At 59.1% G+C, this 57,671-nt stretch carries 46 protein-coding genes (2 of these 46 running past the window's edge); 26 read left to right on the top strand and 20 right to left on the bottom strand.

Annotation, left to right across the window (positions count from 1 at the left end; all coding sequences use genetic code 11):
• Both ABIE35_RS01840 and ABIE35_RS01835 read right to left on the bottom strand, forming a co-directional pair.
• Positions 1-420 carry the 5' portion of a DUF1349 domain-containing protein gene (locus tag ABIE35_RS01840; RefSeq protein WP_354512172.1) on the bottom strand. Its footprint begins 159 nt before the window's first position, so the window shows 420 of its 579 coding nt (coding positions 1-420); the start codon lies at positions 418-420; its stop codon lies beyond the left edge, outside the window.
• 41 nt (positions 421-461) lie between these two features.
• Positions 462-1,853, bottom strand: coding sequence for an APC family permease (locus ABIE35_RS01835; RefSeq protein ID WP_354512171.1), 1,392 nt, complete (start codon positions 1,851-1,853; stop codon positions 462-464).
• Between the two features lie 651 nt (positions 1,854-2,504).
• Between ABIE35_RS01835 and ABIE35_RS01830 the strand changes: the two genes are divergently transcribed.
• Positions 2,505-2,969, top strand: a complete 465-nt coding sequence (locus ABIE35_RS01830) for a hypothetical protein (protein ID WP_354512170.1) — start codon at positions 2,505-2,507, stop codon at positions 2,967-2,969.
• 71 nt (positions 2,970-3,040) lie between these two features.
• Positions 3,041-3,865, top strand: a complete 825-nt coding sequence (locus ABIE35_RS01825; protein ID WP_354512169.1) for an alpha/beta fold hydrolase — start codon at positions 3,041-3,043, stop codon at positions 3,863-3,865.
• A 45-nt stretch (positions 3,866-3,910) separates the two neighbouring features.
• Here the strand turns inward: ABIE35_RS01825 and ABIE35_RS01820 are convergent, their stop codons facing one another.
• A complete protein-coding gene (locus ABIE35_RS01820; RefSeq protein ID WP_354512168.1) occupies positions 3,911-5,797 on the bottom strand; it encodes an FG-GAP-like repeat-containing protein in 1,887 nt (628 codons plus the stop codon).
• 122 nt (positions 5,798-5,919) lie between these two features.
• Positions 5,920-7,581, bottom strand: coding sequence for an FG-GAP-like repeat-containing protein (locus ABIE35_RS01815; RefSeq protein WP_354512167.1), 1,662 nt, complete (start codon positions 7,579-7,581; stop codon positions 5,920-5,922).
• 283 nt (positions 7,582-7,864) lie between these two features.
• Here ABIE35_RS01815 and ABIE35_RS01810 point away from each other — a divergent pair, with 283 nt between their 5' ends.
• Both ABIE35_RS01810 and ABIE35_RS01805 read left to right on the top strand, forming a co-directional pair.
• A complete protein-coding gene (locus ABIE35_RS01810; protein WP_354512166.1) occupies positions 7,865-9,388 on the top strand; it encodes a choice-of-anchor P family protein in 1,524 nt (507 codons plus the stop codon).
• Positions 9,389-9,634: 246 nt separating this feature from the next.
• Positions 9,635-10,003 carry a lipoprotein gene (locus ABIE35_RS01805; RefSeq protein WP_354512165.1) on the top strand — a complete coding sequence of 123 codons (369 nt, stop codon included), beginning with the start codon at positions 9,635-9,637 and terminating at the stop codon, positions 10,001-10,003.
• 178 nt (positions 10,004-10,181) lie between these two features.
• Here ABIE35_RS01805 and ABIE35_RS01800 read toward each other — a convergent pair whose 3' ends face one another.
• A complete protein-coding gene (locus ABIE35_RS01800; protein WP_089595979.1) occupies positions 10,182-11,258 on the bottom strand; it encodes an LCP family protein in 1,077 nt (358 codons plus the stop codon).
• A gap of 37 nt (positions 11,259-11,295) precedes the next feature.
• Positions 11,296-12,930 (bottom strand): hypothetical protein, encoded by a 1,635-nt coding sequence (locus ABIE35_RS01795; protein ID WP_354512164.1) that lies wholly within the window; start codon positions 12,928-12,930, stop codon positions 11,296-11,298.
• A gap of 981 nt (positions 12,931-13,911) precedes the next feature.
• Here ABIE35_RS01795 and ABIE35_RS01790 point away from each other — a divergent pair.
• From ABIE35_RS01790 to ABIE35_RS01755, 8 genes are all read left to right on the top strand, one after another.
• Positions 13,912-15,189, top strand: a complete 1,278-nt coding sequence (locus tag ABIE35_RS01790; RefSeq protein ID WP_354512163.1) for a glycosyltransferase family 4 protein — start codon at positions 13,912-13,914, stop codon at positions 15,187-15,189.
• Between the two features lie 8 nt (positions 15,190-15,197).
• Positions 15,198-16,919 (top strand): glycosyltransferase family 4 protein, encoded by a 1,722-nt coding sequence (locus ABIE35_RS01785; protein ID WP_354512162.1) that lies wholly within the window; start codon positions 15,198-15,200, stop codon positions 16,917-16,919.
• Positions 16,920-17,037: 118 nt separating this feature from the next.
• A complete protein-coding gene (locus ABIE35_RS01780) occupies positions 17,038-17,925 on the top strand; it encodes an ABC transporter permease (RefSeq protein WP_354512161.1) in 888 nt (295 codons plus the stop codon).
• The gene (locus ABIE35_RS01775) at positions 17,912-18,805 is read left to right on the top strand and encodes an ABC transporter ATP-binding protein (RefSeq protein WP_354512160.1); all 894 of its coding nucleotides are present in this window, start codon (positions 17,912-17,914) and stop codon (positions 18,803-18,805) included. Before ABIE35_RS01780 ends, ABIE35_RS01775 begins: the two co-directional genes overlap by 14 nt.
• A gap of 232 nt (positions 18,806-19,037) precedes the next feature.
• Positions 19,038-20,714: a glycosyltransferase family protein gene (locus ABIE35_RS01770; RefSeq protein ID WP_354512159.1), complete on the top strand. Its 1,677-nt coding sequence runs from the start codon at positions 19,038-19,040 to the stop codon at positions 20,712-20,714.
• 16 nt (positions 20,715-20,730) lie between these two features.
• Entirely contained in the window at positions 20,731-22,029 is a 1,299-nt protein-coding gene (gene wecC, locus ABIE35_RS01765) for a UDP-N-acetyl-D-mannosamine dehydrogenase (RefSeq protein ID WP_337339260.1), read from the top strand.
• A 38-nt stretch (positions 22,030-22,067) separates the two neighbouring features.
• Positions 22,068-22,406 (top strand): hypothetical protein, encoded by a 339-nt coding sequence (locus tag ABIE35_RS01760; protein ID WP_337339261.1) that lies wholly within the window; start codon positions 22,068-22,070, stop codon positions 22,404-22,406.
• Positions 22,406-25,060, top strand: a complete 2,655-nt coding sequence (locus tag ABIE35_RS01755) for a glycosyltransferase (RefSeq protein ID WP_354512158.1) — start codon at positions 22,406-22,408, stop codon at positions 25,058-25,060. Before ABIE35_RS01760 ends, ABIE35_RS01755 begins: the two co-directional genes overlap by 1 nt.
• 145 nt (positions 25,061-25,205) lie before the next feature.
• Here ABIE35_RS01755 and ABIE35_RS01750 read toward each other — a convergent pair whose 3' ends face one another.
• The 8 genes from ABIE35_RS01750 to ABIE35_RS01715 form a co-directional block, all read right to left on the bottom strand.
• Positions 25,206-26,531 carry a D-glucuronyl C5-epimerase family protein gene (locus tag ABIE35_RS01750; protein ID WP_354512157.1) on the bottom strand — a complete coding sequence of 442 codons (1,326 nt, stop codon included), beginning with the start codon at positions 26,529-26,531 and terminating at the stop codon, positions 25,206-25,208.
• A gap of 325 nt (positions 26,532-26,856) precedes the next feature.
• Positions 26,857-28,605: a heparinase II/III domain-containing protein gene (locus ABIE35_RS01745; protein WP_354512156.1), complete on the bottom strand. Its 1,749-nt coding sequence runs from the start codon at positions 28,603-28,605 to the stop codon at positions 26,857-26,859.
• Positions 28,589-30,628 carry a glycosyltransferase gene (locus tag ABIE35_RS01740; RefSeq protein WP_354512155.1) on the bottom strand — a complete coding sequence of 680 codons (2,040 nt, stop codon included), beginning with the start codon at positions 30,626-30,628 and terminating at the stop codon, positions 28,589-28,591. The genes ABIE35_RS01745 and ABIE35_RS01740 overlap by 17 nt, the downstream gene beginning before the upstream one ends.
• Before the next feature lie 121 nt (positions 30,629-30,749).
• Positions 30,750-33,641, bottom strand: coding sequence for a heparinase II/III domain-containing protein (locus tag ABIE35_RS01735; protein WP_354512349.1), 2,892 nt, complete (start codon positions 33,639-33,641; stop codon positions 30,750-30,752).
• A gap of 250 nt (positions 33,642-33,891) precedes the next feature.
• Positions 33,892-35,034 (bottom strand): non-hydrolyzing UDP-N-acetylglucosamine 2-epimerase, encoded by a 1,143-nt coding sequence (gene wecB / locus ABIE35_RS01730; protein ID WP_354512154.1) that lies wholly within the window; start codon positions 35,032-35,034, stop codon positions 33,892-33,894.
• Positions 35,035-35,640: 606 nt separating this feature from the next.
• Positions 35,641-37,218 carry a hypothetical protein gene (locus ABIE35_RS01725; RefSeq protein ID WP_354512153.1) on the bottom strand — a complete coding sequence of 526 codons (1,578 nt, stop codon included), beginning with the start codon at positions 37,216-37,218 and terminating at the stop codon, positions 35,641-35,643.
• Between the two features lie 274 nt (positions 37,219-37,492).
• On the bottom strand, positions 37,493-38,065 hold the full coding sequence (locus ABIE35_RS01720) for a YdcF family protein (protein WP_354512152.1): 573 nt from the start codon (positions 38,063-38,065) through the stop codon (positions 37,493-37,495).
• Positions 38,066-38,125: 60 nt separating this feature from the next.
• Positions 38,126-38,590 (bottom strand): Lrp/AsnC family transcriptional regulator, encoded by a 465-nt coding sequence (locus tag ABIE35_RS01715; RefSeq protein WP_280623364.1) that lies wholly within the window; start codon positions 38,588-38,590, stop codon positions 38,126-38,128.
• Between the two features lie 171 nt (positions 38,591-38,761).
• Here ABIE35_RS01715 and pdhA point away from each other — a divergent pair, with 171 nt between their 5' ends.
• The 6 genes from pdhA (at position 38,762) to ABIE35_RS01685 (ending at position 44,018) form a co-directional block, all read left to right on the top strand.
• The gene (pdhA, locus tag ABIE35_RS01710) at positions 38,762-39,955 is read left to right on the top strand and encodes a pyruvate dehydrogenase (acetyl-transferring) E1 component subunit alpha (RefSeq protein ID WP_354512151.1); all 1,194 of its coding nucleotides are present in this window, start codon (positions 38,762-38,764) and stop codon (positions 39,953-39,955) included.
• Complete coding sequence (locus ABIE35_RS01705) at positions 39,952-41,052, top strand: alpha-ketoacid dehydrogenase subunit beta (RefSeq protein ID WP_354512150.1); 1,101 nt, start codon at positions 39,952-39,954, stop codon at positions 41,050-41,052. The genes pdhA and ABIE35_RS01705 overlap by 4 nt, the downstream gene beginning before the upstream one ends.
• A 2-nt stretch (positions 41,053-41,054) precedes the next feature.
• Entirely contained in the window at positions 41,055-42,530 is a 1,476-nt protein-coding gene (locus ABIE35_RS01700; RefSeq protein ID WP_354512149.1) for a dihydrolipoamide acetyltransferase family protein, read from the top strand.
• 287 nt (positions 42,531-42,817) lie between these two features.
• Positions 42,818-43,201: a DUF4259 domain-containing protein gene (locus ABIE35_RS01695; RefSeq protein WP_354512148.1), complete on the top strand. Its 384-nt coding sequence runs from the start codon at positions 42,818-42,820 to the stop codon at positions 43,199-43,201.
• A 113-nt stretch (positions 43,202-43,314) separates the two neighbouring features.
• Complete coding sequence (locus ABIE35_RS01690) at positions 43,315-43,719, top strand: VOC family protein (RefSeq protein WP_354512147.1); 405 nt, start codon at positions 43,315-43,317, stop codon at positions 43,717-43,719.
• Positions 43,716-44,018 (top strand): winged helix-turn-helix transcriptional regulator, encoded by a 303-nt coding sequence (locus ABIE35_RS01685; RefSeq protein ID WP_354512146.1) that lies wholly within the window; start codon positions 43,716-43,718, stop codon positions 44,016-44,018. Before ABIE35_RS01690 ends, ABIE35_RS01685 begins: the two co-directional genes overlap by 4 nt.
• Before the next feature lie 34 nt (positions 44,019-44,052).
• Here ABIE35_RS01685 and ABIE35_RS01680 read toward each other — a convergent pair whose 3' ends face one another.
• Positions 44,053-44,856 (bottom strand): MerR family transcriptional regulator, encoded by an 804-nt coding sequence (locus ABIE35_RS01680; protein ID WP_354512145.1) that lies wholly within the window; start codon positions 44,854-44,856, stop codon positions 44,053-44,055.
• Complete coding sequence (locus tag ABIE35_RS01675; RefSeq protein ID WP_354512348.1) at positions 44,817-45,110, bottom strand: helix-turn-helix domain-containing protein; 294 nt, start codon at positions 45,108-45,110, stop codon at positions 44,817-44,819. The genes ABIE35_RS01680 and ABIE35_RS01675 overlap by 40 nt, the downstream gene beginning before the upstream one ends.
• 32 nt (positions 45,111-45,142) lie before the next feature.
• Between ABIE35_RS01675 and ABIE35_RS01670 the strand changes: the two genes are divergently transcribed.
• The 4 genes from ABIE35_RS01670 to ABIE35_RS01655 all read left to right on the top strand — a co-directional run bounded on the left by ABIE35_RS01670 (position 45,143) and on the right by ABIE35_RS01655 (position 49,963).
• Positions 45,143-45,355, top strand: a complete 213-nt coding sequence (locus tag ABIE35_RS01670; protein WP_354512144.1) for a DUF4177 domain-containing protein — start codon at positions 45,143-45,145, stop codon at positions 45,353-45,355.
• Positions 45,356-45,568: 213 nt separating this feature from the next.
• Positions 45,569-47,776, top strand: a complete 2,208-nt coding sequence (locus ABIE35_RS01665; RefSeq protein WP_354512143.1) for a S8 family serine peptidase — start codon at positions 45,569-45,571, stop codon at positions 47,774-47,776.
• Positions 47,777-47,891: 115 nt separating this feature from the next.
• Entirely contained in the window at positions 47,892-48,764 is an 873-nt protein-coding gene (locus ABIE35_RS01660; protein ID WP_354512142.1) for an MBL fold metallo-hydrolase, read from the top strand.
• Positions 48,765-48,877: 113 nt separating this feature from the next.
• Positions 48,878-49,963, top strand: a complete 1,086-nt coding sequence (locus tag ABIE35_RS01655) for a hypothetical protein (protein ID WP_354512141.1) — start codon at positions 48,878-48,880, stop codon at positions 49,961-49,963.
• An 82-nt stretch (positions 49,964-50,045) separates the two neighbouring features.
• Here the strand turns inward: ABIE35_RS01655 and ABIE35_RS01650 are convergent, their stop codons facing one another.
• Entirely contained in the window at positions 50,046-50,594 is a 549-nt protein-coding gene (locus ABIE35_RS01650) for a hypothetical protein (protein WP_354512140.1), read from the bottom strand.
• 433 nt (positions 50,595-51,027) lie between these two features.
• Here ABIE35_RS01650 and ABIE35_RS01645 point away from each other — a divergent pair, with 433 nt between their 5' ends.
• The 3 genes from ABIE35_RS01645 (at position 51,028) to ABIE35_RS01635 (ending at position 53,885) form a co-directional block, all read left to right on the top strand.
• Positions 51,028-51,522 carry an LPXTG cell wall anchor domain-containing protein gene (locus tag ABIE35_RS01645; RefSeq protein WP_354512139.1) on the top strand — a complete coding sequence of 165 codons (495 nt, stop codon included), beginning with the start codon at positions 51,028-51,030 and terminating at the stop codon, positions 51,520-51,522.
• Between the two features lie 152 nt (positions 51,523-51,674).
• The gene (locus tag ABIE35_RS01640) at positions 51,675-52,892 is read left to right on the top strand and encodes an MFS transporter (RefSeq protein WP_354512138.1); all 1,218 of its coding nucleotides are present in this window, start codon (positions 51,675-51,677) and stop codon (positions 52,890-52,892) included.
• Between the two features lie 57 nt (positions 52,893-52,949).
• A complete protein-coding gene (locus ABIE35_RS01635) occupies positions 52,950-53,885 on the top strand; it encodes a hypothetical protein (protein WP_354512137.1) in 936 nt (311 codons plus the stop codon).
• Between the two features lie 87 nt (positions 53,886-53,972).
• Here the strand turns inward: ABIE35_RS01635 and ABIE35_RS01630 are convergent, their stop codons facing one another.
• Positions 53,973-55,514 carry a M28 family peptidase gene (locus tag ABIE35_RS01630; protein WP_354512136.1) on the bottom strand — a complete coding sequence of 514 codons (1,542 nt, stop codon included), beginning with the start codon at positions 55,512-55,514 and terminating at the stop codon, positions 53,973-53,975.
• A gap of 110 nt (positions 55,515-55,624) precedes the next feature.
• Positions 55,625-56,965 carry an acyltransferase family protein gene (locus tag ABIE35_RS01625; RefSeq protein WP_354512135.1) on the bottom strand — a complete coding sequence of 447 codons (1,341 nt, stop codon included), beginning with the start codon at positions 56,963-56,965 and terminating at the stop codon, positions 55,625-55,627.
• A gap of 300 nt (positions 56,966-57,265) precedes the next feature.
• Between ABIE35_RS01625 and ABIE35_RS01620 the strand changes: the two genes are divergently transcribed.
• The gene (locus ABIE35_RS01620) at positions 57,266-57,454 is read left to right on the top strand and encodes a hypothetical protein (protein ID WP_354512134.1); all 189 of its coding nucleotides are present in this window, start codon (positions 57,266-57,268) and stop codon (positions 57,452-57,454) included.
• Positions 57,455-57,485: 31 nt separating this feature from the next.
• Here the strand turns inward: ABIE35_RS01620 and ABIE35_RS01615 are convergent, their stop codons facing one another.
• On the bottom strand, positions 57,486-57,671 hold the 3' portion of the coding sequence (locus tag ABIE35_RS01615; protein ID WP_354512133.1) for a phosphatase PAP2 family protein. The gene runs 726 nt beyond the window's last position; the window shows 186 of its 912 coding nt (coding positions 727-912); the start codon falls outside the window, past its right edge; the stop codon is at positions 57,486-57,488.

The following is a 57,671-nucleotide window of genomic DNA, read 5'->3' as shown; positions in this document are numbered from 1 at the left end:
CGCCCGAATGGTCAGGGCATCGCCCGAACGGCTGATTCTCATGCGGACCCGGCCGCCATTCCATTCCGGGACCGGCGCCAAGGACCAGTCAGAGAAACGGTTCGTGACCACCGCACCCAGCTGAGCGGTGCCGTCGGCGAATTCGACGCCCGCCTTGATCCAATGCTCGGCGTTGACGCGGATGAAGATGCCAGCTTGGTCGAACTGGTGGGAGAACGCAGCGGTGAACTCAACCTCCATGGCGCTGTCCTGGGGAAAAGGGGCAAGCAGCGCGTGCTCTGTGTCGTGGATAAATCCGTAGGACGTAACGCGCCAAGCATCGCTGCTTTCGGCTGCAGTCACCAGCAGGTCACCTGACTGCTCGACGACGGCGGCCGGCTGGTTGGTCCACTCGCCGCGGTTCCAGGGGATGTTGGTCAACGGCGGGCTCCTCGAGGTTGTGGCAAGTACAGTTCCACAGCTTAAGGGCTTCCGGCCTCCTTGCCCTTCAGGGACTCAGCCAATTGCGCCTCGGGACGTTGTTCGGCCGCGGCCAGGCCGGTCCGTTGACGCCCCCGACCCCATCGGGTAACGAAAAAGAGGACGAGCCCGATTGCCAAGAGGATGGCTGCTCGCAACCAGATTTCCGGGCCTTGCTGGAACAGTAAAAGGACGCAGGAGGCCAATGCCAGGTATGGAATAGCAACTGGGACGCGGAAGTGCTTGTGTTCCACTTTGTCTTTGCGCAGCACCAGAACGGCCGCGTTGGTGCTGATGAAGACGAACAGGAGAAGCAGGACCACCGTTTCGGCGAGGGAGCCGAGGTCGCCGGTGACGGTCAGTGCCATTGCCGCCAACGTGGTCACCAGAATGGCTACCCACGGGGTGCGCCGTTGGGGGAGGACCTTCCCCAACCCGGTGGGAAGCAATGATTGTTCCGCCATTCCATAGGCCAGACGACTGGCCATGATCATTGTCAGCAGGGCGCCGTTGGCTACCGCAATGAGGGCAACCAGGCCGAAGAGCCAGCCCGGAACCCCAAAACCAGTGGCCTGGACAACCTGCAGCAAAGGTCCCGAAGAACTGCTCAAATCGCTGGGCGACAGGGCTATGGACGAGGCCAAACCGATGAGAATGTAGATGGCTCCGGCGGTCACCAACGCCCCGAACAGTGCCTTGGGGTAGACGCGGTGGACGTCCCGGACCTCTTCGGCAACGTTGGCAGAGGTTTCAAAGCCCACGAACGAGTAGTACGCCAGCAGGGACGCAGCGAGTATTCCTGCTCCGGGGGATACAGCGGGGTTGAACTCAAGAACGCGGGAAGCGTCACCGTCTCCGCGGCCGAACATCAGGCCTACCAAGACGATCACCAACACCAGACCGGACACCTCGATAACAGTCATGACCACGTTTGCCCTCACGGATTCCTTGACCCCGCGTGCGTTCAGGAGTGCGATCAGCAGCAGGAAAACCAATGCGGTGGGAGTGACGGGAACGTCCAGGAGTGGCTTGAGGTAGTCCCCGGCGAAGGCGAGGCTCAAACCGGCCGCGCTGGTCACCCCGGCGGCCAACATGCTGAAGCCCACCAGGAACGAAACCACGGGCACTTTGAAAGCCCGTTCAGCAAAGACTGCCGCCCCGCCGGCCTTCGGGTACTTCGTCACGAGCTCCGCGTAGGAGGCGGCGGTGAGCATGGCCAGGAACAGGGCCAGCGCCAGGGGAATCCAGACGGCACCTCCTACTTCGCCCGCAACTTTTCCCACCAGGGCGTAGATACCCGCCCCCAATACGTCTCCGAGGATAAAAAGGAAAAGCAGCGGGCCGGTAATCGACTGCTTGAGTTTTGACGTCGTGGGCTTTGCCGGGCTGTTCATGGGACAGATAGTACAGGTAGGTAAGTAACCTTACTAAATCAGTTGATGCGTCTGGTTTTGACCCCGCGGGCGAGGCTCTCTTCAAGTCACCATGTGGATAGGCTTGGCAGAGTTCAGCCGATGGGGGGACACCGGAATGCGTCGTGGAACAAAATTGGGCTTCGCCCTGCTTGCGTTACTCACGCTTACAGCCGCGGGCTGCGACGAGCGGCCATTTACCCGTGACTATGCCCGGTCCGTTCCAAACTCCGCTATTCAGGTCGGCGAGAAGACGGACAGGACCTGGGAGTACGTGGACCGGGACGGCGTATCGAGAGGACTCAACACCTGCGAAGATTTGAGCCCTTGGAACGGAACCTACAGCTGCAAGTCCCCTGACGGCACAGTGGAACTAACCTTCAGTGTGTCCAAACGCATGCGGAATCCTACGCTTCATATCGGCGACGAACAGGTGCCTCTGTACTGCATTAACAACGGATTTTGGGGCGACGGACTGAGGTTCTGTATACCGGCGTCGGACCCTGCCGTCCCGCCGCAGCCGGTTCCTCGCCGCGACTAGTGCCAACGCGGCTGAGAAGCCAAGCGTCGACGGCGGCTGGCCGCCGTGTGGTCGGCCGCCCTTGGTGGATATCCTCGCCAAGGACCTCCCGCGTGATTGTGGTGGAACCGTTTGGGTACGTCCTCCGCCTGGTGGCCGCAGCCGGCGACGGGTATGGCGACGCCTACTCGGATTACGCCCGTGAGCAGATGCAGATGCAGATGCTGACGCAGTGGAACTCCATTTCCTCCACATATCTGAACGAGATGACCCACGTCCGCACCAACTTTGAGCACGCGCTGGGGACCGGCTTCGCAGGGGAGTTGCCCTTGCTCCTGTTCGTGGTATCGGACAATACGAAAACTCCGGAGTGGCTGGCGTTGCATCGGAGGCAGGCCTCGAGCGTTGCCGATGGCACCGTGGTGCAGCTCCCGGGGGGCACTACCTCCATCACACTCATGCTACGGAGATCGCTGATGTGTTTCGGGAGTGGGCTGCCACCCGCACAAAGTAGGCGGGCGGGCTGGAATGAAAGTGTCCCGCCTGATGGGGGACCAGGCGGGACTCATCAACCATAGCCTCGCTAGCTGGTAGTTCGCCGGGTGCCCTTGCCCTCGTCCCGCGGGGGCTCTGAGCGTACGCTGGCCCTATGGAGTCCGAGGTCAGGAGGGTCGCCTTGCGCACCGGTATCAGCGTCCCCTGTTTCGTACAAGGTGGCCTTGAACATTCAGTCGACGACGGCGGCACGCCCTTACTCTTGTTGCACGCCTGGAGCGAGTCCTGGCGCAGTTTCGAGCGGCTGATTGCCTCGGTTCCGGATGCAGTTGTTGTGGCACCGGATCTTCGTGGGCACGGTCTTGCCGAGAAACCTCCCAGAGGCTATTCGCTGATGGAGGTGGCCGAAGACGTGGTGGCTCTGTTTGATGCCTTGGGTCTTGTGCGGGCCCACGTGGTGGGTTCTTCCAGCGGGGGATATGTTGCCCAACAACTAGCCGTGATGCATCCGGAACGGGTGGCTTCGCTGATTTTGGTGGGGGCACCGTTGAGCCTTCACGGGAAGCCGGCGTTCGCCGCCGAAATGGATTCGCTGACTGATCCGATTTCAGAGGAGTGGGTGCGCGGTTCTTTGTCCTGGTACCGGCTGCTGCACACGGTTCCTGCTTCCTACATTGAAGACCGGGTGCAGGACGGTCTGGCCATGCCGGCGTCGATTTGGAAGGAGTCGCTGCGAGGCTACTACGAAGCGGAGCCGCCGACGGAAGCAGGCACCATCTCAGCACCTGCCTTGATTCTCTGGGGCGCCCACGACCATCTGGTTCCGCGGCATCACCAGGAGACCCTCGCCAGCCGCATTCCGGGATCGCGCCTCAAGATCTATGAGGAGACCGGTCACCTGGTGTTGTGGGAGTGCCCGGAGCGGGTGGCGGGGGATGTGCGGGAGTTTCTGGGTGGTGTGAGGGGCGGCTGGTCCTGATCGTTTCCAGGGCCAGCCGCCGTTTACCTCCGATGGCTAAGTGCGTTAGAGGATGGCCGTCATGACGTTCCAGCCGGTGCCCACCTTTGTGGCCGTGGGCCAGGCTGCGCCCCCGCTACCTGCGTAGAGCCACAGCTCGCCGGCCGCGTTGCGCGCCAGGATGTCGGCCTTACCGTCGCCGTTGAAGTCACCAGGTCCAACCAGGGAGTTCATGACGTTCCAGCCCTGGCCGATCTGCTGCGTCGGGAGCCAACCATTTCCGTTGCGGTAAAGCTGGAGTGCGCCGGCCGCGTCGCGAGCAACAATGTCAGGAGTGCTGTCCATGTTGAAGTCTCCTACGCCTGTAATTTCGGACATCCCATTCCAGCCAAAACCTGCATAATAGCGAGGCAGCCAACCGCCGTTCCCGTCGCCGCGATAGACAAATAGCCAGCCTTCGCTGGAACGCGCAACAATATCGACAAACTTGTCGTCGCTAAACTGACCGATGCCCTCAATTGCCGTCATGCTCTCCCATCCACTGCCGACCTGGACGCGTGGAAGCCAACCACTCGAGCCGTTACCCGGGTAGAGCCAAAGCAGTCCGCTTCCATCGCGGGCCAAAACATCTGCATTACCGTCACCATTGAAATCTCCGGGTGCGACGATGGCTGTCATGATGTTCCAGCCTTGTCCTACCTGCTTACGGGGAAGCCACCCACCTGAACCGTCGCCGGGGTAGAGCCACAGCAATCCGGCCGAGTCCCTGGCGATGACGTCCGCCGTGCGGTCTCCGTTGTAGTCGTTCTTGACGGGCGGTTGTGTATTCCCATCAATGACGGATATGTGGTTATTGACCACAGTGTAGACCTTGTTGTTGGTCGGATTTACGGCAGCCATGAGCCATCTGTCAAGCCTGAGCGTCGTAGTGTCGTTGTTCTGACCATCAATGACTGTGGTGCCGCGGTCAGCCATCGAAACATAGATTTTGTTATTCGTCGGGTTCACCACGATTTTCTTCACCCGCGTAGGCGTGGGGATATTTGCTGTCTCCATCATGGTGGTCCCATCGACCACTCGGACGGATCCAGCATTAAAAGCAGCAGCCGAACCGATGTAGAGCTTGTCTGTCGCCGGATTCAGGGCCCAGCTCTCCAAGGGGCCGTCCCAAGATAGCGTGGCGGTGACGGTGTCGCTGACGCCATCGATCACTTTGAGGCTGGAACCGGATATCGTCTTGGTTGCGATGTAGATCTTATTTTTCACCGGATTCACTGCCCAGTTAAGGACGTCAATTCCGTCGATGTTCACAGTTGAGGTGATATTTCCAGATGCACCAATGACCTGTACGCCGGCGTTGGTGAGTACGTATGCCTTATTTGAGACTGGATTGACAATGGTCCTACCACGGCCCGCGGAACCCGCCACGAGATTGGAGGTATTGGTGTCTCCATCCAGCACCGTGATCCCTGCGTCCGTGCTGACGTAGGCTTTATTGGCCTTCTCGTTCACAGCGATATCACCGACGTATGAATCGAACGGAATTAGGGTGGATTGCTGAGTCCCTTCATCGATCACTACAAGGGCATTTCTCTCCATCATCGATGCGTCAGAACTTGCGACGTAGAGTCTGTTCGTCGCCGAGTTGACGGCCAACACCCCAGGCGAGTCACCCACCCACTTCACCTGACTCGAGCCGCGGTCTTTGACCCTGAGCACGGCGCCATCTGACCTTATGTACGCTGTGTCTGTTGTGGAGTTGAGTGCGATGGATGCGGCCTCACCCTCAATGTGGAAATCATCCCCAACAACGTCGGCCGCGGCCGGCGCCGCCGTGGTTCCCAGGGACAAAGCCACCGCCAGGCCGGTGGCGACAAACGAAGCCGCCGCCCGGCGCCGTCGTCGTTGGTTTGATTCTCTAAAGGCGCGCGGTTTATCCAGACCAACAGACATGGTGTCCCCCATAAGTCGTGACGCTCAACGGCGTCGGTGTTCGAATTCTATAGCGGATACACCAACGGCCAATCCTGATCGGATCAGGATTGGCCGTTGATGGTAGTTCCGCGTGGAGCCGACTACAGAATGGCAGTCATGCCGTTCCAGCCTGAGCCCACTTTGCTCGAGGTGGGCCACGATGCTCCGCCGTTGCCCGCATAGAGCCACAGCTCGCCTGCAGCGTTGCGGGCGAGAATATCGGCCCTGCCGTCGCCGTTGAAGTCGCCGGGACCAACAAGTGAATTCATGCTGTTCCAACCCTGTCCAATGGTCTGCTTTGGGAGCCAGCTTCCATAGCCGTTCGGCGGGTAGAGAAACAGGGTTCCGGCGCCGTCGCGGGCTACGAGATCAGAGACCCCGTCACCGTTGAAGTCGGCTACGCCAGTAATCTCGGACATTCCGGTCCAGCCGGAACCGGCCCACATCCGGGGCAACCAACCGCCCTTGCCATCGCCGCGATATACCCAGAGCGCACCATCGCGGGCACGAGCTACGACATCAGCGAATCCGTCACCATGAAAGTCAATTGCCTCAATTGCGCTCATGCCCTCCCAGCCGCTGCCGACCTGCACACGTGCGAGCCAGCTGCCGGAGCCGTTGCCTGGGTAGAGCCACAACACTCCGCCTCCGTCACGAGCCAGGACATCGGCATTGCCGTCTCCGTTGAAGTCACCGGGAGCCACGAGGGCGTTCATGACGTTCCAGCCCTGTCCCACCTGGAGGCGCGGCAGCCAGCCGCCGGAGCCATCGCCGGGGTAGAGCCAGAGCACCCCCGCAGCATCTCTGGCCAAGATGTCGGCCTTGAGATCTCCATTGAAGTCGTTCTTGACGGGATGTTCCGCATTTCCGTCAATGATGCCCACAGAATCACTCTCGGAGTTGACCACGTAAACCTTGTTGTTGGACGTGTTCACGACTGCAGCGTCGGGTTCCTGGCCCGTATAAAGCGCTCTGCTGGTGTTGTTTCGGCCATCAATGATGGTGGTTCCACGGCCAGTCATGGTGGCGTAGATCTTGTTGTTGGACGGGTTTACCACGATGCTGCGAGCCCGGGTAGCCGTGACTATGTGCGCAGTTTCCGTCAGGGTGGCGCCGTCGATCACCTTGATGGATCCGTCGCTGTTCCAGGTACCAGATTCGACGTAGATCTTGTCGGTGGCGGGGTTCACCGCCAAAGTTCCGAGCGGGCCTTCGGATGCCATGGAGCCCGTGATCTTGTCAGTGGCACCGTCGATGACCTTGACGCTGGATCCATACTTTGGTGTCGTCGTGACGTAGATTTTGTTCTTTGACGGATTGATCGCTATAGCGCCGATGCCACCCGCACCCACGGACACAGTTGACGTGATCTTTCCGCTGGCGTCGATGACTTTCACAGTCCCGGCGGAAAGAGCGTAGGCCTTGTTGGTGGCGGTATTGACTGCAATGTCTTGCGCACCGGCGGAGTTCAGGATCGGAGTGGCCACGTTTGTAGCGCCATCGATGATCTTGAGGCCATTTGCAGTGCTGACATAGACCTTATTGGTCTTTTCGTTTACCGCAATGACGTCTGCATTAGCGCCAACTGAGACGGTGATGGCTGCGTGGGTCACGCCGTCAACTACTGCGACCGAACTGGAATCGCTGACGTAGATCTTGTTCGTCGCCGAGTTTACAGCGATGCGCGACGACAAGACATCGGGCTGATACACATTCGCCGTGCCACCCCCGCCGATGCTGTAAATGCCGCCTAAAGTCGACACGTAAGCTGTGTCGGTTACCGAATTCACGGCTATATTGGAAGGCTGCTCACCCACTAGGACAGCGTCCTTGACAGTGTCAGCCGTTGCCGGCGCGGTAGCCGCTCCCAACACCAGTGCCAGCGTCAAGGCGGCGGTGCCGAGCCCAGAGACTGCATGCCATCGTCGTATGCCAACCGGCCCGCACGCGCGCGAACCACACAAAACATTACTCAAAAAATCCCCCGGAAGTCGTGACGCTGAAGCGCGTCTTTACGGGCATTCTATAGCCCGTATGCCATCGCGGATGAATACTACCGATGACGATCGAATGGCGTGGGGCGGGCGGCTTGAAGCCTTAGAGGCTCGGCGGGTGTCAGGGCCAAAGCAAGGGACAACCATTAGAGATTGTGATGAAAAAAGTAGCAAGATATATGCGAGAATCACAAATTCCAGGTGTGAAAAGCTTCTTGGCATTTCTTTCTATTGCCAGTGGAGACCTTGGACGTTACGGTGTGATCACCATCGCTGCATCGTGTTCTACTACTGGGGGCATTACATGAAACGTTCTATGGTCGCTTTTGCGGGCGCTCTTGCGCTTGCGCTTACGGGCGGCGCCACCTCTTCGGCCTTTGCCACTACAAGCATTACGCCGGCACAAATCACTACTGGATTTGCGGGATCCGCATACGGGTCATACATTTTCAACACGGACAAGACACTGACTTCCGGTCCAACTGCCAGTGCGAGCATTGCCTGCACGGGTGCTACTGGTAAGACGGCCTCCAACAACGTCAGCGGGCTTAACGTCCCCGCTGTTGGAACTGTCGGCAATGCAACCACGACTGTCAAGACAGTGCTCACCACGACAAGTAAACGTATTGAGGGGAAGTCGACCGTAGCTGGGGCGAACCTGCTGGGTGGTCTCATCACCGCAGGTGCCATCACCTCTGAAAGCACCGCAGAGAAGAACACCGCAGGTGCTTTTGCCGGGACAAACCAAACAACTATCGCCGACCTCAAAGTGTTGGGCATTGCTGTAAACGCCAACCCGGCAGCCAATACTGTTATTGATCTTAAAGTCCCGCTTCTGGGTTCGGTAGGAAAAGTTACACTGAACGGCCAAGAGAAGCGCTTGGTTGGCACCACCTACCAAGTCTCTACCACAGCATTACGGGTGGAGATTCTGAAAGCCGGGCTACTTGGTCTGAAGGTTGGTACAGACATCCGCCTCGGGGTAAGCAACGTCAAGTTGACGCCACCGCAGACCGGTTATCTCGCGGGGACAGGTTATGGCACAAGGGCTACCCTGGCATCCGGTCTCATAGGGTCCGGCCCCACTGCACTGGCGTCCGTTAAATGCGCGGGAGGAACGACGACGGCGAATGTGGCCGCAGTCAACATCCCTGGTGCGGTCTCGGCTGGAGCTTCCGTGACGACAGCTACAGGCGTTTTGACGCCTGAGGCAAAGAGCACTGTGGTCAATACCATCGGCGGAGTCAATGTTCTGAACGGCGTCATACAGGTTGACGCGATCAAGGCAGAAACCAGCGCAAGTCGTGCTCCGAGTGGGGGTGCCGTGAAGCTGACGGACACGTCGACATTCACGAATCTCAGGATCGCTGGGTTGCCGGCAATAAACGCTTCAGTTGCCCCGAATACAGTCATTCAGGTACCGGGGCTGGGCCAAGTCACTCTACATAAGGTCAGCAAGTCATCGACCACGATAATCGTCACAATGGTCGAGATCGTCCTTAGCCAAGCGCTGGGCACCCTACCTACAGGGTCCAAAATCCAAATCGGGTACTCCAACTCAAGCGTTGGAGCCTAAGCCTCGTAGTTCTCTGATCTACCTAAACCCATTAAGTCCCGCCAACGTCAAGTTGGCGGGACTTTATGGTGGGAACTAAAGCCCGCCCGACACTCCGGGCCTCGCTGGCGAGTCAGGGTCACCACAAGAGCTGGGCGCCCCTAAAGCACGAGTGACAAGTGGGTCCGTGGCGCCGCATCGGATAGTGTCGTCTGCGGGCCAAGTGCCCACGACCTGTACTGCTACCCCCAGGAGAATTCCACAGTTATGAGACGCGCACTCTCCGCTGCCCTGATCACACTCGCTTTGGCTGGGTGCTCCGCCCCGAGCCAGTCCGAGCCCCAGCCTACGACTACGGAGTCCAAACCAGCAGTCCCCAAGGTGACGGAAGAACAGAGCGCTGACCTCTTGAAGCGCATTTCTCCAGTGGCTCCGAAATTCACGCAGGAAGAGATCGCAACCAATTCCCGCTATGTCTGCGCCGCCATCCTGCAAGGCGGCAGCGACAAAGCGCTGGTGGCTACTGTGGTCAAGCATTTCAACCGTGCAGACGATCCCATAGCGGATACCGAGGCGGCCGGAGTTGTGGAAGCAATTCGAGCCAACGGGTTCTGCAAAGAGAATGTCGCATCCTAACGATTAGTGCCCGCTCCGTTTCCGTTCGAATAGCTCCTGCGTCATGGCCATACTCTGAATGGGAACGGTGCTCAGCTCCACGTGCGAGAGGCCAGGAAGCCACAAGGAAGCCCCTGGACGCGACGAGTGCGCGTACAGGGGCTATGCCCAGCAACAACATTTGCGGCTGACTCCGGCGTTAGTTTCCTTTTTCCAGAGCGTGGGCAGTGACGTAGGCACCCAGCTGGTCCTTAGAAAGGGCTCCCGCGATCTCTGCTATGGCTGTTGTGTCTGCGACAACAATAGACTGGCCGTCAGCTGAACTGCCCGTGCCGAGAGTTGGCAAAGTGAACATCACAGTGTCATTGGCCCGCAGATCCTTCATACCTAGGGCAAGGCTGCCGATGGCAGCCGCGTCGAAGCTCTTGTCGACGCTGATGAAAGGAGACACTGCGCCAACCATACTGTTGACGGTTACAGGGTTGGTCAGAGTTTCACGTGCGATCGTCTTGCTAATGATTGCTTTCATATATGCCTGCTGGTTCCGCACGCGCTGGTAGTCGCCGTCGCTGAACGACATACGTTCACGGACAAATGCCAGCGCCTCGTCGCCATTAAGTGTCTGCTTTCCGGCTTCGTAGTAGTGGCCCTTCATAGGGCCCTTGGCCGGTGCAAAGGGGATCTTGACGTCGACTTCTACTCCGCCCAGAGCATCAGTAAGACCCTTGAAGCCTTCAAAATCGACCATTGCGACATGATCAATGCGCTGCTGGAACAGGGACTCAACAGTCTGGACCATCAGTGGCACGCCCCCAAGAGCCAAAGCAGAGTTGATCTTCGATTCGCCCTTTCCTGGAATATCTACCCACAAGTCACGCATAAGCGAGACTGCATAGACATTCTTGCGGTCTGCCGGGATGTGCACGAGCATCAACGTGTCAGCGCGCTGGTCCGTGGAGGCCTGGGTATCGACGTCGAGTTCCGCTGACCCACGGGTGTCACTGCCCATCACAAGGATGTTCATTGCGGCGGTGCCATTCACGGGCTCGGTCTTCTGAGGTCGTGTCGACTCTTCAGGGAAAGCTGTCTCGATCTTGGTGGTGCCCGAATTGAACGTCTGAGCAAGGTTGTAAAGATAGCCACCCCCAATCAGACCCGCGACGAGCACGGCGGCTGCAAAGCCAAGGAGTACGTTCCGTACAGTTTTCTTGCCGCTTTTCTGCCGTCTGGGACGGGACTCTGAGGTGGGAGTTTCGGTATCGTTCGGGAGCGTCATGTGTTCCTTGATGTTGGCATCAGCAGTGACGATTCTATCAAGGCGAAAATACGCCGTCCGCAAACTCCACGTTTTGGTCGGAGACCCGCCGGTTGCTGACGTTCACCAAGTAAGGGGTTCCAGGGGGCAATGTTGATCCATCGAGACTAATGACGATCGATTCAAGTCTTGGATTAGGGCCGGGGTCTTCAGCGTCTTTTTCCACCGTGCTTGAGGGGTTTGAGTCCAACTCATGGGAAGCGCCGTCACTTGTGGTCCAAGACACTTTCACTTGTCCACCGGAGAGGTTGAATCCGACGACGGTCAGTATGCCTGCTTCCGAGTCGACCTTAGCGTCGGTCACGACAGGGGACGTATGGCCCGACTGCAATTGCTCCTTGAGCGGCGTGCCGGTGCCTTTGCACGTGAAGTAGGGATCCCACATGAATGAGATTATTTTTTCAGCCTGAGCCATCTGTTGAAGCTGACGATCCATTCTTTGCAAAGTAGTTTGCCCACGAAGGCTGTTGCCGCACGTATTGGTCTTTGTGGAAGGGGCCATGCCTTCCAAATTGGCCCACAAAACGGCACCTGTCCCGGTGATGCCGTCCGCTGCGGCTTGGAAGTAGTCCCTATTGGGTGCCACGTACTTCTCGCCCCACGTCCCGTTGCCGACGATGGTTGCGGCGAAAGTATCCACGGGCTCGCTGCCCTCGCTGGGCATGTATGCTGCGCCCTTTCCAGTTCCAATTCCATCTTGGATGGCGATGTTCAGTGCGAGGCCACCCGAGGTCTGGGCGATCCGGCGTATCCCGAGCCGGGCATCCTGAGGGCTGACGTTGGAGGCCGCTGATCTGGACTCGATATATGGACTAATGACTGCTGAACGGGTCGGAAGTGCGCGCTTAATTGCCGTGTTTTGCATCTTGTAGAGAGACAAAACAGGGTCGAAAAATTGAGCGGAACTGATTGGCATCTCGAAGTGATGGTAAAAGCCGGCAAGACCTGGAACGTCATTATTGGCGGCCTGGTACTCCAAGAACCGCTCCGTGAAAAGGTCAAGGGTATTCATGTATGAAAGATCGGGTAGGTAGTCAACGTCGGTCCGCTTGACTGGTGCAGGGAGACCCGCATAGAACTTCATGCCTAACTCCGTTGCCGCCGACGACAACGCGCCGGCTGGATCTTCGGCAGACTCTTTGCTGCCCCCCACTATCACCACGTCATAGGTTCCGTCGGGGGAGTTGCAGCTGCGGCCCTCTGTGGGCAGCACCAATATGGTGTAGGACTTGCCGGCGGATGAGACAGTCCGGTCGTTGGGACACTTCGAGACAGAGTCCCCCCAATGGCTTCCGTCGGAATAGGTGAAGTATCGATGAACACTTAAGGAGGTGCTGACGAATTTGCCGCAGGCCATACCTTGCACAACGCAGTCGGTCGGCAGGGATTCCTCCGTGGCCGGCCTCAGAAGGGTGCCAAAAGTGATCGCTGTATCTCCACCCAAGGCCTTGATATCTGCCATCTTGTCCCTGTTGGCGGATGACTCGGTATTGGCGGTGATGAAGTAGCCGCTGATGGGATGGGTGGGCGGCGAAGCGGGGGTGTTGGGTGTAACGGCGGTGTTGGGTGTTACGGCGTTATTGTCCCAGGGAGCGAGGATCACTCCCGCGACGACCAGGAGGGCCGCGAGCATGGCAACGGCCCATCGCCTTATTCCTTTGGGGGATGGCCTCTGCGGCGATGATTGTCGGGAGAGGTTAGGGGGCGTCATGTATTCCTCTGAATCGACATCAGCAGAGACGACTCTATCAAGAGAGGGCATAATCCCGCCCCGGCGGGCGGGCTCCCGGCGGATCTCTGCGGCTGAGGGGGATGGGTCTAGTCCATACGATAAACTAATCCGGGTCGCCCCTCCGCGGAGGGGAACGTCCGCGCGCCGTCATGTCTCAGGTGGTTGCGATAAATGGATCGCCGAAAGCGTTCTGAAACACATACAACGGGGGGAAAGTTGGGCACTGGAATCAAACGTGTTCAAGCCGTGCTCGTGGTCTTCTTACTGGCCAGCATCGGGTTCATAGGCATTCAGCCCGCTGTCGCCACCGAACTGGAGCCGGGACCAGGGAGTGAAACCGGGCAACCGACCGAAACGGCAACTCCCACCCCACCAGTGGTGCCGCCGGTCGTAGTGCCTCCGATTTTGGAGCCGTCTCCAACCCCCCCTCCTTTGGAGCCGGAGAAAACGCCGGAACCAGCTCCTCCGGCTGTAGAGCCGGCACCCGTTGCTCCTCCGGTCAACGAGCCCGTGGCCCCGCCAGCCGTTGAAACAGTTGCTCCCACCGCTCCCACCCAAGAGACGCTTTTGCCAAACCTGCCCAGGGACGGCGAGGTTCAGGGGTATGTTGATCAACCTTTGGTTCCTGAGGAACCCACGACGGCCCCTGCGGAGTCCACACCGTCTCCAACGCCCACTCCGATGCCAACCAAATCAGCGGCGCCACCCGTTGCCAGCGCCGATATTGCGGGTCCGCTAAAGGTTGCCTTGGCACCCGTTGCTGAGAACAACCCCCTTGTCCAAGGGGTTACCATCCTCGTGCTGATTCTGCTGGGCGTTGCATACTTCCGTGCTCTGCGTTCCAAGGGGAGTCCTCGCCCCCGTCTTAACGGCAAGTAGCCCATGGGTTACTCCCTAACCGGGGAACAGGCTGCGGAAAATCCTGCATCACCGATGCGCCTCATGCTCCTCACGCACTCTTATTGGCCAGAACATAGCCCACCCCAACGCAGGTGGGCCTCCCTCGCTCGTGAATTCCGTAAAGCTGGCTGGGACGTGGACGTTGTCGCGCCTGTGGCCCATTATCCAAACGGCCGGCGCAATCTGCCCCGCCGACAAGCAGGACTCGCTTTTTCGCATCAGCGAGGTCCTCATGGTGAAACCATCCGACGGGTCCCCTATCTGAGGCACATGGGCACGTCGTCCCTTGCCCGATTTATGGATCAGCTGTTCTCTGCTGTTATGTCCGTTCCCGTGGGCCTTGGAGGCAAGAAGCCCGACGCCATTCTCGCCACGGCTCCCAGCCTTCCTACGTTGGCCACCGGGTACGTTCTCTCCAAGCTCAGGAGGGTCCCTTTTATTGTCGAGATGCGGGATGCATGGCCGGACCTGGCACGTGATGCTCGTATCGTTCAGGGCAGCGTAAAGAGTCTTGTGGAGCATGCTGTGGAGTTCTTGCAGCAACGGGCCGACTTGGTAGTTACAGTGACAGAGGGATTTGCTGACACGCTTCGCGCGCGGGGCATCAAGCATGTAGCCACGGTCAGTAATGGACTGGATCTCCATACAGTCCCATTCCTGGAGCCCCCCGCTCTTGATCGTACGGAGTTCCGGGCTCTCTACCTTGGCAATCACGGCAAGAGCCAGAAGCTGGACATTCTCATCCGAGCCAGCGCATTGTTGGGAGATGGTTTTCACCTGACACTGGTCGGCCAAGGTACAACCAGGCCTCAACTGGTCAAGCTCGCTCGGGAACTGAACGCTCCGGTGACCTTTTACCCATCGCTTCACGGCCCGGCTGTTCTTGAAAAGTACCGGGAAACGGACACTTGTATCGTGTCGCTTCGCGATGATTGGAAGTCATTTGAGACAACCGTTCCGTCGAAGACCTACGAGGTTCTGGCGATCGGCAGGCATGTGACCGCAATCGTCCGAGGTGAGGCTGAGCGAATCATCCGCGAAGCCCAAGCGGGCGACGTGGTGCAGGCCAATCCTGAAGCTGTTGCTCAACTGTGGCGCGAGCTTTCCCAAGACCGCCAAAGGCTCGCAGCAGGCAAAAGTGGTCGTGAGTGGGTAAGCGAGCACGCGGACTATGCGCATCTTGCCCTTCAATATATGCAGGAGATCGCAAAAGTAGCAGCCAAGACCCAGCAGGCGTCAGAACGGCGGGAATCCACATGATTCGCGTCATGACTAACTTCAAGTTGGCAGCAAGCACAGTTGTTGAACACATGACAGAGGCACCGTTCATGCTCGTGCTCCTGATACTTAGGCGGCTGCCTTCATCCGTGGTTGGGCCCGCTGCCACCATGGTTGCAAAAGCAGCACCAAGTTCGTCTAAACCGCTATTTTTGCTCGCAAGTCACGCTGCTGGTGACATTGGCGGATTGGTGAAGCGGTTCGAAGGCACTTCGGCTCAGAGAATCACCGCCGGCCAAGCTCGGAGGGCAAGCGAAATTGCACTTGCCGCGGGACAGCCTGAATGGGCGGACATTTTCTTGGTTCAAGCCGAGGGCGCACGTCAGCGTCCTGCGACTTCGGCGCGACGCAAGTGGTACGACGGCGACATGTCCGGGGCTGTAGAGGCTTTGACAGGTCAACCCGCAGGTATGGCCAGGCAGCGAGCACGACTCGAATCAGAGCTCAAAGTCTTCAGGGGATGGCGCCCCGTACTGCCGAAAATCAGCTTCGAGTCAAAGCCTCGGCGCGTCATGCACCTCTTGACGAATTCCGTACCCCATACGGCCAGTGGTTATGCTCGGCGGACCCATTCGATCCTCACGTCGCAACAAGACTCCGGTTGGGAGACGTTAGCCGTCACCCGTCTGGGCTATCCGGTACAGATCGGTGCACTCACCGCGCGGAAGGACGACGTTGTGGATGGAGTCCACTACACTCGCCTACTTCCAACCCACATGGCCAAGTCCATGGATGGTCGCTTACAGCAGCAGGCCGATGAACTTCTCAAAGTAGCCCGGAGTTTCAAGCCTTCCGTTCTTCATACAACTACTCACTTTGTCAACGGTGTGGTTGCACGCGAAGTAGCAAACGCTTTGGACTTACCCTGGGTTTACGAGGTTCGTGGGCAGCTTGCCGACACTTGGGCATCAACTCGCGGCGACGATGCGCGGCGCAGCGAGCGCTATCAGTTGTTTATGGAGCGCGAGGCCGACGTCATGCGCAGCGCTGACTTGGTGGTAACTCTTGGTGAGGCCATGAAGAGCAATATCGTTGCGTCGGGAGTCCCGGCCAACAAGGTGCTCATCTGCCCCAACGCAGTGGGTGGATCCTACTTGAGGGAACCCCTGGAGCATAAAGCGGCCCGTCTTGCCTTGGGACTGGATCCGGAGGGGCTTTACATAGGAACCGTCAGCAGTCTTGTGGATTACGAGGGCATCGATGATCTCGTCTCAGCATTTGCGCTGCTTGCACCTCGGCTGTCAAAGTTGAAGTTGCTCGTCGTTGGAGATGGGGCGGCGGCTCCTGCTCTTCAGGATCAGGTCCGGCGACTCGGTCTATCGGAACGAACTCATTTTGCAGGTCGGGTGCCGGCAGCCAAAGCGCATCTCTTCCACCAAGCTCTGGATGTATTCGTCGTGCCTCGGAAGGATCTCGCCGTAACGAGGGCGGTCACGCCGTTGAAGCCGGTCGAGGCATTGGCCTCGGGGAGACCTGTGGTGTCAAGTGATCTTGATGCCTTACGGGAGATCGTGCATGACAGGGTAAACGGCCGCTTGGTACCAGCGCAGAAACCTGACGCTTTTGCCGATGCACTGTTCGAATTGCTCGACGACGAAGGTCTGCGACTCCGATTAGGGGCTGCCGGCCGTCAGGAAGTCCTGGCCACGCGGACATGGAAAGCAAACGCAGATCTATATGGCAAGGCTTACGAGACATTGAGGGGCAACTGATGTCAGCGGACAGGTTGGCAACGGGTGCAGCGCTTTCCTGCACCTACGATGGCGTACTGGTTCAGTTGGGTTGGGCTTGCGACACAGTGTTTTCGAAACGATCAAGGAGACCCATTTAGTGTCGGCAAAGAAAGCTAAGCTTCCACCGCCGGCGGCAATACAGCCGTTGTCGGTGGATATCAGGAAGCTCTCCCGGGTCGGGTCCCGTCCGGGGTTTCTGGACTATCTGGTCCAGCTTTGGGATTACCGCCAGTTTATTTTCTACGACGCCCGGGCTCGGGTACAGAGTGGAACACGGAAAGACCGGCTTGGTAGCGCCTGGCTTCTGCTGAACCCCGTCTTCAATGGGTTGACGTACTACTTCGTGTTCGGCCTGCTGCTGCAGACCAGCCATGGCATCGATAATTTTGTCGGTTATCTGGTTGTTGGAGTCTTCCTTTTCCAGTTCAGCGCCGGCGCGATCACGTCAGGTGCGCGATCGATTCGCAACGGTAAATCTGTTGTGCAAGCATTCAATTTTCCACGGGCAGCACTGCCCTTGGGTGCCAACATGCGTGAGATGCTTTCAGCTGTTCCCTTGATTTTGGGCATGCTCCTTCTCATAGTTCTGGTGCCGCCCGCCGAGAAAGTCAGCCTGTTGTGGCTTCTTACCATTCCGGCCGTGATTCTGCAGGGGATCTTTAATCTTGGGATCGGGCTGATACTTGCACGTGTCATCTCGAAGGTTCACGACATCACCCATCTCCTTCCGTTCGTTATCCGTGCCTGGATGTACGGTTCGGCCGTCTTCTACTCTTACGAACGGTTCGTGTCCGATCCGACGATTCTCGCCGTGATGAAGTTCAATCCGCTCTTCAACGTCATTGATATCGTTCGCAGCAGCGTCCTTTACGACCGTGTGCCTTCTTGGGAGTCATGGGCAACTCTGGGTGTCGTCGCGCTGGGGGCACTCTTGATTGGCTTCGTATTCTTCTGGCAAGGGGAGGAGACCTATGGGCGCGATTGATTCAACTGCATTTCTGGATGGTCCACCCTGCGTAGTCATAGACAAGGTCCGGATGACTTATCGGGTGCCATCTTCTGACGGGCGCAGCACGTCCAGCAGACGGGGAATCAGGGGAAGAATTACAAGCCTGCTGGAACGGCCGAACTTGGTCACCGTTTCGGCGCTCAAAGAGATCTCTTTGGTCGTGGAGAGGGGCGAGTCTGTCGGTATCATCGGCCGTAATGGTTCTGGAAAAAGCACAATGATGAAATTGATCAGCGGCCAGGTGGCGCCTACCCACGGTGCTGTCTACGCTTCAAGCACTCCCGTTCTCCTTGGCGTCAATGCCGCACTGGTCCCTGAACTTTCCGGCGATCAAAACGTTGTTCTGGGCTGCCTCGCTATGGGGATGACAAAGGAGCAGATCGATGCTCGTTTCGACAGTATCGTCGAAGTCTCTGGTTTGGATTCCGCCATCTTCCTGCCAATGAAAACGTACTCCTCAGGCATGGCGTCCCGGTTGCGCTTTGCTATTGCAGCATCTGTCAATCCGGAAATCCTCCTGGTCGATGAAGCGCTGAACACTGGAGACGCACAGTTCAACAACCGAAGTAAAGCGCGCATGGATGAGCTGCGGGCCCAAGCGGGTTGCGTCTTCATCGTCAGTCACGGTCTGGACACCATCCGGGACATGTGCAGCAGGGTGATCTGGCTGGATAAGGGCGAGCTCATCATGGATGGGCCCGCTGAGGACGTGACAGCTACGTACAAAGACTTCTCATCCAACCTTTCTCGTGGGAACAACCTCACAGCCGCAGGTATCAAGGATGAAGCCCGTGCAAACCTTGTCGCTACACGTGTGCTCGAACGAGCCAGCGGGCGTCGGATGGAAGGACGCTGACATGCTAGTAATCGAGGACATTCGCAAAGCTGCCTGGCATTACCGACAGGGTGGACTGAACCAGCTCTTGGAGTGGCGCAGGAGACAAAAAGTCGAGAAGCGAATTAACAGTCCACGAGGCAAACGAAAGACGCGACCTGGTTCTTCTGGTTCGGGGCCCGCTAATCTTGCAGCCTTTGGGCCCTATCGCGTACCTGATCGTGATCCGCGACGCCAGGATCTTAGAGTCGGCGTGATTCTGGATGATTTTTCAAGTGCTGCTTACTCCTTTGAATGGAACTTGTTGCACCTTCGCAAAGACTCGTGGCAGGAGCAGTTGGCGGAAACGTCCATCGATTTCCTGTTCGTAGAGTCTGCCTGGAGCGGCAACCAAGGCTCTTGGAAGTACCAGCTCATGGGCACATCCGGACCAAAGCCGGAGTTCTTGGAATTGATGGCGTGGTGCCGGGCGCGGCAGATTCCTACAGTCTTTTGGAATAAGGAGGATCCACCTCACTACGAGGACTTCCTCCCCGCAGCTCGTGAGTTCGACATGGTCTTCACGAGTGATTCAGACCGCATTCCGTCCTATCAAAGGGACTTGGGCCATGACCGCATAGCTCCGCTGCCGTTTGCTGCACAGCCTGCAATCCACAATCCGGTTCGCATTGGTGAGGGTCGCCATTCAAGAGGAGTGGCCTTCGCCGGAATGTACTTTGCTCATAAGTACCCTGAACGCCGACAGCAGATGGATCTACTCCTCAGTGCGGCAAGGGACGCGTCGTCTAAGTCAGGGCCAAGGTTGGACATATTTTCGCGCCAACTAGGTGGCGATTCCAGCTACCAGTTTCCAGTACCGTTCAACGAGAACGTAGTCGGTAGCCTGGACTACGCAAAAATGCTCACTGCGTACAGGGCGTACAAGGTATTTCTCAATGTTAATTCCGTGGTCGGTTCTCCCAGCATGTGCGCGCGAAGGATTTTTGAGATCACCGCTTCGGGGACACCGATAGTCTCAACGCCGAGCGCGGCTATCGGTCACTTTTTTGAGCCGGATGAGGTTTTTGTAGCGGGGTCACAAGAGCAGGGTGAACATCAGATCAGAATGTTGGCCCGCAGCCCCGAACTCAATGATCGAGTAGTTCATAGGGGCCAACGACGAATCTGGAGCGAGCACACGTATGCCCACCGCGCGGAAACGATAATCGCAGCTGTTCTCCCGGAGCGTGTGCGTCGTGTTGCCCTGCCAACAGTCAGTGCTCTCGTGCCGACCATTCGGCCGCATCAACTGGAGCATGTCTTCGCCACCATCGGAAGCCAATCGGACGTTGACGTTGAGTTGGTCTTACTTACGCACGGCTTTGAAGTTCCCATGGACCGTGTGCAAGGTCTGGCCGAAAAGTACGGGGTTCAGCGATTCAAGCTTCTGACCGCGTCCAGGGACTTGACCTTGGGTGAGTGCCTGAACCTGTGTGTCGCGGCATCCTCAAGTGAAGTACTCACAAAGATGGATGATGATGACTACTACGGTCCGCAATATCTTGTGGACCTCCTGCATGCGCTTGACTACTCGAAGGCAGATGTAGTGGGTAAGCAGGCCCACTACATGCACTTTGCGTCAACTAAGGCGACTGTTCTCCGGATTGCTCACATGGAACACCGGTCAACCCGCTTCGTCGTGGGACCAACTATCACGGCGCGTCGGGAGGTCTTCGAATCCCATCCTTTTGAAGCCGTTAACCGAGGAGAAGATACAGGTTTTCTTAGAGCCGTCACCACAGCGGGCGGTTCCATCTATTCTGCCGACAGATTCAACTTCTGCCAGTTCCGGCAGGGCGACGGCCATACCTGGAATGTCTCAGATGAGGAACTGGCCGCGTCCGGCGAAATCAAGTTCTTTGGAGATCCCAAAGAACTCATCACTGTTTAACAAAAAGGGGAAGTAAATGACGAATATCAAAACCGTAGCTGTTGTTGGCCTTGGATATATTGGGCTTCCGACTGCCGCCATCCTCGCGACTAATGGGATCAACGTTGTTGGTATCGACGTAAACCAAAACACGGTCGATGCAGTAAACCGCGGCGAGGTCCCATTTGTGGAACCCGACCTCGGTGTACACGTGGCAGGTGCCGTGAGCCAGGGACACCTTAAGGCAACAACGGAGACTCCATCTGCAGAGGCCTACATTGTGGCCGTACCGACTCCGTTCCGCGACGACCATTCTGCCGACTTGAGCTACATTGAGGCAGCGGCTCGCGGAATAGCACCCCAGCTCAAAGGCGACGAACTCGTTATTCTCGAGTCGACTTCACCGCCTCGCGCCACGCGTCACATGGCTGACTATATTCTCGCCCTGAGGCCTGACCTCTCGCTTGACGGCGCCAATGGTGCCCCTGTTATTCACTTTGCTCACTGCCCCGAGCGAGTTCTGCCGGGCCGCGTAATGATCGAACTCGTCACGAATGACCGCATTGTGGGTGGCATTACGCCCGCGGCCGCAGAACTGGCAAAAGACCTCTATGCGGTCTTCTGCCAAGGGGAAATCTTGGTCACTGATGACGTGACGGCTGAAATGGCGAAGCTGGTTGAGAACTCCTACCGCGATGTGAACATTGCCTTTGCAAATGAACTCTCTATCATCAGCGATAAGCTCGGAATCGATGTGTGGGAATTGATCCGGTTGGCAAACCACCACCCGCGGGTCAACATCCTGCAGCCTGGTCCGGGCGTGGGGGGTCACTGCATCGCTGTGGACCCGTGGTTCATTGTGGCTGCGGCCCCGGAGGAAGCTCAGCTCATCCGGCAAGCACGTATCACCAACGATGCCAAGCCCGAATGGGTTGTGGCCAAAGCGCGCAAGGCGGCTGAGGAAGTCGGAGCCGCGCCGGTTATCGCCACGCTTGGATTGGCGTTCAAGGCAAACATCGATGACCTGCGCGAGTCGCCGTCCATCGGCATCACAGCTGAACTGGCTGAGCAGCTTCCCACGGCCAAGCTCTTGGTCGTTGAGCCGCACGTGGAGGCCCTTCCCGCAGCTCTTCGGGACCGATCCAATGTGGAGCTCGTAGGCACGGAAGAGGCCATTTCCAAAGCTGACGTCATTGTGGTTTTGGTGGACCACGACGAATTTAAGTCCATTTCGCCGGCGGCTTATGCAGGCAAGACGGTAATTGATTCCCGCGGCATCTGGGGAACGGATCTCACCGTAGAAGCAGCTGCCACAGCAGTCCACGCCGCCAACTGACAGCACTTCGGTTACCACAGAGGAAGACTCACTACCTTATGGACCCTAACAACGGGGACGTCGAGCAGATTCGGCAGGGCATTAGCCGTGCGGCGCTTGCGCACAATGTCCAGATCGAAAAACTGCAGGCTGAGTTGCGCGACGCGTACCAGCGGGAAGTGGAGATGGCCTCTGTGGTAGCCGAGCGGCGGCAGTTCAGCCAAGAGCTTTTCACGGCCCGCCTGAAACTGGACATGTACCGGGAGAAATATGCTGCCAGCCAGCGAGATCTCGCAGAGCGCGACAAGAAACTCGCAGCATTGTCCAATTCGGCGCTCGGTGCGCTGCAGCTGAAATATTGGCGCCTGCGCAGGCGCCAAGGACGGGGGAAAGCCTGATGGGTGACACGGAGAATCGCCTGTGGCGGGCTAAGAAGCGCTTGGAAGAACTCGAATACTGCCAATCTGTGTCCGACTCACGGCAGGGGTTTTACACTTCGAAGTTCTACGTGGATTCAGTACTCGCTGGCAAACCCGCAATGCCGTCGACGACGAAACAAAAGTATCTGTCACGACGGAACGCGTCACACGTCCAGGGCTATATTGAGGATCTCCGTCCCATTTTGGAGGATATTCCCGAAACGCTGGGTTCGAGAAGCCTCAGGCCCCATCCGGTTGACGTCGCGATTATTGCCGATGAATTTCTTTACAAGAGCTTCGACTCAACCGCGAGTCTCAGCTACGTCACTCCGGCAAACTATCAGGACGTAGCTGCTGATGCCGGGCTGTTGCTCATAGCGAGTACCTGGCGTGGACTTGGCGGTGAATGGAAAGGGCTTGCGACTCCCACATCGAAGAAGAGGAAGTTCCTTCTCGAAGAGGTCGTCCCATACTTCCGAGCCAAAGGGGTGCCAATTGCCTTCTACTCCAAAGAGGATCCGCCCAACTATAGCCAGTTCCTGAGCATCGCCAAGGCAGCCGATCATGTATTCACCTGTGCAGCAGAAAGCGTTGCTGACTACACAAGGGATTGCCCGGATGCAAGCTCAATTGGAGTATTGAGTTTCGGTGTTAACCCGTATCACCACTCACCGGTGTACTCCCGGAGACACCGTCTCCCGGATGTGCTGTTCGCTGGTTCATGGCATACACAGCGATACCCTGCACGCCGATCGGGAGCGAAAGCGATCTTCGATGGTGTCCTCGAATCGTCTAGAAACCTCGTGATCATTGACCGCAACTGGTCATTGGAGAACAGCAGATACTTTTTCCCGGAAGAGTACCTTCAGCATGTGGTGCCCACCGTTGACCATGATCTGCTTTTGAAGCTCCAGCGGATCTCGGACTTCAACATCAACCTCAACTCCGTTATCTCGAGTGCTTCGATGTACGCCAACCGGGTTGTTGAACTTCAGGCCATGGGGTCCATGGTGTTGTCGAACTATAACGTGGGAGTCAACAACAGATTTCCCAACGTGCTGACGGCCCAAACTACGTCAGACGTTCGGGACGTTTTAGACGGAATGTCCAAGAGCAGCCTCTACGAGGTGCAAATGGAAGGTCTAAGACGGGCCTACACCGATCACCTTGCTCACGATCGCATGGCTGAGATTTTGGAGGCGGCGGGCCAGCCAACGGGAGCTTCGCGGTCGAGGGTGTGCGCTGTCATGGAGTCACCTTCCGAGGAACTGCAGCGGGTCGTTCGGGAGCAGACTGTCAGGGGAATTGAAACAGTCAGCCCCGAGCAGTTGCGCCAACGGTATAGGGAGTTTGATATAGCCGTACCCGTTTCGGACCGGTTCAGATACAGCCCGACCTATGTTGAGGATCTTGTTAACGCGTTCAAGTACGCGGACGTTGATTTCGTCACGAAGTCCATGCCGAATGTCGGCACTGACGCAGTCAAAATGCCCGAGCACGAGTCCTTTTCGACGTTGCCGGAACCTACTGCCGGCGCATTGTGGCTCGAGTCCGATGCCGGCGAAATGTATCTCCGCAATGACCGCGTTCGAGGCAGCGGCTACGTACTCGATCCGCTGGGCATTACCGGACGTGAAGAGTCTCTGGTGCTGTCAGACCCGATGCCGGCTTCGGACGAAGCGCTACTTTCCGTCATCGTGCCCGTTCATAACAACGGCCCTTTCCTGCTTCACAAATGCATCAGGTCCCTTGAGCGTTCGTCCATCTTCACCAAGATGGAGATCATCCTGGTTGATGATGGGTCGACCGACCTGCGCACGCATCAAATACTTGACGAATTAGCGGAGCGGTACAGCCAGGTTAGCGTCTTTAAGTTCGGGGATACGGGCTCCGGTAGTGCGTCCAGGCCTCGAAATAAAGGGCTGGAACTGTCGACGGCGCCTTGGATAACATATTTGGATCCAGACAATGAAGCGATCTATGACGGCTATGCGAAGCTCGTTCAGCTCGCTGTTGATGAATCGCTGGACCTGGCACTGGGTGACATGCTCAGATATTCAGACGGAATCAGGAACTTCCATAACTCCCGAAAATTGGGCCGCCATTTGAACATCTCGCCCGTAGAGGGCGACGACGTCTCGGAAAGTCTCCTCAGTCGCTTGGACTTCTACCCGATGAGTATCCAAGCAGCTGTGCTCAATTCCGCATGGGTTAAGAGCCTTAACCTTGAGCAGCCCGTGGGAGCGCTTGGGCAGGACTCATTCTTCTTCCAGCAGTTGGTACATTACGCCCGCAGAATCGACGTCCTCGAAGTACCAATCCACATCTATTACGGTGCGGTGGAGAACTCTGTAGTAAATACACTCGGACCACGGTTCTACCAAAAGTACTTTCCCTTGGAGAAGGCTCGTGCCGCCTGGCTTGAAGAAGTCGGACTGATGCCGGACTACAAAGCGGGTCGCGCCCAGACATTCATGAAGCACTGGTTTATCCACAAACTCAAGCGCGTCCCTGAATCTGATGTCGCCGAATGTGTTGAGTTGATCCAGCAACTGGGGCAGATATACGCGCCGATAGTCTGGGAGGATCCTGAGGTGTTGGCGATTATGGAAGGTGACCCTACAACGCTCTAGCCTCCCGCGTAAGGACCCTACGTTGCATCCAGACGTTCGGGCTACACCTTTCACCGCCGCGCGGGACAGACGCCACTGGGCGGTCTCTTTGGCGCCGTATAACAAATGCCCCCACCCGCAGGGTGGGGGCATTTGTTGGTTGTGGCTACTTGTGTTTGTGCATGTCGAAGCGTTCGAGCATGAGGCGTTCATCCTGATACGCCGGATGGTCGGCCCACAATGACGGAGCGTGCCTCCATTTGTCGAGGTAGTAGCCCAGGATCTCGCTGCCAGACTGCTCCACGATCTTGGTGAGCGTATCAATGTGGATGTAGTGATAGACGTTGAACTGCCGCCCGGTGAGTTTCTTGGAGAAGTTGGTGGGGTGTGCAACCATCTCCGCAGCAATCCATGGCACTGGAACCTCAAGAAGGTTCTCTCCGGGCAGTAGATCGAACTCTTTAAGGTGCTTCTGACCGGTTATCTTCGGCACACTCCCGAAGGGGTTATAGATCGTCTCCCCAATAGCCACCTTTACTTGAGCTGCATGTTCAGCGGTGACCTTCATCAAAAGTCGGTTAGGCGCGGGCCAAGAGAACCTGCTCAAACGAACCTTGATGCGCCCCAACTTGCCATCTCGAATGCTCAAGGGACCTGCTTTGAGAGCTTCCCCCGCCTGATCGCCCTCCACGTTCGCATTGAAGACGCCTGCTGAGGGAACCACTACCTGACAATCTGTCACTTGCACGTCGCTGCCCACGGCATTGAGCTGGAAGGTAGCGTCGCCTTCGAGTTTGTAGCGAGAGTTGGCGAGCTCAGGGACGTCGTAGAGGCCGATGACGCTTTCCATGCCCCGGACGGATTTGTGGAACACTTCCCAATCGCCCTCATCATTCGTGGCCTTCGCCACGTCCAACAGGATGCACGTCGCTGTGGTCCATCCATTCAGCGTGCAGTTCGGGAAGGTTGCCGGGTATTCCTCGATAATGAGTCCACCGTCGCCGGTGTAGCGCGCCACGCCGCCGTCCTCTACGGGGATGGTCAAGCTGGTCAGGACAGCCTTCAGTGGTTCGCGGAACCGTTCGGTATCCGGGTATGCGAGGAGCTTACTGAGGACGTCCACGTAACGGGATTGCGTGAGGCCGCTGTACCAGGTGCCCTTTTTGCTGGAGACCTTGGCGCGTTCCTCGTCGTAATTGAATACCAGGCCGTCGTGCAAAGGCTCCATCATGGCGACAGAGATGTCAGCGACCCGAATGGCAGCTTCGAGGAAAATGGGATCCTTGGTGAGCCCATACTGGATCAGATAGTCAGTGATGACGTAAGGGCCATAGATCGGGTGCGCCATGAGCACACCATCAGTCCGGCGGCCAGGGTATCCGTTGGGCAAGAACTCTATGCGGTAGTAATCCCAGATGGCTTTGCGCTCCATGCGGAGCGGCGGCAAACCAACCTCGTGTTCATTGGTCACGTAGTCGGTAGATGAGCCCATGAGTTCCCCAGTTGTTAGGTCGATATTACCAAGGACCTACGTTACCGGTTGGAACAGACCTGTCCCTTGTTCAGACGGGAAGCACCGTCACAATATGGCCGCCTGACGTTGATGGCGCCGGATAAGCAAAGCACTGACTTAGCACACCGCCATGCCCCAACCTTCGTATGAGGGTTGCTGAATGTTCGCATACTCCACGCCTGGCGAGGAGGGACGGTTTGAAGTCAGGATGTTTTAGGCCTTGACTCTCTCATGTCGCTCCTAAGAGCACTCATGAGCCAAGAGCTCCTATTTGTCTCAGTCTCAGGAGATCCTTCTGGCGTACCTAGTCCACGTTGTCGAAGGTGAACATGCTCCTGAACACGTGGTGGCGGGTTTTCCTGGCCTCCAAACAGACGGACCAAACGCCCTCGCGGGTTCCGTCCTCGACTGACCGCCAGCCCCGGAGAGGGTTGTCGGATTCACGTACTGGGCCTTGGACAGAAGCGCCCGGTTCCGTCCTTAACGTCAGATGCCACTCTCCACCGGCTGGAGACCAAGAGAGCCCGGCAGAAGGGGATGCACTTAATGTCAATGCCCCAGAGAGATTGAACCAAACCTGGTAGTCCCGCTTGACGGCATCTGTAGACTGCACGTCATCTGTGACGGTGAGACCAATGCCAGGCCTCAACTCGACCGTCCTCCGGTGTGTCCATCCTCCGTGCTCCATGCGCCCTTGCAGGATGAACACGTCTCCCACTTGCTTGCATAGTCCAAGTCCGGAGCCTGCGGGAGCGCGACGCCGATCGTGGTCTCTGCCATTGGCGGTCACAGTGTTGTGCGCCATCGTGGACTCGACAAACCGTCGGAAAGGATCGGCGTAATAGAAACCGTCGGCGCGAAGGGGAGAGTCTATCGGCAGTTGTGCCCCATACCCATAACGGCCGCCTTCGACCAATATCTCCTGCCCCCGGTCATACCAGACGAAATTGAGATCGTCTGCGTGTTTGTGCGCTCTCCCGTGGAAGGCCGCTGTGAAAGCGAGATAAGACGAAGTTGACTGTCCTGCTTCTCCTCGCGGCTGAGGCGAACGGACAAAGGCGTAGCCAGAGTCCGGAAATACTCCCAGTTCTGTTGGGCACGCCTGACCGAATGAACCTCCCGACATCAGAAAGTTGGTTTCCGGGCTCAGTGTCAGAGGATGACTCCCGTCTATCATTTTGACATACGGTGTATCACCCAACGGGACCAGCGAACCATTGGGCTGGATCATCCAGCCCAGCAAGTCGGCGGCCTTGCGCAGGCGGCCCGTCAGTTCGGAATCTTCGATGAGGCCGTTGTCCACCGCAATCTGGAAGGATTGCATGAGCATCCGATGATATTCGGGGGAGTGCTCGCTGTGGCCGCCGTCAGGAAGGAACTGTGTTCGGATCATGACTGCCAGCCGTCTGCGGCCCTCCTCAGCCAGCCCGCTCATCTCTGGCACAGCTTCAAGAGCTGCGCCCAGTACTGTCTGACCGATGGCCACAAAATAGCCGTGGTTAGTGCTTGGATTGAACGAGCTTTCGAGGGCGAATTCGAGCCTATGCCTGTCTACAGCACTGAGCAGGGATCGCAGTTCCTGGATAGCAATGCCGTTTTTTGCCCCCAGATAGATGAGGCCAGCGAGTCGAAGGGCGCGCTGTCCGAGAGCCATGTTGTACCAGACGATCGCGTTGTCTGTCTCCTGGTCAGAATACCTTTCCGACCAGGAGACTGCACGATCCAAGCACCATTGAAGGTAGATCCTCTCGCCAGTACGGACAAACTCCTGAATTGGCCTATCCATGAATTTCCAGCCGTGAAGCTGGGAACCCCAGCTTCTGTCGTCCGCGCAGAGAGTATCCCAGGCGAGGGGCAGCGAGAGATCCAGCCGACCATAGTCTCCGGCCTTCCAGCCGTTGCTGGCGACATCCGAATCGGAATCACTGATTAAGCTGTCGAACCAAACTGCGTCCGAAAGATCAGGGCGGTGACTTGAAGCGATCCATTGCCGAAGTGCTTCAATATCAGCGTCCGTTAATTGCTGGAACAGCAATTCAGACGCGGATTGCATTCGCCGCCAGATTCGCATACTGGTTGTTATAGACAGCCGCGTTGGCTTCCCACGAGCGACTTTCACGTACCCAAGTCGCGCCGGCTGCCGCCATCTGGCTCCGCGTCTCAGGGCTTGAAACCAGGTCGGAGAGTACGTCCGCGAGTGAGTCACTGTTTCCGGCCTGGAACAGAGCGGCCGAGCCGCTTGCCTCCGCAATTTCCTTGAGCGCGTCGACGTCAGACATGACAATCGTTCGTCCCGTTGCAAAGGCTTCAAAGGGTTTCAGGGGCGTGACGAGCTGGCACACAGCTGCTGCCGTGCGTGGGACAACGAAAATGTCGATGAGCCCGTAATAGCCCAGAATGTCCTCGTGGGGTACGCGCCCTGTGAAGAGAGCATCGTGAAGTCCGAGCGACGCAGCTGTGGCCTTGAGGGAGTCGAGGACTGGTCCATCGCCTACCACCAGGAGCCGGACGGGAACGCTCAGGCGTTCACGCAACTGTCGGAAGGCTTCGATAAGAACCGGTACGCCCTCATATTCGACCAGGGATGAAATGTACCCGATGACGATCTCGTCGCTCTGTATGCCAAGCCTGCCAGCCAACTCGGCATTTCGCGTTTGAACCGGGAATTGGTCGCCACTGACAGCGTTCGGCACTACCGAGGTCTTGTCCTCCGGGCACCCTTCGGCCGTAATTCGGCGTTTCATGACCTCTGCGAGGGTGAACACATGGTCCGCTGCTTCCCTGCAATCACGCTCGCGTTCCCGACGCCATGCGTAGGTATCAGGGACGCCCCAGCGACTGCTGAATGCCTCGATGTCTTCGATACCGCTGGCTTGGGCCATTCGTGAAAGCCAAGACTCTTCCCAGAAGCCGCGGCTTTCGTAAATCACAGGAATCTCGAAGTAGTCACCAACAGCCCTTGCGGAGAGAGCATTGAAGAAGTCAGAGTGGGCATGGAGAACAGCAGGACGCACCTCTGCAACCACTCGCGCGAGTTCCTCGACGTTGGCGCTGAGCCAGGTAGTCAGGGGAGTGTTCAGTCGGATGGGTCCCGTCGGGAGATGGTAGGTGACACCGTCAACGTCCATCTGCGCGGCTACGTCGGCGTTCACTGCATCGCCTACCTGATTGCACACGTGTACTTCCAACCCGGACTGGATCTGGGCTAAGGCCGTGTAGTGCGTACGCAGCGTATATCCCGACTGTGTAGTCGGGAGAACTTTGCCCACTACGTGCAGAATGCAGTTCGGCTTGGGAGTAAAGTGCTCGTACGGTCCTTGTGGCTCAGGCTTGAAGGCACCGGAGAAGATTTTGACCTCTTCATCGCGTAACGCGACTGCACTGGCCAATTTCTCGTTGTGCTTCCGGCTAAGCACTACCCGCAGGACATGCTGGCTCTTGGCTGTGTATCCGAGCTTGCGCAGCTCACTTGCCAGGCCACGCAGAGACGTCATATTGATCTTCTCAAAGATCGAATGGGCTTCGAGCATCTCGTAGACTGCCAAGGGCTTGGCGTTGAACTGCGTCTCAGCAAGTTTCTTGACCTCGGAACCGGAGAAAGAGTGCCAGTTTCTCCCGTCAAGCGCCACAAGATCGAACTGCCGTTCGAGGTGTCGCTCCTCGGCCTCTCGGACCTTTTCTTCGTGTTCGGACTTAAGGTCCTCGACGAGTTGCAGCAAGCGCCCGTGCTCGGCCTCAAGCTCAGGCGTGGGCAAGGGCAGTGTCCTGGTCGAGTTTCGGACCTCATCTGACAACTGTGCCGTGGAGGCGTTGTGGGCTTTCTTCAGGTCGGTTAGCTGTGCTGTCGAGGCGCTCTGGGATTCTCCCAGATCAGTCAACTGCCGTTGCAGAGTCAGCAAGTACTTCTTTATTGAGGCCTGGGACTCGCGCTGCAAGCGACGGTTCTCCTTCAGCCTCCCAACTAGGCCGGTGGTGGCAACGCTGATGGCGACAAGAGCGACCACAAACAAAGCGATGATGACCACCGCGCTTGCCGTCGAAGCCGCCTGCGGCAGCAGAGTTAACAACGTTCCCAAGAAAATGAAGGCAAAACCCGCAACTGCGGAAAGGCCGATGGTCCTGTCAGAACTGAGTCTTCTGTTAATGTGCAACGTGTTTCCTAAGTCAACGAAATCTGGTCGGTGCAATAGTGTTGCATCAGTGGATTAATGAACTGGCACTTTTCGGAAATTGCTCCAAGGCGGCGGAGCGGAAATGGGCATAAAGCTCGGCCTTGGCGGCCACGTGCCCAGGACCCCACTCAACATCAACGAATTTGATCCGATCTTCGTGGTTGCCGTGTTCGGACTCCAGCATTAAACGGAACGGGTTACGGTGTTTTGTGACGTGGTGGGTATCGCCTGTGTTCTGGACGTAGAGGATACGGGGGAGGTGTTCCAGCATCGCATACGTTTCGACCACGGACGTGGAAAGCCTGAAGGCGCGTGCTTCTTCCACATCGACGTCAGACTTCAAACAGGTGGATAGAGCCACATCTGCGCTTGTCCGGAAGTATTCCTTTACGTCGGTTTGGGGGTTGAAGACCAGTGCGACGGAATCGGGGAGGTATGCGGCAACCTGAAGGGCAGTGAATCCGCCGCCCGAGCTGCCCGACAAAAGAATACGCGTTGCATTCGTTTCGAGCTGAAGCTTGCGGATGCACTCGGCCATGAACCGATGGACATTGATGCTGCCATCTCCGAGGTACCAAGAGAGGGTCATGTTCTTGTTGAGGTCCAGTGAGGGGTCCTGGAAGACGGCATGGTTTCCCCCTTCCATAAGCTCGGAAGTCAGCCCCTGGAAGAAAGGCAACGTCGTCTTGGTTCTATTGATCGCGCCATGGAACCTGACGGATAAGAGATCAGACGGCCCACGTCCTACCGCGAAAGGCAGAACCAGGCCACCCAGGTTGGCGGAGTAAATCTTGGACTTCTCGTCTTCCTCGAAACCGATCTCATTCGGAGAGCTGATGGTCTGGATCTTGCGGCCATAGGTCTTTGAGCGAAGATCAACGCCGGACCAGGCAATCAGTGGTTCACGCATCACGCCCAGAGCGCTGTTGTTCAGCTCGATTTCTTCAGTGAGGTCGTTCCCCAGGAGATCCACGATGCCCGTACGCAGGCCCTGATCATCGCTCGAGTTATCGGGGGCGTCGAGAAGAAGGTTGAGAAGAACACTCAAAGCTTCCAGCCGCGCACTTCGGGTGTTGTCCTGTTGGGCAACCCACGTCTTCAAATGGCCCCAGTACCTCGTGGTGAACAGGCCGTCATCCGGTTTGGGCGCTGACCACACGGTATTTGCGTCGCGGCAAAGGTCCATGGTCTTAAGCCAAGCTGACTTCACGTCGTCCAGTTCGGAGGAAATCGTTCCTTCCTCGCCGAGGGTGACCGAAACGCGATCCTCTTCCACGGTCAGGTTGAACTGGTAACGCCCGGAGAGCGCACTCAACGCTATTCGTCCGCCGGTGGCATCCATTTTCTTAACAGAGAAGTTGCCCGATTGTGGCGCGGCAATGATGGTGATGAACCGGAAACGCCGCCCGCTCTGTGTGGCGGAGACAACCTGGGTTGGCAATTTCTCCATCCATTTCCTGGACATCCATCCGTCGAAGGGTTCTTCTGAACCCTTCGCAACTGAGATGGCAGGCGCGTTGCCCTTCCAAAGGAGGAAGGAGGACGTACCATCGCGATCCAATCGCAGGCCGCCCGGGATATCCTCCACTGCGGTGTCCGTGTCAAGATGCCATCGCTGTCTGGCGGAGACCTCGTCGGCACTGAATACGTTGTCTACGACGAGTAAGAACTCGCCACCACGGCAGTAGACGACACGCCTCTTCAGTTCGACGCCTTTATACCCGGAATCCGCGAAGGTGAAGTCGTCGACTTCATCGCTGGTGAATGACCGGATGAGGGCCACTTCGGACTTGGGGTTGTATACCCTGTCCTCGACTTGCACTACGTTGTGTCCAAGCCGGGACAAGCAGTAGTCGCGCATGGCGTCTTTTTTGTACGCGTACTTACCGGCGTCAACCAACCAGGGATGGCCGTTTGAATGAAGGGTCAGGGAAGCGCCATCTTGGTGACCATGTACGCGGTTGGCCTTGCCGAAGGACAGGGAATAGAAGGTTTCCTTCTTGAAATCACGTTCGTGATCGCCCCAGCCGCTGCGCCCGAAGACATACCCCTTCTGATAAATCTTTGTGAGCTCGGCGGGCGGTTGTCCCGTAGCACCTTCCGACTTCACGTAATCCAATTCGGGGGACGACAACGCTCCCGGAGTGGTGGCTTCAGTATCACCAATCAGTTCGAAATTGCCGTCGGGCTTAGTGGCGTGGGCTAATTCCAGGTAGGCGAGATTCAGCCTGTCGGCGGAGGCCGGACGAGGCACGCCTTCCACATCCAGACGCTTGAAGGCCTCTTCCCACCACACAAGGTTGTTTTTGTGGTAGCCGATGGCCCCTTCGACATTTACGCCCTGTTCGTCATAGTTTTCCTCGAACAAGCTCGTGAGGCGCTGTATCGCCAGTTGCGTCCATTCCGAGTTGCCCAGGGCTGAACCGATGACGAAAAGGGCCTGGTGCTGGTGCAGGGCATGATTTGAATGACCGAGATGCTTGGAGTCCGCCAACCACAAGCCGTGTGCATGAATGGACTCCGCCAGCCATTGATCTTCGCCCTCCTGAACCAGCGGGAGGCCAAACGTCAGGACCATGGCACGCAGCGCTTCCACCATGTCAGCCCATGCATAGCTGACAAAATTGCCCTGTTGGTCCTTCGCCTTTGGGTCCGACTGAGGATTCGCTTCAATCCACGACTTGCACGTTTGGAGCCAAAACTGCTGTGCTTCCCGGTCTCCAGCCATGGCTACCCTGCGGACCGGCTCCAACCAGCGCAGCATGTGAAGCTGCGCCCGCCAGTTCCGTTGCCCGAACGGATCTGCATTCCAGTCGATGCCGTCCTGGAAATTCCACGTCGGGTGAGGACGCATGCTGAGCTTACCGGCGAGGAGCTCGTCAGCAAGGGCACGGTCCGTTGACCTCTTCCTGAACATCTCTCCGAACGTCTGGCGCCGAACGACGTCGAGATCTATTGTGTGGGTGGTCATGCGATTCCTTACGCCGTAATCGGGCTATCTGCCCCGCAACGGCCACATTCGAGCACTATCTTAGGTGAGCGCCGCCAGGAGCAACTGTCACAAACAGAGCAGGGCAATGCGTAACGGCCGCCCGGAGGCAAGAGTGCCTACCCTCAACGGATAGGTAGCTGCCCTGGCCGGACAGGCCGGCCAGGGCAGTTTCAAATTAGCTTACGAAATCGGGGATGCGTGCACCGGTCCCCAGGAGCTGGGCCACAGCGGCAACTGTCCGCTCGGCAGCCTTTCCGTCACCGTAGGGGTTTACGGCGTTGGCCATTGCGTCGAATGCGTCCTGCTGATTCAGGAGGCGGTCAACTTCCTTGACGATCTTCTCTTCGTCAGTGCCGATAAGCGTTACAGTTCCGGCGTCAACGGCTTCCGGCCGCTCCGTGTTATCGCGCATGACCAGAACCGGCTTACCGAGACTCGGTGCCTCTTCCTGCACTCCGCCGGAGTCTGTAAGAACGATGTGCGCCAAGGAGAGCATCCGCGTGAATTCGCCGTAAGCCAAGGGCTCAGTGACGATGACGTTCTCTTTGCCTTCCAGTGCGGGCAGAACCGCTTCGCGAACAACAGGGTTCTTATGGGCCGGCAACACAATCACCAATTCCGGCTCTGCTTCGGCAATGCGAGCCAGAGCGCGTCCAACACCACGCATCGCATCGCCCTGGTTCTCTCGGCGGTGCGTTGTCACCAGGAGGATTCGGCGACCGCTGGCAGCAAGCTCCTCCAGCTGCGGATCTGAGAACGGGATGTGCTTGTCCACGGTGGTCAGGAGTGCATCAATGACTGAATTGCCAGTGACGACGATATCGCTTTCGGAGATCCCCTCGGCCAGCAGATTGCCGCGGCTGACACTAGTCGGGGCCAAGTGAAGGCTGGCGATCTGGCTCGTAATTTTGCGGTTTGCCTCCTCAGGGAACGGTGAGAACAGGTCACCGCTCCGGAGTCCGGCCTCTACGTGCACCACGGGAATGCCGTGGTAGAAAGCGGCGATGGCGCCGGCCGTGGATGTAGTCGTGTCACCTTGGACAATGACAGCGTCGGGCTTGTTGGCCGCAAAAAGTTTGTCCAAGCCGTCAATCGTACGGGTCATGATGGCGGACAACGATTGGCGTTGCTGCAGGATATTCAGATCGTGGTCCGGGACGATTCCAAACAACTCGTTGACTTGGTCCAGCATCTCTCGGTGCTGACCAGTGACGGTCACCACGCACTCGAAGTCTGCGGACTCTTGAAAGGCGGTCACGATCGGAGCCATTTTGATGGCTTCCGGACGTGTACCGAAAATTGGCATGACGATGGGCATGGATTCCCCCGAGAAAGGCAGTGGCTGACCAGCCGATGCTATCGCACCGTCCCTCAAGGTCCTTAATTACGTATGACGCAAGTTATCGCTTAGCGGCCAAACATCAAGGTCAGTGCCAGAACCGGAATACTTAGCGAGACAAGCGTCACAACTACCAGGGCTATCAGTCGTTTACGACGAAGACTCGCGTCCTTCGAGAGGGCCGAGGAGGCCCGCTCGGTCTTTTCTGGCGACAACTTGAGCGCCGGCTGTGGCTGAGATGGTGTTCGGTCGACAGTTGTGGGCCGGGCCTGCACTGCCGTCAGCTTCCTGGGCTCATGCCCAGGCAGAAGTGTTGAGGGAACATCCCCCCTGAAACGGCGCCGTCGCATGTGGCGCGGAGAAGGCGAGAGGGCGGCTGTTCTGGAAACAGAGTTCGTCACTTCATCACTCCTCAGATGCGTTGAAACGAGACGGGGCTACAGTCAATTCTTGCATTCGAGGGCCCAAGTGACATATCCGACCACGTGAAGAGTGCCGCAAAGTGCCTTCCAAAGGAGGACTCCGTAATGCGACGTGGCGATGGCGGTCGCCTCGCCTGAGCGAGCGACCGCCATCACAGGTGGGTCAACCGCGATCGGAGTAGAGGGCGTCGTTCCTTACTCCTGAACCGTTGGTCACATTGATGAAGTAGTTCTTGCCCGAGCCCAGGGAGGTGCTCCCGAGCCTTGCCGTCACCGACTCAAGAAGTGGGTTGATACCCAGTTGTTCCCCGTACGTTGCGTTGTAGTTCGTGGCTGTAACGGTCTTGTCGAACACCCTTCCGTAAGCATCGGTCCACTTGACCTGTATCGTCCCCCCGCTCAGATTATGACCAGTAACCAAGACGTCACCGTTCCCATAGAAAATGGAATCGGTAATCACGGGAGTCATACTGGTGGTCTTGAGGCGCTCGAGCATGGGGGCATAAGTTCCAGTGCAGGTGAAGTACGGGTCCCACATAAAGGAAATGACCTTTCCTGGAGTGTTGCCCAACTGCTGCAGCTGCTTGTTCATTCTTGACTTGGTGGTCTGACCGCGCAGGCTGTCGTTGCAAGGATTCTGCGAAGTTGCTGGCGCCATGCCTTCCAGATTTGCCCATAGCTCCGCCCCTGTGCCCTCAACACCTTCAGCCAGGGCTACAAAGTATTCGCGTGTTGGGGCCATGTACTTGGAACCCCAAGTGCCGCTGCCCACTATCGCGGCTGCATACTGATCGACGCTGTTTCCAGATTCGCTTCCGAAGAATGAAGCACCCTTGCCGGTGCCCATGCCGTCCTGGACTGCGATCGCGAGGTCTACGCCGTTCGCAGTGTTGGCAATGTTCTCGACTGCTTCGCGCGCCTGATCAACTGTGACTCTGCCGGAGAAAGCGCTACGCGAGTCGATATACGGGCTGACAATTGCTGAACGAGTTGGCTGGTACTGGGCAATCCTCGAATTCTGGATTTCGTATACCTTCAGGACAGCATCCCAGACGGCCCCATTGCTGAGTGGCATCTCCGTGTGGTGGTAGAAACCTGCGAGGCCGGGAACATCGTTGACTTTCGCTTGATAGAGCAGGAAACGGGCCGTAAAGAGCGAAAATGTTGCTTGGTAGGAGAGATCGGGTAAGTACGTTATGTCAGTTCTCTTGACCGGTGCGGGCAAACCAGCGTAATACTTCATGCCCAGGTTGGTGGCTGTCTTGCCCAGTGAAATAGATATTGAGGACTGGCCGCCGGTAATCACAACAACGTCATAGGTATTTGTAGGAGAAGTGCAACCGCTTCCTTGAACGGGCAGCAGCAGTATGGTGTATTTTGTCGTGCCGTTTGTGACGGTCTTATCACGGCCACACAGAACGGCCGGGGACCCCCATGAGCTGTTGTCCGAGTAGACGAAGTAGCGGTTCACGCTGACCCCGGACGCGGCGGCCTTCGCACAGTTGACGCCTGATATTGTGCACCCAGCCGGGATGGTCGACAGCGTTGCAGGCTTGAGCAGCGAACCGAAGGTGATGACGGTGTCTCCACCCACTGACTTTATGTCTGACAGTTTCTTCAAATTGTTAGCATCACTGGTGCTGCCATAGATGAAGTAACCGCTGATGGGATAAACAGGAGAAGTTGCAGCTTGGGCCGGGGACCCGTGAAGGATGCCGAGCACCAGAACGACAGCTGCCATAAGGCCGGCTATAAGGTGACGGGATCTGCGGGGAGGAAAAGGTGTCGGCTCTGCTCTGAAAGTGGCCACGGAGGATCCTTGGGCTCGTAGGGTGAGACCTTGGACCTATGGCAAAAGGATGGCGCGCTGCATCCCCAAAACTCAATAGCTTGACCACAACCTTCATGTAGCCAAAAAGTTTGCAATACATATGAGGTGCTTTGACTCTGAAGTCGACGGTGATCGATATGACGTTACTAGTTTTGTCATACCAGCCAACTCAGTGGGCCCGGCTCTAACTACTCGAGCACTCGGGTCGCATCCACGTGTCGATCAACCCGCCTGTTTCCACCACGAACCGGTCCAGCCAAGCGCCAGCGGAAAGGTCCGGCTGGGACCCGACCATCTGCACTTCCGCCGAGGTGCATTGCTCAATAAGAGTGCCGGCGCGCATCACGTGATACTCCGACGTCACCACCGTCACGGACTTCCAACCATGGTCTGCAATCAAGTCGCGAAGAGCTTCGGCCTCGCCCCTCGTATTCAGCGGTGAGGGGCGGAAACACACCAGGTCAGGATCGTCCTGATCCTCGTCGCACAGCGCATCGCCCTCCACGTTGCCCGCCAGGCCAGTCGTCGACACCACGAGGACAGGTATATCCAGTTTCTTCTGCAATTTCTGAGCCACAGGCAACCGTTCCTTGCTCATGCCGCCCAGAACAACGATCGCATCAGTACGGTGAGGGGTTGCCTGCGGAGGGTCGTAGAAGAATTGAAACGCGGCGATCAACCAAAGAACCGCTGCCAGCATGCATGCCCCCACGAAAACGCCAATGGCGCGTGTGGCGGAGGCAGTCTTGAGGGGCACGGGGACAGTCTAAGGTTCCCAAATGGGTGCTCCCTCCCAGCAAAGGACCGTCCAGAGGCATTACCGGGTATCAACATCCTCAAAGACAAGGAAAGTCTGCGTATCCTGCACGCCGTCCATGGACTGCAACTGGTCGAAGATCACACGCCGGAGGTGAATGTTGTCCGTTGCCCGGACCAAAAGAATGACGTCAAAGTCTCCGCCTACCAAGGCGATGTGGTGGATCTCCGGGATCGCGCGCAGCTGTTCCTTGAGTTCGCGCCACGAGTGCTGCTGAACTTTCAACGTCACGTAGGCCGATGACCGAAGGCCGGCTTTGATGGGATCCACCAGGGCCGTGAACTTGGTCAACACACCTTCGCCCGTGAGGCGGGCGATCCTTGTATAGGCGTGGGCGCGGCTGATGTGCACGTTCTCGGCCACTTGGGTGACGGACATGCGCCCGTCGGTGGTCAGCTCCCGGATGATGTCCCGGTCCACACTGTCCAGCGGTACGGCGGTCTGCTCCGCCTCGGCCTCGCTCACTGGCTCTCCAATTCGTCTACAGCACGGGCACGTTACCCAGCTCACAATTGCAATTCGTCTTTCAGAATACCCATTCCAGGAAAGGGCTTCCATGATTCAGCGGAAAGCTGGATACGAAACAAGGCTCGGGAACATACTGGAAGCACATAGTGGCTAGAGAAGGACGGACCAATGACGATCCACGCAGACCACTCTGCGCCGGAAACGGCTGTAGAGGACCACGCCGCTGACGTTCGAACAAAATTCGGCATCAGCGTTGAGGACTACATGCTCCCCGCCCGGCACCAGATCCAAATGGTGAACCCGGACGGCACCCTCCGCTCCCATGACGAGCAAGGCACCGAGCCCGGCCACGAGTACCCCACGCCCAGCGATGCGGAACTGATGGCCGCTTACGAGCAGCTCGTCGTCGGACGTCGCGTCAACGATCAGAACTCGGCGCTGGTCCGTCAGGGCCGCATGGCCGTCTACCCCTCAAGCCACGGCCAGGAGGCCTGCCAGGTTGCAGCTGCCATGTGCCTCAGCGACGGCGACTGGCTGTTCCCCACTTACCGTGACGCCGTCGCCGTCATGACCCGCGGGGTGGACCCCGTTGAGGTGATGACCATCTTCCGCGGCGATTGGCACGGCGGGTACGACCCCAAAGAGCACAACGTGGGCATTCAGTGCACGCCGCTGACCACACAGCTGCTGCACGCCGTCGGCGTCGCGCATGCTGCCAAGCTCCGCGGTGAAGACACGGTAGTCATGGCCATGTGCGGCGACGGAGCAACCAGCGAAGGCGACTTCCACGAGGCCCTGAACTTCGCCGCCGTCTTCCACCTGCCCGTCATCTTCTTCGTGCAGAACAACAAGTACGCGATCTCCGTACCGCTCAGCCACCAGTCCGTGGCGCCGTCCCTGGCTCACAAAGCTGTGGGCTATGGCATGGCCGGTGAGCGCGTTGACGGCAACGACCTCGTCGCGCTGCTCGCAGTCATGGACCGCGCAGTGAAGCTGGCCCGCGAGGGATCCGGCCCGCTGTTGATTGAGGCCCACACGTACCGCATGCAGGCCCACACCAACGCGGACGACGCCACGCGTTATCGCCCGGACAGCGAGGTTGCTGAATGGCAGGCCAAGGATCCGCTGGCACGCATGAAGTCCTACCTCACTGACAAGGGCCTCCTCGATGACGAGGCCAGCAACAGGATCGCCGAACATGCAGAAGCCGTAGCCACCCAGCTCCGCGAGGGCCTTGGTGAGGACGTCCCGGTCCAGCCGCTGGACCTCTTCAAGTACGTCTTCGACAAGCAAACGCCGCAGCTGAAAGAGCAGTCCGAGCTGCTTGCGAGCGAACTCGCACGAGAGGAGAGCGCAAAATGACCGTCACCACCACCGCCAACGGCACCACCGCAGCCAACGTCAGCGCAGCCACCGCCAGCGCCGCCGCTTCCGCAGCGGCCACTGCCGAAGCAAGCGGCCCGCAGAGCCTCACCATGGCCAAGGCACTGAACACCGCGATGGCCGACGCCATGCGCTCAGACCCCTCCGTCCTGGTATTCGGCGAAGACGTCGGAATGCTGGGCGGCGTCTTCCGCATCACCGACGGCCTCATGGCCGAATTCGGCGAACAACGCTGCTTCGATACCCCGCTGGCTGAGTCAGGCATCGTGGGTATGGCGGTTGGCATGGCCATCAACGGCATGCGGCCCGTCATCGAAATGCAGTTCGACGCCTTCGCCTACCCGGCCTTTGAACAGATCGTCAGCCACGTTGCCAAGATGCACAACCGCACCAAGGGCAAGCTCAAGATGCCCATGGTCATTCGTGTGCCCTACGCCGGCGGCATCGGGGGAGTGGAGCACCACTGTGATTCCTCCGAGTCCTACTACGCCCACACCGCAGGCCTGAAGGTGTACACGCCCGCCACAGTGGCCGATGGCTACCGCATGCTCCGCGAAGCCATCGACTCCGATGACCCCGTGATGTTCATGGAGCCCAAAAAGCTCTACTGGTCCAAGGACCAGGTGGACTTGGGTGCACTGCGCGCAGAGCACGACGCCGGCACCTCCACCGAGGGCCGCGCGGCTGTCGCTCGTCCCGGTACGGATGCAACGCTCATCGCGTACGGCCCGTCGGTTCCCACCGCGCTCGCCGCAGCCGCGGCCGCTGCAGAGGAGGGCCGCTCACTTGAGGTCATCGACGTCCGCACCCTCGTCCCCTTCGACGACGAGACCGTCTGCGCGTCCGTACGTAAGACGGGACGCGCCGTCGTGATCGCCGAAGCCCATGGATTCGCGTCCGTGTCCTCCGAGATCGTGGCCCGCGTCCAGGAGCGGGCGTTCCACTACCTCGCCGCCCCGATCCTGCGAGTGACCGGCTTCGACGTCCCGTTCCCGTCTCCCAAGCTGGAGCACTACTACCTGCCAAGCGTCGACCGCATCCTCGACGCCGTCGACGACCTTCAATGGGAGGACTGACCATGAGCTCAGATATGCAGGTCTTCAAACTGCCCGATCTTGGGGAGGGCCTCACCGAGGCCGAACTGGTGAACTGGCTCGTCGCCGTGGGCGACGAGATTGTGGTTGACCAGCCCATCGCCGAGGTTGAGACCGCCAAGTCCATGGTTGAGGTGCCCTCGCCTTACGCCGGCACGGTTGCCGAGCTGCACGGTGAGGCCGGTCAAACGCTCGACGTCGGCAAGCCGCTGATCTCGATCGCCCGCGCTGGTTCGGCTTCGCCCGCTGCCGCTCCTGTTCCTGCTCCGGCTGGTTCTGTTGATCCTTCGCCGGTGTCCTCGGGTCTCGACGTTTCGTCGGCCGTGGAAGCTGCTGCCGAGACCTACCGGACTGAAGAGAAGGCCGGCTCCGGCAACGTACTGATTGGGTACGGTACGCCAGGGGGAGCGACCAGTGGCCGGACGCGTCCGCGGAAGGCGGGTATCGGCGTCGGTTCTTCTGTTTCAGTGGCTGAGCCTGTTGCTGAGCCGGTGATGGAGCCGGCTGTGGCGGGGACGCGCATCCCTGGCAAGCTCAGTGCTGTCATCTCTCCGCTCGTGCGGAAGATGGCGCGCGACCACGGGGTTTCCCTCGACGCGATTGAGGGTTCCGGTTCCAGTGGGCTAATCATGCGGCGGGACGTAGAGGCTGCTATTACGGCGCCTTCCGTTGCTGCGCCTTCTGCTCCCACTCCGGTGGCCGCACCCGTTGCCGCCTCTTCTGATGCGGGTGCCGTTGATAGCCGGACAGGTCTGTCCGTGACTGCGCGGACGCCGGTTCGTGGTGTCCGCAAGGCTGTTGCCGCGAACATGACCCGCAGCCGCTCGGAGATTCCGGAAGCGACCGTTTGGGTGGACGTGGACGCTACCGCGTTGCTGGAGATGCGGGCCGAACTCAAAAAGCGCGCACCGCACGATACCCCTGGTCTGCTGGCCTTCATTGCTCGTTTTGTCACGGCTGGGTTAAAGAAGTACCCGGCTTTGAACACGCGCTTTGAAACCGGTTCGGACGGCTCGCAGGAGATCGTCGGTTTCGGCGGCATCAACCTCGGCTTCGCCGCCCAGACCGACCGCGGACTCGTGGTCCCGTCCGTCCGGAACGCCCATGAGATGAGTGCCCGCGAGCTGGACGCCGAGATCCGCCGACTCACCGCCGTCGCGCGTGACGGGAAGGCGACCCCCACTGAACTGGGCTCCGGCACCTTCACGCTGAACAACTACGGAGTATTCGGTGTGGACGGCTCCGCCGCGATCATCAACTACCCTGAAGTTGCGATGCTGGGCGTGGGCCGAATCATCGACAAGCCCTGGGTGGTCAACGGTGAATTGGCCGTCCGTAAGGTCACCGAACTGACCTTGGCTTTCGACCACCGCGTATGCGACGGCGAAACCGCGGCCGGCTTCCTCCGGTACGTTGCTGACGCAATCGAGAACCCGGGTGGAGCGCTCGCGGATATGTAGCACCCCGCACGCTCTCTCACATCCCGCGGGCTTGAGCCGGACGCTCTATCACTTCCCGCGGGCTTGAGCCGGACGCTCTCTCACCACCCGAACAGTTCCTCCGTTCTGCCCACAGGCGGGCCTCCCATTCCGGGTTGCCCGCTGGGTGGGTGGACGCTGAATCTATGCCTATGGCCCGGCGAGCCCAATTCCTCTTGCAGAAGCAGTGGCGTGGAATGGAGCTCAACCAAAAACGTCCTTAGGCGGACGTTTCAGACATGATGAACACACGACGAGAGGAGTTCGGAATGGGTGCTTGGTCCACGGGAAGTTTCGGCAATGACGATGCCCTCGATTGGTTTGGTGATCTGAAGGAAGCGCCGGAGGTATTTCCCTTTATTCAGGAAACGCTTGCGGTTGGTTCCGCGGAGAGCATCGTTGCCGCCGGTGCTGTATTGGCCCTCCTGAGTGGCAACAGCGACATAGAGGTTCATCCTCATGTGGCCGAGTGGGCTGCTGGCAGGCCTACTCCGCCCGCGGCTCTGAAGCGGAGCGCTGCGAATGCCATCCAGGACATCATCGAGGATCCTGAGGCCGATGGGCACGATGTGTGGGCGGAACTCGGTGAAGACGACGAAGACTATGTGGCATGGCTTGCAAACCTGAAGAAGATCCAAACCCTGTTGCATTGATGGTTGTCCGGTTCGCGGTTCACCGGCGGGTTCGGTAGGGAGTGCACCTGCCGTGTCAGGTTCGCTTTACCCGGGTATTGACGCCGCACTTGCATTTTGCAAGTATGGGCCGCATGAGCCTCTTTATTACTTGCCCGGTTGAGAGCGTAGAGCGAGCCACAGCTTTCTATAGCGCCCTTGGCTGGACCCTCAACACTGAGATGTCCGATCACAACGTGTCATGCTTCGCGATCGCGCCTGAGCAGTACGTCATGCTCGGCAGTCGCGAGATGTACGCGAGCGTCGGCGGCGCCGAGGAACTGGTCGGCGGACCCGACACCCCCTCGAAAGTTACGGTCTCATTCGACCTCGGCAGTCGCGAAGCGGTGGACGAACTCATCGAACGCGCAGGTGCCGCCGGCGGGAGGATTGGTGACACCGACGACTACCCCTTCATGTACCAGCGCCAGTTCGACGACCCCGACGGCTACCACTACTCACCGTTTTGGATGAAGCCGGACGCCGATCCGACCGCGTGAGCAACCTCGCCGCGGCCCTCGACGTCGTCGGAGCACGGTGGGCCCTACTGATCGTGGAGCGGCTGCTCGACGGACCACAGCGTTACGGCGATCTGCAGCGCGACTTGGGAGTGCCGACCAACATGCTCGCGACGCGCCTGCGCGAGCTTGAGGCCGCAGGCGTACTTTCCCGCCTGCCACTCCGGCACAACACCCGGGCCTACGCGCTGACCGATAAAGGGCTCGCCTTGCGCGAGGCCATCGTTGCGCTGGAACGCTGGGGCGGCGGGCAATGCCCTGGGGGTGCCCCGGAAACCTAAGCTTCCAGACGCCGTTAAAGGAGCCCCTGGGATCTTAGCCCTGCCGAACTGGCTGCTGTAACTCGGTCACCCAGTCGGACTGATCATCTGAAATCGCTCGGACGTAAAGTTCCCGGCACGGCCCTGAGTGAACAAGCCCTCGAGCGAAGATCTCAGCGTGGAGCGCCTGCCAGCTTTCTGCAATGTGTTCCATGGAGCCTAGATGGACGCCGCAGACGGCATTTTCAACACCGGGTAGCTCGATGATCTCGATGCCGTCGCGGGCGGGGCCCGTGTAGGCGTAGCCGGCGATGATTTGCAGGCCGTCGTCAACCGTCTCGTACAGCGCGACTGGTGTGTCCAGAGCTCCATGTTCATCGCCGATGATCCGGGAAACGGCGTCAAAGGAGGGACCCACGACACTTGCGACCTCAGGTTGGTCTGTTACGACCGCGCGGCGGGCTGCGAGGCGGACAGCGGGCAGAGACTTCTCGATGATCTCGATCTGGGACATGTGGTTCTCTTTCTCGATGAGATGGAGCCGCCGTTGCACGTCGACGAGGCGGCCAGCAGCGATCTGGTGTTCCTGCTCAACCTCTGCGCGGCGAATCCGCAACAGAGCTGCGATGCGATCGGCCTCGACGCCTTGGTCAAGAATCGACGAGATGTCGTTTAGGCCGAAGCCGAGTTGGCGCAGGGCAACGATTCGATGCAGGCGCTCAAGCTGTGAGGGGTCATAGGACCGGTAACCGCTGAACTCGTCAACGTGGGCTGGCACGAGCAGACCTGCGTTGTCCCAATGCCGCAGCATCCGGTGGGTCACCTGCCCGATCTGCGCGAAAGCTCCGATGGATAACATGACTCAGTTCTCTCGCCTTCCACAGTGTCAGAGTCAAGTATCGCCCGACGCCGATCCCTTCCGCGCTCCTTAGTAGGAGAGGGGCAGGCGGCGAAGGCTCCCGGCGTTGTTCCCAGAACGCGCCGGAAATGCCGGGTCAGGTGCGACTGATCATGGAAGCCTGCCTCTACTGCTGCAACAGAAACCGGGTGGCCGTCGAGAAGAAGGCGTCGGAGCAGTGGTTGCGCCTCCGCCGGCGTCGAGTAGCCTTGCACGCAACCGTCCAGCGACAGAAGGAAGTGGTGCAATGCAGCAGTACGTCGTTCTCCAAGTGATCCTGAGAGAGAAGATGTGGGGCGCCGGTTCGGGCAACCTTCCCTCTCTGGAAAAGGCCATCAACGATCAAGCCGCAAAGGGGTACCGGCTCCACACCATTACCACCGCCAGCAGCGGGAGCAAGGGAGTGATCGGCGGAGGTGACCGGATCCAGGCGACGATGGTGTTTGAGCGCGTCGGCTGAGTTTTTTGGGTTTGGATAATAGTCCGTCTCGTCCCTTCCTCTGAGGGGGCCGGGCTCCTTGGCTGGTTGCTGTCGCCGCAACAGTCACAAACTGCGTTTTGTACACCATAAAGCCGGGAGTCAGCTTACAATTCCTTGGGGGTCAACTGGTGGTCTCCAGTTGCCCGCAATCAGCCGCTCAGGGTTGGTCGCGACGTCCCAAGGATGCCCCTGATGGTTAATGACTCCCGAATCCGGTCCCTGAGAGCTGCAGGTCTGGCACTCACTACTCTTCTGATCGGCGGCGGCCTGGCCGTCCAGCCGGCCGCAGCAGACACCCTGGATATTGTTCCCGCGGGGCCGCAGTTGCTCCAGCCCGCCCCCGAATCTCCCACAGATCAGTTCATCGTGGGGATGAAGGACGCCACGGTCCAGTCCACCGACAAAGCAGTGCGCGATGTTGCAGGCAAAGCGGCGAGCTCGCTCGGTGCCGTGGCCGAGGCCTCCCGCCAGAACGCCGCGGGCGGGCACATCATCAAGTTGGACAAGCCGCTTTCCGCCGCCGAGTCTGCCCTTTTCGTCAAAACGCTGCGCACCGATCCCGCCATTGCCTACGCAGAGCCGGATGACATCATGCATGCCACCGCGGATGCCACTGACCCCGGCTTCCCGGATCAGTGGAACCTGAAGGGTCCTGCGAGCATCAATGCTGCCGGCGCCTGGGACTACGTCCGGGGCGAGAATGTTGTTGTTGCGGTGGTGGACAGCGGAATCACCCGGCACGAGGATTTGGACGCCAACGTCCTGCCTGGTTATGACATGATCTCCTACGCCGAGGATGCCCGGGACGGCGACGGCCGCGATCCGGACCCCACCGATCAAGGTGACTGGGAACCGGCCGGTGTATGCGAGGTGGGAAGCCCCGCCCAAAATTCGTCGTGGCACGGCACCCACGTCGCCGGGATTATCGCTGCGGTCACCAACAACGGACAGGGCATCACGGGCGTTGCGCCTTATGCACAGATCCTGCCCGTTCGGGCCCTGAGCTACTGCGGTGGCTACACCTCTGACATCGCTGAATCCATCATCTGGGCCGCCGGCGGAACTGTTACCGGCGCGCCGGTCAACCCCAACCCGGCCCGCGTGATCAACCTCAGCCTCGGCGGTATCAAGCCCTGCTCGGCCACCTACCAAAACGCTATTAACTTCGCCCGCAACGCGGGTGCCGCGGTTGTGGTTTCGGCAGGAAACTCCAACCGTCCCGCTGCCGATGCAAGCCCGGCCAACTGCGAAAACGTCATCACCGTGGCCGCCAGCAACGCTTCCGGCGGCCGTGCGCAGTACTCAAACTATGGCAGTGCAGTGGACGTCACAGCCCCTGGCGGCGACATGAGCCAGGCAGCTAAGAACGGAATCCTGTCTACCTTCAACTTCGGAAAAACCACCAGCGCCGGATCTGCCTACGCCTGGATGCAGGGAACCTCCATGGCGGCACCTCAGGTGGCTGGCCTGGCAGCGTTGCTGATCTCGGCCGAGGGCAGCAGTCTCACACCGGCCCAGGTGGAGCAGCAACTGAAAGCCAGTTCCAGGCCTCTTCCGGCGGGGTGCCCGGCTGGTTGCGGGGCTGGCCTTATTGACGCCAACAAGGCACTCAGCACGTACGGCGGGACGGCCCCGGTCAACAGGAGAAAGATCACCGATTTCGACGGCGACTCCCGCAGCGACGTCCTGGCCCGCGACTCCAGCGGGCGGTTGTGGCTGTACGCGGGCAACGGCTACCGCGGCTGGCTTGCTGCCCGCCAAATTGGTTCGGGCTGGAATGGCATGACCGCTATCGAGGCTCCCGGTGACTTCGACGGCGACGGCAATGCCGACGTCCTGGCCCGCGACTCCAGCGGCCGGTTGTGGCTCTACCCGGGCAACGGTTCCGGTGGTTGGCTTGCTGCCCGCCAAATTGGTTCGGGCTGGAACGTTATGACTGCCATTGAAGCTCCCGGTGATTTCAATGGGGACTACAAGGCCGATGTGATTGCCCGCGACTCCGCCGGTGTCCTGTGGCTGTATCCGGGTAATGGTTCCGGTGGTTGGCTTCCTGCCCGTCAGATCGGTCAGGGCTGGAACGTCATGACCGCCATTGAGGGCGTTGGTGACTTCAACGGAGACGGCAAAGCCGACGTCGTAGCCCGCAACGGCTCCGGAGCTCTTCTGCTGTACCCTGGTAATGGTTCCGGTGGCTGGCTCCCAGCTGGCCAGATTGGTCAAGGCTGGAACGTCATGACCGCCATCGAATCTCCGGGCGACTTCAACGGAGACGGCACTGTGGACCTTTTGGGTCGCGCCAGCAACGGCGACCTGGTCCTCTACGGCGGCAACGGTTCGGGCGGCTGGATCTATGCCACCCAAGTAGGATCCGGCTGGAACATCATGACTGCCATCCTCTGAAACACCGCACGTAAATCAGTGCGCCGCGATAGTGCGGGTTCCGCGCCCTCCCAGCTTTCCGTGGGTAGAGTAGAGGCCTGAACATCGCCGGATTGCACTGTAAACGGAGAATCAATTGTCAGCTTGGCTAGAACTCGGTCCCAACAACTACGTCCTGGAAACCGAGGGGTCCTTACTGAACACCGGGCTCGTGGTGGGCTCTGAACTCGCTATGGTCATCGACACCGGCTGTGGCCCCCGCCAAGGCCGGGAGATCCTCGCAGCAGTGCGCGAAAAGACCCAGCTTCCGCTGGTGGTTGTGAACACCCACGCCCACTACGACCACTACTTTGGCAACGCCGTTTTCGCGGACGACGGCGTCACGGAGTTCTGGGCGCACGCCAACTGTGCGGCGGCTATCGAGAAAGACGCCGACAACCAGCGACGCTTCGTGGCCACCAACGAACCCGAGATGGCAGCGGGGGAGGGTGACGCCGTCGACATCGTTGTTCCCAACGCATTGGTCCACGACCAGCCCGTGCTCGTGGACCTCGGTGGGATCACGGCCACACTCTTCTACTTGGGCAGGGCGCACACCGACGGCGACCTCCTGGTGGGCACCAGCACCACACTTTACGTTGGCGACCTGGTGGAGCAGGGCGCCCACCCGTCCTTCGAGGACTCGTATCCTGAAGAGTGGGCTGATGCCTTGCGGCACATCTCCGCCCTCCGCCACCGCTATGAATTCCTGGTTCCCGGTCACGGTAAACCTGCCAGCGACGAGTTTGTGAAGACCATGGCAGACACCATGAGTACGGCAGTCCGTCAGGCCACACAGTCCATCCGGGACATGCCGTCGGACGCGACCAAAGCGATTCCGGTCCTTCCCTACGGCCCTGAGCAGTCCCGCTGGTTCATCAAGAGGCTTCAGGAAACCAATGCCCAAGGAAGGGCATCGCTGGGTACCCCTGACTTTGGACCAGGAAAAACAGGTTCGTACCCTTCGTAACAAGGTTCCTTACGAATTTGTCACCTTGTTGACTCCCAACCATGGACTATTGGGTAACTCCAGTCCTAGGATGAAGGCGACCATTCGGTTCGCGACTACCTGGGGGTGTCGAGATGAAGGGCACACGCGTCTTTCCGCGTGCTACCAACATTCTCCGCTCAGTCATGATCGCTGGAGCCGGCACGGCGCTCTGGATGACACTCTCCGCAACCGGCGCCAACGCCGACACCGGAGCTGACGAAAAGCCCTCGCTTCTTGGGGGAGTTACGTCCACTGTGTCTTCTGTTGCAGAAGCCACAGTGCCAGAGTCTTCGGCTCACTCCGTCAGTGTTCCCGTCCCGAACGTTGCCCTGCCCGCACCGGTGAAAGCGGTAGTGCCTGCGCAGTCTGCTTCCGTTCCCGTTCCAGCAGTGACGCCCTTCATGGAGCATGTGGGAGGGGCCGTAGGAGAAATTGTCGGAACCGTTCCGCTGGTCAACCAAGTAGTCCCGGGAGGGACTGTCGGAACCGTTGTGGAGGCAGTCGCTGTCCCCGTGACGGAAACCGTGGACCACACTGTCGCTGCAGTTGTTCCTCCGGTCAACGAGGCCCTGAAACCTGTTGCCCTGGAACCCGTCACCGACGTTACCAACCCCATTGTTCAGCCGATCGTTGACGTGGTTGATGAAGTCTTGCCGCCGGTCGGCTCAGTTCTTCCGCCTCTGCTTGGAGGCGCCGGATCCTTACCTCCAGCAGCGCCTGCAGGAGACGTCACGCCGGGGGTTGGCACTCTGCCGACTTCCGGCGTCGTAAGTTCACCGCAAGGGGCGGCCGCAATGGGAACCGCGACCCAGGAACCAGCGGCGGTGAAGACCGTGCCAGCCACCCGTGCAATTGTTCCGGGTACTGCCACCGTGGCGTCGCCGGTGCTATCCATATCCCGTGTGCTGGGTTCTGCAAGCTCAGTACAAGCCGTTGGAGCTGGGTCAACCCAAGAGCATACGGAACCCGCGGACCTTCCTTCCGGGCCGGGAGCTGTGCCTGCCGGACTCGCGGGAACCGGCTCAGGTAACTCCCAGAACGGGCCCCCGAGCCCCGCAGCGGCATTCCTGCACGGTGCACTGATTATTCCCGCAGATTCCCTCACTGACCTGGAGACGGTCAGCGATGAACAACATCCAAAGCCGGTTTCATTCGATCCCGGCTCCTCTCCTGACTAGTTCCCCAGCCCCGCTGCTCAACAAAACGCAGCCGACGGCTATTGGGGCGATCCGTCAACGGACGCCTTTAGGAACAAGACTTTCAGGAGAAGATCACCATGAACAGGACCTTACGCAAGTGCCTCATCGGCACATGCTTCGCAGGGGGCATGATTGCCCTCAGCGCAACCGCGGCCAATGCCGCGGACACCACTTCCGGAAAGGATGGGCTAGTTTCCGGAACGCAGGTCATAGCGCCAGTAACAGCGCCGATTTCCGCGGGCGCCACCTCACTGGGACTGTTGGGGGATTCAGCAGCTACGGCGTCCGCGCCGGGAACTGCTGGAGGTTCGGGCCACGCGCCCGCGGCCAACACCAATGGCTCCAACAGCATCGGTTCCGGGACGCAAGTAGTTGCTCCGGTCACGGTGCCCATAAACCTGGGCTCGTCGTCAGTGGGTCTGCTGGGGGGCTCCACTGCGGCGAGCCCAGCCGCACCTGCCGCACCAGCAGCGGCAACAAGTTCGACGCCGGCCGCTGCGACCAGCGGTTCCGGCAGTATCGCCTCGGGAACCCAAGTGGTAGCGCCGGTGACGGTGCCCATCACGGTGGGTTCGACGTCGGCCGCTGTTTTGGGGGATTCATCAGCCACCACCACACCCGCGGCATCAGTTCCAGCTCCTGCGCCGGATCAAGCACCGGCGCAGGCAACAACGTCGGGGGGAGAGTCAATTGCATCCGGCGCTCAGGTAGTGGCTCCGATATCGGTCCCTGTTAACATCGGAGCCACTGCTGTGGGTGTAGCTGGGGATTCTGCAGCTACGTCCGGTTCGTCCGCGCCTCTTGCTCCAGCTGCTCCTAGTGGGACCTCGTCGGGTGCCTCGACGAATGGTTCGGAGGGCATCGGCTCTGGCACTCAGGTCGTCGCGCCGATTACGGCTCCGGTGAACGTGGGCTCTACCTCGGCCGGTGTGTTGGGTGACTCATCAGCTACGAACACCGGAACCAGCGGTGGGAGTGCTCCTGCTGGTACCACGGGGGGTAGCACCACTTCCGGCAATGATGGACTCCTCTCAGGCACCCAGGTGATCGTTCCGATTACGGCTCCTGTAAGCGTCGGCTCCACCTCAGTGGGAGTCGGCGGCGGATCGGTGGGCACTGTCACGCCACCCGTTGTTACGCCGCCGGTGGTGAATCCTCCCGTTGTTACGCCTCCGGTGGTGAATCCGCCGGTGGTGAATCCTCCCGTTGTTACGCCTCCGGTAGTGAACCCTCCGGTTGTTACGCCTCCGGTGGTGAACCCTCCTACCGTGAACCCGCCTGCTGGTGGCGGACTCGTCCCCGGTGGTAACACCGGTATCGGTACTGCAGGTGTCGGCACTCAAACCGCCACAATTGTTCCTGCAGGTTCCACCCAGGGTGCGATGACACCGGCAGCCTCCACCGCCGTCGGGAGCTCGAACGTACTGGCCAATACCGGACTGAACGGTGCCGTCGTTTTCTGGGCGGGCGTCATGCTCCTTATGGGTCTCCTCTTGGCAGTAGGCAGCCGCCGCAAGGAAGCAGTCAACCGCCGGTAGTCCTCGGCACGCAATCCCGCTCGGCATGTAGTTTGTTGCGGCTCCGGACCCAGGAGCCGCAACAAACTGCGGAGCGCACTGGTCCACGGGTAGGCATTGCACAACGTAATGCTGGCCCCGACCTCTGTAATCACAGTCCTAGGATGAAAGGGATGACCAAGACCCAGACAAACCAAAAGTTCAGCCTTCGCAGCGTTGCGCTGCCGGCCTTCGGGCCCGCGTTGCTGTTCTGTATCGGTGAGGGGGCGGTCCTGCCGGTCATAGCGCTCTCGGCGCGTGACCTTGGGGCGTCCGTGGCGGTCTCGGCTTTGATTGTGACCCTGATCGGGCTGGGGTCGTGGATCTTCAACATTCCGGCCTCGATCATCACAGAGAAGTTCGGCGAGCGTTGGTCGATCGTAGGCGCCGGAGCCTTGGGCGCGATAGCGCTGGGTGCGGCAGCTTTCGCACCGCAAATGGAGCACGGCCTGTGGCTGCTGGCGGCTTCGATGACGCTAGTGGGCATGTCAGCCAGCGTCTTCAACCTTGCCCGGCAGAAGTTCCTCACCGAAGCGGTCCCGGTTCTCTATCGCGCACGGGCACTGTCCACATTGGGCGGGGTGACCAGGATCGGTCTCTTCATCGGACCGTTCGTTGGGGCCGGCGTCATGCAATTTGCGGGCATAAGCGGCGCGTATTGGGTGGGCTTTGCGGGCATGATGGCGGCTGCCGCTTTGTCGCTCACCATCCCGGATTTAGTGGCTCCGGATACGTCCGACGGCGCCCCTCGCCCTCCAGCGTCCACGCTGCGGAGTGTCGCTGCCTCCCATGCAGGCGTGTTCCTGACCGTTGGGTTCGGAATTCTCTTGTTGAGTGCCTTGCGTGCCTCGCGTCAGGTGGTGATCCCGTTGTGGGCGGATCACTTGGGGCTTGATGCCACCCATGCCTCGCTGTTGTTCGGCCTGTCCGGCGCAATCGACATGCTGGTGTTCTACCCTGCCGGAAAGCTCATGGACAGGAAGGGCCGGCAATGGGTGGCCATCCCGTCCACTGTGATCATGGGATCGGCCTTGATCCTGATTCCGTTCACCGCAGGGTTTGTGCCGCTGCTGCTGGTTGCACTGCTGATCGGGTTCGGCAACGGCATTAGTTCAGGACTCATTATGACGCTGGGTGCCGACTTCTCGCCGGACAACGGCCGCAGTCACTTCCTAGGCATCTGGCGCTTCATTGCTGACTCGGGCGGAACCGGGGGACCGGTGCTGCTTTCCGGGCTGACGGCCGCCATCTCACTGTCCGCAGGGATCTGGGCCACAGGCGTACTGGGCTTCGCAGCCGCAGTGGTGTTCGCCGTCGCGATTCCCAGATTGAAGCACCGGCGGAATTACTGAGGTGTGCTGGTCATGTCCCGGGATTCTGGGGTCTCCGACCTCCGCGGCTAGACTACCGTGGTGTCTGAAAACCTAGTTGTCGATACCCCGACGCCATCCAGCTTCCCGGACCTTCACTCATTCCTGTCCGCTGAAGAGGTTCCTGCAGGGCTGATCGAGATCCAGCACCAGGGCTTGCCGCTTGAAATACTGAACGTCCCCGCCGATTCCGATACCACCTTGGTGTGCTTCCACGGAGCGGCCGAAAAAGACGTCCGACTCCCGTGGTTCCTGGGGCAAGGAGTCACCGCCGGGCTACCTGTCAACCGTATTTTTATCTCAGATCCCAGCCTCCGCAAATCAACTGACTTCAACCTGGCTTGGTATGCGGGCTCAAAAGAGCAGCCCGACCTTCAGGAGACCCTGGCGGACGTTGTTAGACGCATTGTGAGGGAGACCGGAGGTTACAATCTGGTGTTCTTCGGCAGTTCAGCTGGCGGATACGCCAGCCTTGCTTTGTCGAGGTTCTTCCCAACATCGCTGGCGCTTGCTGTCAATCCGCAGACATCCATTTCCCGTTTCTACCCTGGGGCGGTGGAGCGCTACATGACTTACGCCTGGGAGATGGACGGCAAAGATATGTCCGAATTACCGGCCAGCGTGGCTCATAACCTTATTCCGGCGTATTCGGCGGGCTTCAGTCACACAGTGGCTCTTATTCAGAACGCCAAGGACTGGTTCCATATCCAGAAGCACCAGCTGCCATTTGTTGATGTTGTTGGTGACTCAGAGAATCTCTTCATGCTGATGGACCGGTGGGGACCCGACACTGGTGATGGCCACATCCCCCCGCCCAAGGAACTGATCAGGGCGTGCTTCGAGGAATTGGCAACGTGCCGCGGTGACTGGCGGGCAGGACTCGCTGCCTCTGGTTTCCAAGCAGAGACGACCCGTCAGGACGTGAAACGGCGTGTGTTGGATACAGCTCCAGCAAAGGCTGCTTCCGACACCTAGGCCTGCTCTCCAACGCGACGACACCAACGGCCGCAGGACAACCCCGTGAGGGCTGCCCTGCGGCCGTTGGTGCATTCAACAGAACTACTAGCGGACTGCCTGGTTGCCCTTGAATTCGAGCTTCAAGTTGCCCGTGCCCTTCGCGGTGCCGTTCACTGCGGACTGGGTTTCCGCGAAGACCAGCGTGGAGTGGGCAATGGCGTCGGCCATCTGTTCGAGGACCGCTGCGTCGATGTTGTCGATGTCATCGCAGGCCTGGTGGTAGCAGGGGTCATAGGCAACACCTGCCGTGCCGCCGTAAATGGCCGCCTGCTCCGCGGTCTTGATCTCCTCAGCACCAGTGAAAAGGCCACCGGCCGGAATGCCGTTTTCGATGAACCCGAAGTAGTCCGAGCGGCCGTCGAACTCTGTGGGCTCCGTAGCTAGACCTTGAGAGGCGAAGTAGTCCAGGAACACCTTCTCGATCAAGGCTGAACCGTTGGGCCCCGCGGTTCCGAGTGGTTTGCCATCACCGTCGTAGACGAACCTGACCGGGTTGGGCGAAGCCACCATGTCGAAGTTGAGGTTGAGTGCGTGGTTCTTGACGTCACTCTTACTCAGTTGGGCCACGTAGTAGTCGGAGCCAATCAGGCCATCTTCCTCGCCGCTCCACCACGCGAAGCGCACGCGGTTCTCCGGCGAAACTCCAAGTGCCGCAAACTGCAAGGCCGTCTCAAGGATGGCGGCGGAGCCGGACCCGTTGTCATTGATGCCGGGACCCTCAGCGACGGAATCCAGGTGCGCACCCACCACCACGGTGCGGTCTGCGCGCCCGGCCGTATCTGCCAGGACGTTGAAGGTTTCGATCGGCTGGGTATTGCCCTCAACCACGATCCGCACAGTAGCACCCGTGAGACCGGCCAGTTCCTCACCGACCGCAAAGCTTGCACCTACCGTTGGGACGGTCACTTCCGGGTTGTCAGCTGTGGGGGCGCCGAGGGTTCCATCCACCCTGCCCAGCCGATCATCGGCGTCGCCCTGGTTGAAGATGATCACGCCTGCTGCCCCCGCAGCTTGGGCGTTCACGGCCTTGGTGTTGAAAGGACAGGTGCCACGCTGAATGAGTGCGATACTTCCGGCTACAAATCCGGTGAAGTCGATAGCCTCGCAACCACTGGTTGAGGCACGGTCGCCTGTGAGATTGATATCCACCGGCGTCACAGTCCCCGTGACGCTCCCGAAGCCGGAGTAGGACATCGCAGCGAAATCGTCCTCGGTGTATGTCCGTGGGGTTGGCGTAAGCCGCTCAAAAGCTTCACCCATTAGGTTGAACTTGAGGTATTCGAAGTACTGGCGTTGTGTCACGAAGCCTGCAGCTTCAAGCTGATCCTCGATGTACTCCGCCGAGGCCACATGGCCCGCCGTACCGGCAGATCGCGTGCCGCCATTGGCATCGGCGATCGCTTGGAGTTCTTCGAGGTGGCCGATGATGGCTCCTGAAGTGACTGCGTCGCGGAGGGCCTGGGTGTCCGTCCCTTTGGCAGCCAGGGCGGGTGGCGTTATGGCAACGGCAAGAATGGCGAACGTTGCCACTCCTGCCGCGAGGGCAGACGTTCGGTTCTCAATGCGTGGTTTGTGCTTTGTATGCATCTCATGCATCTCCCTGTGGGGACCCGGTAGTTGGGTGGCCGGGTGCGGTAGCGCAGAATCTACCCCGCACGAGTCCGCTGGTGAAGGCTTGTTTTTCGCGCCGGTCAGGCTTAGGTGCGCTCAGCAAGCCGTGGCGTCTTCCACACCCGGTCCGGGACCTTGCCGGTAACGAGCGCCACGGCGATCACCAACAGGACCAAACCCCATGTCGCATTGGTGACATCAAGGGCCTGCCTCATCACCACGAAGGGCGGGATGATCGCCAGCACGGTTCCAGCCGCGATACGCCACATGGGCGGACGCAAAGCACCGGGCGCCAGCGCGGTGCTGGCAAGTTCCAAGCGGACCAGCGGCGTAGAGACCAGCAACACCAGCGCCCACGCGACAATGTAGAACAGGGGACGGCTCAGCCACCACTCGGTGCTGGCAGGCTGCGGGAACGGCAACCGCAGGACCAGCGCGATCCCGAACAAGGCAATGATCAACGGCAGGTGCCACAGATAGATGGTCATGGCACGGCTGCCTACCACGAACATCACCTTTTGCACCCAGCCCACCCGCACGCACCACTGCAACATCGGGTACACGGCCTTCACCAGCAGAACATGCGCCAAGCCCACCAACACCAGCGGGAACATGGGCGGGTTCTGGCTGGTCAGCATGTCCACGGGGTAGGGACCGGCGCCCGTCAGCGGGACCAGCGCTCCATAACAAGCAACCGCGGCCAGGACCAGCTTCCAGCGGGCAAAGCGGTCAAAGAATCCATCGGCATAGAAAAAGCCAAGCTGCTGCAGCAACCCCCATACGAACACCATGTTCAGCAGCCCGATCGGATTTGAGTCGAAACCCCACGGGTTGTGCTCCAAGCCCAGGCGAACAACATCGACGACGACGGCGCCCGCGGCCAGCGCTGCGACGGTCCGGTACGGTGCCAGGCCGTGGAGCTTCGCCATGGTGGGAACCATCGCTTGGCAGATCAGGTATGCGGCCAGGAACCACAACTGAACCCCGGCGCCTGCAGCGATAACTGTAAGAAGGTCGCCCGGGACCCCGGCCGCCGTCGCGCTCCACAGCGCAATGGTGAGGAAGGCGTAGAGGGCGACCGTGGGACGGACCAGTCGGAGCACGCGGTTCCGGAGGTAGTCGCCGGCGTCTCCGCCTTTGCGTTGCAGGCTCCGCCACGAGGTGAGCGATGCGAAGCCGCCCACCACAAAGAAGAGCGGCATGACTTGGCCGAACCACGTACCCTGCGCGAACCAGCTCAAGGACGTCAAGGGATTCCCTACCCCGATGCCGGAGGAGTCCACGCTGATCCCCATCATGAGCAAGTGGACGGCCACCACGGCAAACATGCAGGCGACGCGAATGAAATCGACCACGAGATCGCGGGATGCCGGGACTTGGGTGGTTGCTGCCTTGCTGCTTGAGGCGGGCCTGAGGGTGGAAGACATGGGTGCTCCTGGGAAGTTGCCTTGTTTATCCATCGAGTGGATTAACAGTAGCGCATCAAACGGGGTTGCGTCGACGTCTTGTTCAGAAAGGTCACCTCATTCGGGTCAGGAATGACCCGACGGGGCGTAGCCTGAAGAAGGAGGACCCGCCCCAGTATCCAGAGAGATTGTGCAGCGCATTCAGGTCCCATAAATCCACCCCAACAATGAACGGCAGCGCTGATTACTATGCACATCAGGGAATTTTGGAGTCAGCTTTCTCCGGACACGCAACAGTGGCTCATCGACAATCCGGGAAGCATGATTGTGCCCCGAACCATGACGGCCATTTTCAATGACGAAACCGGCGAGGACGGGGCCGTGGACATCCACGGCGGCACTTTGCTCACTGCGGACGACCAACTTTTCATCCGGGAGCAGGCCCACCTTCGAGGGGTTGAGGCCGCGGAGGATCCCAGATTCTTCGATTCAGTCGGCCCGGAGGACTAGCGGTCCTGTCTCCGTCGTGCGTGAAGAGCGTTTAGTTCTTCCGCGCCGCCAGTCCGAAGAGCCACGTGCCGCCAAGGGCTGACAGGTAGCCTGCGATCACAATGAAGGCCGTGCCGGCCCAGAAGTAGTCAATGGTGCTGTCGGTGCTCAGTCCGGGCATGACTTGCAGCAGTGAGTAGGCCGCAACAATGCCGGCCACCACCAGCGCGGTGACTGT

The sequence above is a fragment of the Paenarthrobacter sp. 4246 genome (genome assembly GCF_040546855.1).
Classification (GTDB): Bacteria; Actinomycetota; Actinomycetes; order Actinomycetales; family Micrococcaceae; genus Arthrobacter.
Note: the sequence above shows the minus strand (reverse complement) of the source record. Positions and strands in the feature narration are given on the sequence as shown.

Excerpts from the sequence above, each read along its gene's own strand:
- ABIE35_RS01835 (WP_354512171.1), bottom strand. The coding sequence starts at position 1,853 with ATGAACAGCCCGGCAAAGCCCACGACGTCAAAACTCAAGCAGTCGATT.
- ABIE35_RS01825 (WP_354512169.1), top strand. The coding sequence starts at position 3,041 with ATGGAGTCCGAGGTCAGGAGGGTCGCCTTGCGCACCGGTATCAGCGTC.
- ABIE35_RS01820 (WP_354512168.1), bottom strand. The coding sequence starts at position 5,797 with ATGTCTGTTGGTCTGGATAAACCGCGCGCCTTTAGAGAATCAAACCAA.
- ABIE35_RS01810 (WP_354512166.1), top strand. The coding sequence starts at position 7,865 with ATGAATACTACCGATGACGATCGAATGGCGTGGGGCGGGCGGCTTGAA.
- ABIE35_RS01805 (WP_354512165.1), top strand. The coding sequence starts at position 9,635 with ATGAGACGCGCACTCTCCGCTGCCCTGATCACACTCGCTTTGGCTGGG.
- ABIE35_RS01800 (WP_089595979.1), bottom strand. The coding sequence starts at position 11,258 with ATGACGCTCCCGAACGATACCGAAACTCCCACCTCAGAGTCCCGTCCC.
- ABIE35_RS01795 (WP_354512164.1), bottom strand. The coding sequence starts at position 12,930 with ATGCTCGCGGCCCTCCTGGTCGTCGCGGGAGTGATCCTCGCTCCCTGG.
- ABIE35_RS01790 (WP_354512163.1), top strand. The coding sequence starts at position 13,912 with ATGGGTTACTCCCTAACCGGGGAACAGGCTGCGGAAAATCCTGCATCA.
- ABIE35_RS01785 (WP_354512162.1), top strand. The coding sequence starts at position 15,198 with ATGACTAACTTCAAGTTGGCAGCAAGCACAGTTGTTGAACACATGACA.
- ABIE35_RS01775 (WP_354512160.1), top strand. The coding sequence starts at position 17,912 with ATGGGCGCGATTGATTCAACTGCATTTCTGGATGGTCCACCCTGCGTA.
- wecC (WP_337339260.1), top strand. The coding sequence starts at position 20,731 with ATGACGAATATCAAAACCGTAGCTGTTGTTGGCCTTGGATATATTGGG.
- ABIE35_RS01760 (WP_337339261.1), top strand. The coding sequence starts at position 22,068 with ATGGACCCTAACAACGGGGACGTCGAGCAGATTCGGCAGGGCATTAGC.
- ABIE35_RS01755 (WP_354512158.1), top strand. The coding sequence starts at position 22,406 with ATGGGTGACACGGAGAATCGCCTGTGGCGGGCTAAGAAGCGCTTGGAA.
- ABIE35_RS01750 (WP_354512157.1), bottom strand. The coding sequence starts at position 26,531 with ATGGGCTCATCTACCGACTACGTGACCAATGAACACGAGGTTGGTTTG.
- ABIE35_RS01745 (WP_354512156.1), bottom strand. The coding sequence starts at position 28,605 with ATGCAATCCGCGTCTGAATTGCTGTTCCAGCAATTAACGGACGCTGAT.
- ABIE35_RS01735 (WP_354512349.1), bottom strand. The coding sequence starts at position 33,641 with ATGTTCAGGAAGAGGTCAACGGACCGTGCCCTTGCTGACGAGCTCCTC.
- wecB (WP_354512154.1), bottom strand. The coding sequence starts at position 35,034 with ATGCCCATCGTCATGCCAATTTTCGGTACACGTCCGGAAGCCATCAAA.
- ABIE35_RS01725 (WP_354512153.1), bottom strand. The coding sequence starts at position 37,218 with ATGGCAGCTGTCGTTCTGGTGCTCGGCATCCTTCACGGGTCCCCGGCC.
- pdhA (WP_354512151.1), top strand. The coding sequence starts at position 38,762 with ATGACGATCCACGCAGACCACTCTGCGCCGGAAACGGCTGTAGAGGAC.
- ABIE35_RS01705 (WP_354512150.1), top strand. The coding sequence starts at position 39,952 with ATGACCGTCACCACCACCGCCAACGGCACCACCGCAGCCAACGTCAGC.
- ABIE35_RS01700 (WP_354512149.1), top strand. The coding sequence starts at position 41,055 with ATGAGCTCAGATATGCAGGTCTTCAAACTGCCCGATCTTGGGGAGGGC.
- ABIE35_RS01695 (WP_354512148.1), top strand. The coding sequence starts at position 42,818 with ATGGGTGCTTGGTCCACGGGAAGTTTCGGCAATGACGATGCCCTCGAT.
- ABIE35_RS01690 (WP_354512147.1), top strand. The coding sequence starts at position 43,315 with ATGAGCCTCTTTATTACTTGCCCGGTTGAGAGCGTAGAGCGAGCCACA.
- ABIE35_RS01680 (WP_354512145.1), bottom strand. The coding sequence starts at position 44,856 with ATGTTATCCATCGGAGCTTTCGCGCAGATCGGGCAGGTGACCCACCGG.
- ABIE35_RS01670 (WP_354512144.1), top strand. The coding sequence starts at position 45,143 with ATGCAGCAGTACGTCGTTCTCCAAGTGATCCTGAGAGAGAAGATGTGG.
- ABIE35_RS01665 (WP_354512143.1), top strand. The coding sequence starts at position 45,569 with ATGGTTAATGACTCCCGAATCCGGTCCCTGAGAGCTGCAGGTCTGGCA.
- ABIE35_RS01655 (WP_354512141.1), top strand. The coding sequence starts at position 48,878 with ATGAAGGGCACACGCGTCTTTCCGCGTGCTACCAACATTCTCCGCTCA.
- ABIE35_RS01640 (WP_354512138.1), top strand. The coding sequence starts at position 51,675 with ATGACCAAGACCCAGACAAACCAAAAGTTCAGCCTTCGCAGCGTTGCG.
- ABIE35_RS01630 (WP_354512136.1), bottom strand. The coding sequence starts at position 55,514 with ATGCATACAAAGCACAAACCACGCATTGAGAACCGAACGTCTGCCCTC.
- ABIE35_RS01625 (WP_354512135.1), bottom strand. The coding sequence starts at position 56,965 with ATGTCTTCCACCCTCAGGCCCGCCTCAAGCAGCAAGGCAGCAACCACC.
- ABIE35_RS01620 (WP_354512134.1), top strand. The coding sequence starts at position 57,266 with ATGATTGTGCCCCGAACCATGACGGCCATTTTCAATGACGAAACCGGC.